This window comes from Grimontia sp. SpTr1 (genome assembly GCF_947387585.1).
GTDB classification, from domain to species: Bacteria; Pseudomonadota; Gammaproteobacteria; order Enterobacterales; family Vibrionaceae; genus Enterovibrio; species Enterovibrio indicus.
The window spans coordinates 173,015-230,685 of record NZ_CANDOD010000007.1 but is presented as its reverse complement, the minus strand read 5'-3'; the positions used below and the strand labels follow the sequence as shown (position 1 = coordinate 230,685).

Below are 57,671 nucleotides of genomic sequence, written 5' to 3'. Positions count from 1 at the left end.
CTGTTTCATACATCAGATGAAAACTGGCTCCTGAAGCTTTGTAAGCAAGTAGAGCGGAAAACAATTCCTGATCTAAAGGGTTTATGTACATACGCTCATTACATGAAGGATCGATCGGTGAGGTCACACTCACTGCGTGTGCATCACTTTTGTGTTCTCCATTAAGACTTTGTACATACAGATGCTTTATCTTCGCATCGCCAACAATAGCCGAGTTTGCAGAAAAACAAGTTAGAGCCAATCCGAATAGTGAAAGGATTTTTACGTACTTCTGAAACATTAATTTTCCTCCTATTTTCTCTACAACGTTGCAATAACGGGCGCTTGTCAAACAACCCAAAACTGTTTTAATCCTTTGTATTCACAACACGTTGAAAGGCTGCCGCAGTGACAAAGCGTCCCTCATTAATTGCTTTGTTATGCCGTATAGCTAGTAACATCGTTTTGATTGCTAAAAGTTATTGAGCGATCATCAGAGAATGTGAAAACCGATTTTGAGCCACCCTCTATGGAATGAAAGCTCAGAGAAGCTAACTCTAGATTCCCTAATGACAGCTTTTCTTTTAGGTTTACAACTTTGAACAAGCAATTCATTTCATCCATGCTGAAACTGGTTGGTGGTACAGAGTCACGCCGCCAGAAAATAATGCCACAATCGAAATAATGCCTATCCCAGCATTCATCAATCTTTAGATATATAACATTAGCTTGCTCTTCAAGATTGCCATCACACCACATTTCAATACAGAGCAGTTCTGCGACTGCTTCTCCTTCTATCGCGGGAACAACACCATTAAATTCTAACTCTTCCATGATGGTCACCTTCGAGCATAACGACACCCAGCAGCGGCCGAGCGTAGCGAGGTCCAGCCAGCTTGCTGGCGTTGCTGCCTGGGATTGTTAAGTTTTTTACCAAAACTTCCACCAAGGTTTTGAAGGAAGGTATTTCTTTGCGTCCTTTTCTACAAGCTGAGCCGACACAAAATAGTCCACGACGTACTTATTGAAGAGCGCTCTATCTTGTTCTCGGAAGCAGATGCTATAAGCCTTTGACTCTGCAGAGGGGGCGTTAATGGCATCTAGTAAGATTGTAGAGAAGTCATTAGATAACTGATCTTGAACTAAATGAATGATTAGCTCTTTAGTGCCCCAGTCCTCAGCCTCAAGATATTGGTTTGTAAGATGCTCAGCGAACTGCGGTGATACATAGTCACGCAAAGCCTCAACGTCATCAAAACTCTTACTTGAGAGTGCATACTCGAGCTCAGTGAAAAACTCTTTTGGTGTGACTTCGAAAGTTTGCACAATATTCCTTGAAACTTAACAGTGTATTGGACACCAAAGTGGTGTACTTAAACACCCCATTGTGTCCAACAATAACAAGCCACTGTATTTTTAAAGTAGCTTTCCCTATGTTTTAAAAGCCCTTTCTCGCAGTGCTAAAAATGGCCTTGTGAAAACGCCCCAAAATGGGGCTAAGTAGGTATTATGCGATACCTTTGCATTTACTGTGTGTATCAACAGTGGAAAAGTACATTTCGGATTACAAAAAGTAGGGTGAATAGGAGGCTTTTAAACGCCTAATCAAAAATGATGCTGGCTCACTTTGGGGCATAAACGTGCCAGAACAGATCTGCCGGACACGCTTATGGACAGAAACGCGTTAGAGTTGGTGCACTAAACCGTCAGATTCGGATAACTAAAACTATGGAGGCGCTCGCCTGTCATTCTGAGATGGACTACTTAATTTTCTCTACGCATCCGATCAATTTACTGAATAGAAGGGGGCTTGTTCAACACCCAAATAAAGTGTCGGCTACGCGATACTTATTCTTATTTGTTATGTTTGTTCCTGTTTCCATCGCATTATTGCTTCATGTATCTGATCTAGAAACCCTTCATCTTTGATGTTCCTTGGGTGATCATATTGTGATTTATTAGAAATAGCTTCAGCTAAGCTTTCAATATATACAGTGCCATAGGAGTTATAATTCGCTTTTTCGCTGCCATTTAGCTTGACCACTGCCGAGAAGCTCACAAAGCCACTGCTGCAATTTACATCAATATAATATTCGTCTTCATATTTCAGTAAGAACCACGCAGAGACCTGATTTTCGATAACTTCCATTGTTGCACTTCCTGAAAACATGTAGCCAAATTAAGGTGTGAACAACGCCTCCACCCAACCTAACGCATTGTGCCATAAACACTAAACTAGCTTGAAGTGAAAGCGCCGAGCGTTGTGAATCACTCTTAAATTTATTGTTATACCTCTTTTCCTATTACTTCTAATAAAAATTTATTGGGGTGTGGCCAAACTTCGTGCTCTGGTTTATCAAATTGTAGGAATTCGATAAGGTCTCTACCTTCCAATACAAACGCAACCGTCACTCCTGGAACTGGACTTCTCGGTGTTAAGATAACCTCTCTACCCTTGATAGCGTCTTCTAAACTGTCTACAACATAACCTATGTGAGGCTGCGTTTTTATTATGTCAGGTAAAGTACTATCATCATCGAAGTTCAACCACTCCATAGCATATGGCGTTTCAAAATACCCTGTAGCATGCATCTTGAGCGCTGGATTATGAGTATCCTCAGGTAAGTAATTTTTTGTCGGGATTCCCACATGGTGAAATGTTAACTTCTGAAATTTACTATTAGATTGCATGTTGACTTCAATTAGTACGTAAAGAGCTCAAAGACTACTGATAAACAATGACAACCTCGACTGTTTTGACCTCAATCATCCTTAATAATGCTAAAACTGGGCTTGAGGTATAACGCCAAATTAAGTAGTGAGCAATGCTACCACCTGACCTAAACCATTGTGCCGTAAACACTAAAGTTGATTCAAACTGAAAATGCCAAGCGTTGCGAATCTGCTTAAATTTATTGTTAGGCATCTTTTGTCGTTAGCATAATATTGCGCAAAGTTACTTCTGCTTGGAAGGCAACATGTGAACTTGAATGAGTTAAACACCGTTTAATTGTCTCTATCTCGTCGTCACCAACAGTATTCATGGCTATAAACGCTCTCAGCACATCACATACGAAAAGATCATCTGAATCTGATAGTTTTCGAACGAGAAAATGATTCAATTCTACGTTATCTGGCCCTATCCTTGATAGAGAACTAATAGATGCTTGTTTAACGCCTAAACATTCACTGTCGGTTAATTCGATTAGCTTATCAATCGCATCAACAGATCTTTCTCCCAGTGCCCCAAGCGCCCCTATACACCAAAATACAACATCATCAACCTCAGAATCTAAAGCAGAAATCAGACTCGGTACGTCGACGTCAGAATCACAGGATAAGTCTCCTAGTGCTAGGGTAGCCTTTTTCCACTTTCTCTCATCGTTTGATGTGAGCCATGAAATCCATTTTTCAGTTTGATTCACAATACTCTCCGAAATTGAATGCCTAACAGTGTATTGGACACCAAAGTGGTGTACTTAAACACCCCATTGTGTCCAACAATAACAAGCCACTGTATTTTTAAAGTAGCTTTCCCTATGCTTTAAAAGCCCTTTCTCGCGGTACTAAAAATGGCCTTGTGAAAACGCCCCAAAATGGGGCTACGTAGGTATTATGCGACACCTTTGCGTTTACTGTGTGTATCAACAGTGGAAAAGCACGTTTCGGATTACAAAAAGTAGGGTGAATAGGAGACTTTTAAACACCTCATCAAAAATGATGCTGGCTCACTTTGGGGCAAAACCTTGTTAGCGCAGTTTTGCCTGACACGAGTTTGGGTAAATTTTGTACCCAAAACTTGCGTGGTGGTAAATCGTTTACCACAAATTACCCAAAGCCAACTTCGTATGACATAACCCTTACGGCCGAATTACAATGAAGAAGCAAAAACAACAAAACCACCATTATCGGTGGTTTTGTTGTTTCTCTGCCTTCTCGGCGGTTCCGTTAATTTGACGGCTTATTTCTCGGCGTTCCTTTTTCTTAGCTGCCTACTCGGCGGTTCACTTGCCATACACAGAGTGACGACGGGCATCATATTTCCTAGCTGCCTACACGGCGGTTCACCGTTAAGTATAGACCCAGACACCACGTCTTTTCTGGCGTTATGGCGATTTTCCTTGAAAAACCCTTTTTTGAGACACCTCTGTAACCTCCTGATTTTTCTTGACTGGGATTTACCCTCAAAGAACGTGGTCACACCTCGATTAGCGGCACTGTTCCTCGCCAATCGACGTTGGTGGCGAGGCCATACATGTTGTAGCCGCCATCGTTTGGCCTCTCTTCATCTTCAACCTGCACCTGAAGAACGAAGTCTTTTCCTGATGATTTGCTTCCCATGGGGATGCTATGAAATGGCATGAACGTTCTTTCTTCTTCTGAGACGGGGGTGAAATCTCGGCCTGCTTCTATTGCGCGTTTTTCAGCGCGTCTTAAACGGCGTCTTTTTGAGTCCAGAAAGCTCTTGCCGATAGTTTGGTTTCTGACAAACCTGACCTCTGGCGCTGCTTCGGGAGCTGTTTTTACCGGTGATATCTCGAACAATCCTTCTGAACGCATCAACGTGAAGTAGGGTTGATAGGAAAGCCCTGTTAGCACCGTTTTATCGTGGCAGACAAACCCGATTGCACTTCCGATGTTTCTGTCATTCCACTTGGGGAAACAGATACCAACTTTGTTTGCCGCAACTTCATTGACTGCCATGAACCCGTGCAGAGTCTTAATGCATCGCCCGGCAAGAAGCGCGCAGTCAGCTTGAGCAGGAAGAAACTTGATAGTGAAGAAGTATCGTTTATCCATTGTGCTACCCCTTTTTCTTTGGCTGGCCGTTACTAAACAAGCCACCTTTGGCCATCACTGCTAACAGGTAGTGAACTTCATCAGGAATCTTGTCAGTGTCAGATAACTTTTCCAGCCACAAGTCTGCGTCTTTGAGTAATGCGTAGAAATCCTGTTGCGTGCTCGGGTGGCGGCGGGATGTGCCGTATTCACGATGCGCACCATATTCATTGATACGTATGGCAACATCCGCGTCAGGTGCCCACCAGTCATCAATACTCTGTATTGCAGCACCGACTTTTTGAGCATGGAAAGAAGCAGTTTGCTGCCCTTCAGGGAGAAGGGTTTTGGCTAACTGCTTGGTTGGTTTTCCCTCGACCTTTTCATCTAAGTACTCTTGGCTAGGGTATAGTTCATCCCCCCATCCCACAGAGACTTTTGCCCTTACATCCATGTAGTAACTGTCTGACTTATCGCTTAAGCCCTTGCTGATGTATTTGGTCAGTGTTTTCAAGGCACTTTGTGCCTCTTTGGGCCACTTTTCCGCCCACTGCAAACGATGTGCTCGATTCACAGAAAGAACGGAATCGTCGCCGCATTTCACTTCGATTTCAACGTTCCGGAAATCGCGGTTTCGCCAGAGCCATGTTCCCATCAAAAGATTCTTGGCATACCTTTCCGCCAGCTCATTAAAGCCCCCAGACTTGCTGTATTGCTTTGAGAGCGTTTCAAGCACCTGCCGAGCTGAGTCGTTTGAGCATTCATTTGGTTTTAAGGTGTTGGCTTGCACGCGTAAAGAGAATCTGCAGTAGATGTCATCTGACCCGACGGGAACATAGCAGGCTTCAATATACTGAGGGTTGCCATACCCAAAATCTCTCGCAGAGGTTGGTTTAGGGCTGTAGTCGGGTTTGTATCCCTTTTGGAAGTCAGAGTTTTGTCCAAGAATACGTGTTTGATCCACGTCGATGGGTAACATTTCTCCTTTTTCGCCCAATCTATAGAAATAGGCTTTTCCTGGTGAAAGTGAGCGCGTATAAGATAAATTTTCACACCGTTCCATAGTTAGTCCTCTTCTACACTTTCAATCAGAATAGCTGCGTCGTTTTCTGTAAGTGTCCAGAAGGCAAGACGAAAGAAGTTATCCTGCTTGCCCCAACGAACCTCAACGGGGTTCAAGCGCTTCCCTAAACCAATCACATTGTCCGCATAGCAATGATGTTTTGTGAGGCTGTTGAGACGCGCTTTGGGGTGCTCCAAAAACGCATATCCGCAATGCAAAGGAAGTTGGGTATGGTCGGCACTTAGGCAAGCATCCAGTTCAGGCAGTGTCTGTGGTCTTTCCTTGGCGGGTATAAGCCAACGACCACTGCTCGGTAAACGGCTAACGCGTTGAAAAAGAGATGTTCTATCGGGATACGATGAAAGCCAGTTCAGAGAAATATCAAGCTCTGGAGGGAACAAGCCACCACCTGCAAAGTTGATGGGCAGAGCGGCTTTGAGTGCCTTAATATAATCTGAAACGCGAGCTTCAGATTTCACCTTAATCACCATATCAAACTCGAGATCAGCCACATGCTCAGAGCGAAGGGTTGTTCGCTTGATGGGAGAAACGTTTCTTTTATGGAGGGGTTTAGAAAGCTCAGTGAGTTTGGCGGTGTAATGTCGAGATTCACTTCGAAAGAAAATCGCAAAGCTCTCAAACAGGCATTCTTGGTTAGGCTCAAGTAGTTCTCTAAACCTAAGCTGATAAGCATGCATGAATCCCCAAATGGCAGTCAGGGAGGGGGCTCCGGCGAGATAAGGTGATCCCATCATTGACGCATCAAACACCCGCATTCTCGAAAGATAAATGTACTGCTCATTGTGAGCTGCTTTCGTATCATCCTGTGCTTGAATAAGCCTTCTGAGTATCCACCGCAACTGCCTTTTCATTAGTGGCATCAACTTTTGATGGTAAGCATATCGCCAGCCAAATTTGCTTTCCTGCAATGTGAGTTGCAGTTGCTGGTTTAACCCTGACGCCAGTGTTTCTAATTCAGAGAGGTCATTGAAAACGAATGCCCGCACCAATGCATCTTCTGTATCGAACGACTCGCCACTTTCCTCGATGTGGTCTCTCAACTCGACTAACGGCATCAGCCAAACACCGAGCTGACGCCGAAGTGCCCGAATTTGATATCGCCTTACTTGTATTTGCTTTTTGGGTGTAGCAAGCCGAGACTCCCCTGACAGGCGACCAAGCAAACTACTCGTCTTTTTATTCACCATGGCAAAGTGGTCAAAGAAGCGATGTGTTTTTTCCCGGCTCGACGATAACGTTCTTTTTGAATGAGGACGAACACTCAGGGGATAGCTGAGCAGCCGCATGTTTCCACCTAAAGCACCCGCAAGACTTCCTATTGCCGAAGGGTTCGGCAGCAACAATGTTGTGGTGTAAAATCTGCACTCTGGTGAGCGAACATAGCGCTCTAACGCCATTTGGAAACCATGATTCACAACCGGTGTGATAGTGAGTTCTTCACCTTTCCATGGGAAACGTAGTTTCTTTGAGATTGGGTGAACCGAGTCAGGAAAGAACGCTTGAGATAGTGCTTCCTCAAGTGTTTTTTTGAACAAAGACGCCTTCTTTTTGGTAAGCCCAAGTGTGGCCAGTAAGGGCATCCAGATTGGGTCGTTATCTCTAATCAAATTGAGCAAGGAGGTAACTTCGCCCTGCCAGACAAAGCTCGATAACAGCCAAAGGCAATGTTTGTACTCTTTGCTATCATGCGCCCAACCGAACTCAATGGTAGACGTGTAATTACTCACCAAGTTTGCGTATTGGCTAGGCAGTAAGCTCAGCACTTTTTGGTCTTTCACTCTGCAATCTGGATACTTGAGGTTATGGGTGTGAAACCAAGAAATTTCGTTAAGTGAACGACAAATATTGTCCTCATGTTTGAGGTATTGCTTTGCGGTTTCTGGGTCTAAATAGTCCTCACACTTTGCGTTCAAGAAAGCGAGATTGAGCAGTATCACAGCTGTTTGCTCTTCAGCGCCATCAACGCATGTCGGCGCGGTGTAAGGCATAAATGCTTTTTTGATACGAGCATTTCTCGCCTTGAGGTTTTCTTCAGATAACAGAGATTGCAGCGTTTCCATGCTTACCACTCCGGCAAAAAGACATTGAGACCATCGGTTGAAGATTGCATATGCGTGAGCCTGAGCGTCATCACATCACGCAAATGGTAAATGGGTTTATAAGATTCGACTTTCTGATGCAGCTTCAGTCGGAAAGCAGTTTGGAGGTAACCATGCTCGTTTAGGCGGTTCACTTCATCTGTTGTGCAGCCTAAAAGCGTTGATGCCTCTAACGAACTGACCAGCATATTGGAGGGGTTATCTGCTTGTTGACCAGCATGCTCATTAACGAATGCTGAAAGGTAAGCAGTAATGGCTTTCAGGATGGGGTTCCGGCTAACATCGCGACTCGGCAGGTTACGGGCATCTTTTACCAGGTTGCCATATACCGCCGACAGTGGCGTTTTATTCCAAGGTTGAACTCGTACTGCTTCACCTTTTTGCAAAACCTGATCCAGCTCCGTATAAAGTGGTTCAGGCCAGGCTTTGAAATAGGTAAAGCACTCTGCTAAGTCAACGTGTTCCTCTTCTCCATAGCGATGCGTATACCAAAGCAGTACCCCGTATCGCTCAGAAATACTCAGCGGGAAAGCAAGTATCCCTTCTTTGACCAAGTTCTCGCCAAGTAACCATTTGCTGAGCGTCACCAAATCATCCTCTGCTTTGGTCGTTTTGGACGTTGTAAGGTCAAAACCGCACTCGCAATAGGTTATGGACTCTGAGGATTGATAATCGAGCTGGGCGTGACAGGAAGGGCAGTGGGTGAGTAACCGCGCTTGGTGCCGGTGACATACCTGATGAGGCAGGAATTGCCAGTGCTGTCGAATATAAGGGCTTTCAGCTAAACATTCGGGGCAAACAGGCGTGTGATCTTTCCGAAGCAGCGTAAACGGGTAATCAACACCGTCTCGGAATACCGCTTTGTAGTTGGGGGAGAATTCGGTTTTGGAGTGCATCAACGCCAGTTTAAGTAACTCTGATTCGTCGACGCCTCTTTGCTTCCCAATGAACAATAACCCCTGCGCCCGAAGCTTGCTGGCGACCTTTGCATGGTAGATGTTGGCTTGATGGAGAGATAACGGGTAGCTGCCAAAAGCATCGGGTGTATCTTCAACAAGCAGCGCCCAAATTTCTTCAGTGAAATCAGCGTACTCTAGGAAGCCAAGATGATGGCTCAATCGCAGTAGATAGCTTTCCAGCGCTTCGTCTTGATAGGGGGAAGGTGTGTTTATCCAGTCCATTGAACACTCATAAACTTAGAATTGCTAAGTTTATGAGTGTGGTACAGAATGACGTATTGTCAAATGAAACAGCGCATAGCGGTCATTTTACAGGCCAGAACTTTTCGTCCAATTTGATAGCAATGCCATCGCCGAACATTTTATAACCTTCAGAGGCGAGTTCCTGATTGCTGGGAAAAGTTTCTTCTGCTTGGGTTAGTGTTTCTAGGAGCTGTTCAAGTGCATCCTCTTCTTCAGCATAGAGGTACTGCTGTAATGTCTCTGAAAACCGCAAGTAAATGCCAATTTGTTCTAGCTGCCAAATTGCTTTTGGGGTGAGACCTTTGAGGGGTTGATAATACTTTGATAACAGTGTGTTGAGCTTTTCTGGTGCCAAGGATTTATCTGTTCCCGTGGACACTGTGATCGTTGAAATTTCAAGCTCGTTTGCCCTATTAAAATGGCTGTAAGAGATAGCCTTTTCGATGCCTATAAAATTATCGCCTAACTGAGACTTTGCACGTTCTATCGTACGTATTTTTTTACACCCAACCGTTCCTTTTGCTTCAACAACAAGTAACTTTTTCTTTGAGGGATTAACACCTATGAGATCAGGGCGCTGCTTTGAATCTTTATTCAAGAGATCGTTGAGTAAAGTCTTGTGTTCTGGTGATATACCATCAAAATGCGTCAAAAAATGGCAGTTCATCTTTTTCGCGGCAATAAGCTTGGCCATAAACATACCCAGCCAAAAACTACCCGAAACCTTTTCAGATGCTTCCATGTCTCTAAAAGCGGCGCTTTTTTCGATTTGTTTACCATTCACTGCTAGCAGTGCTCTTAGCATGAAAGCTCGCATCTTTAGGTCATACAACTTTGTATACTGGCTATCTTGGCTATCTTGGCTATCTTGGCTATCAGATAGCTGCGCAAGATTAGACTTACCAACCATTAGCGCAGACCAAACAAGATCTTCCCAACTCACTTGAATACTATGCTTTTGCCCATCTTCATTGTGATGAACATTAAACCTTGACGAGTTGAGGCACTCTGGTGAGTTTATCGAACTTAGTGGCTTAGTCATGATATGGTCTATGTTTATCAGGCCAGTAGGCTCTGCTAAGTCAAACTCTACCTTAGCGTCATAGTGCGCATCTGTCGCATCAAGCTGAAGCTGACCACCTAGAATCGCGAGTAAGTCAGTTAAATTGCAGCGATAACTTCTGTCAGACTTGTCTATCGTCCCTCTAATTATACTTGGTTCATTTGAGCGCTTCTGATCACCCATTGCTTTGGGTTTTATTGAAATGTGACTAACTGTCTCAAACTTCATATTTCATCATTCCAGTTAACTAGCTACCGCTTTTTCAATGGTATAACCAAATGGCTCCATCGCCTGCAGCAAGTTCGGGATATTGTCGCCCCACTGGTTAGAGATGGCGACTTGCTCCCCAGAAGGGAGAGTAAGAAGGTCACTTTCTGATGAGTGGTATCGGTTTAAGTGCTTATCAGCGATGTGTTCAAACAGCGACACGGCTCTCGGTAAATTGAAACTGTTCAGATAACGCTGAACTTCTGCAAGATTGATTGGTTGCTTGTCGTTTATCCAATGGGTAATCACCGCTAAAGCCAGCTTACGTTTGTTATAAACCTGACCGTTAAAACAGTACTTGGAATAGTCGCGCTGGCTTTTCTTGCTGGTACGCTGCTCTGCCTGCTTCTCGCGGAACTTGACTTGATAAGCTTCAACTTCCGGCACCGGAATGATCTGCTCGGCATTAATCAACACATCGTCTTTGTAGCGATACGGGGTGAGTCGGACACAGCTGATATCAATGCCCTTGTCGCGGAGCCAAAGGACCGATGTTGTCAGCTCTTTGCCAAAGTCAGCAGATGCCAGCACGATTCGCACATCGTTACCGAAATCATCAAGGCTGTTTTCATCTAAATCGACAAACTCAAGAATGGTTTCGCGGGCATTGATTTCCAGACCTTCCTTGGCACTGTATTGCTCGAAGTACTCACAGGCTTTATCGAACGTCATGGTAGAGATCATGGCCGCATAGCGAAGCGCTTGAAGCTCCATGTGTGCGCCGATTTCATCGCGCTTTAGCTCAATCACCACCAAGTTGGCGTTGCGGTCAATTGCCAATAAATCAATACGGCGATGACTGTCTTCCCAGTCGGAAAACTCTTCTGAGATCACCAGGCAGTCTGGGGCAATGGCGTCGATGCATCTTTTAAGGGCTTCTTGTAAATCCTGCCGCTCTTGCAGTCCTTCGGCTGCAAAGGTGGTTTGGGTTAAAGCAGTTAGGTTTTTGTTTGAGATGTTGTAGAGGCTCATTAGTAAAACTCAATTAAATGCTTTCAGCCACAAGATCATTTTGAACTTCGGTTGGCCCTATTTTTTCCAACTCCGTAGTGTCCCCGACAGACTGATGACTCGAGTAGATTAACTTTCTTTTGATTTCTCCACGCCCATCGGCAGACCATTGCATAGCCTCTTCAACTTTTAGTGAGAGTAAAACGCCAATTCTCCCAGCTTCCAACTCTATCTCTTGACGCTTCCCACCTGCTTCACTCCAAAGCGCAACATTGCTACTTGGTTCAAAATTTTTATTCGTCTTTGGGTCTATATCCCCTGTTGATCTTCGAGTCATGCCATATGGAGATATCGACAACACAGAGGAGCCAGGTTCTTCTGTCAGCATTTTTGCATAGGTTCCAGGCCATCTTTGTGGAATTTGAGGGCCATCAAGCAATAGTGCAATAACAAGATCTGGGCCCAATGCCCGTAGGATGGGGGCTATTGGGTCTTGTCTTGCGAGGTCTTCACAAATGAGAGGGCATATATGTACATTTTCATCTCGATAAGAAATCAGCTTTCTTTCACCTGTTGCACAGTTTTCCCACCACTTAATTTTGTCAGTACTGAGCACATCACCTAACCCATAAGTATTTAACTGGGCTGCGTCAAGCGCCCACCGATGGTGCTTTTGTTGGTTTTCTGCCACGTACATTCCAACAAATCGGTTTTGGTAAAAAAGCTCCAGGCTGTTCTCACCATAGCTTGTAGTACTAGTTCCTTCACCAAATACCCCAAAGATAATAACGGGAGGGAAAATATTCCTTTCTGAAAAGTGGCTTCTGATACTGAGTAGCAGGCTTCTCTTTTCAGTTGATGCAACAGCACACTCTGGGATAACGACTAAGTTTGGCATGCTCTCGCCAGCTGATTCAATGGCATATACGAGCATTTCGCTTGTGATGGGCTGTAGGTTTTGATAGGAGAAAAAACCGAATTCCTCCCCCATCTGTAAAGTTGGCTTATCATCCAACTGAAAATTATCGTTTTTTACTTCTAGTGGCCATGGAAGGATCAATATGTCGAATTCACAAGATCCCTCAGATTTTGTTGATGAACCAACTAGAGCTGTTACCTCAATACCCGGTTTAATATAAGCCAGATCATGACTCAAACTATTAAGCGATATGCCGGCCTGTGGTGTATGACTTTTGAACTGAACGACACCATAACTTTTGTCACACTGAGATAAACTTGAGATGATGGAGCGCTGCTTTCTCGAAATTAGCTTCTCTGTATAGCGGCTAATTAGTCTGCTTGATGAGCGGCGTATCGATTGTTGAATTTGATATCCACATGCATCACTAGCCACATACAGTTCAAAAAGTAGATTCAGATATTTTGGATCTTTCAACAATACATCAATTTGGGTTTTTACCTTACTTGGGCCAAATGCTCTGTATAAAAGATTATAAAATCGAGGACTTATATCTACTGAATTCCGACTTTCAGAACGCAGTAGCGCCATTGGCCATGTACGAGCATGGCGACCTGTTACCAGCTGTTCTATTTCATCAGACTTATTTTCTATAGATACAACTTTCTGATACACATCATATGTATCAAAAATTCGAGCAATAAGATGAAAAGTATTCATCGGCCATATCAAGTATTGAAATAACTGATTATCACTATCATCCAAGTCTACAGTGAAAAAAGTCCCTTCTGAGTATTTTTTTAGTTTGGCGAAATCGAACTCGCTCCTTTGATGATCATCACCTAGGAACATATTTTTCAATAAAGTTGCCAACTGCATGACTAATTCACCTGCCCAACAATCGCATCAGTAAGCTGAAGTTGGGTTTGTTGGCTGTCGCGAAGACGTTGTTTTACTTCTTCACAAACGACAAATAGTGCTTCAACCTTTGTCACGATTTTTAGTTGTTCTTCTAAAGGAGGTAATGAAAATACTAGGTTTTGAATTTTAATAATTGTAAGGGCATTGTAAGCACTACCAGCTACTCCATTGTTAACCTGTTTCCAGAAAAATGCTGAGTCAACAAAAAACTTCAAGAATTTTGGGTTGGATAAGGAGTGATGACTGATTTTGGTTATGTTGCCATCTTTATAATAAAACGGTCGTTCATCGGCTATCCAGTTGTTACCTATACTGCCTCCTATCGAAGCCAGCATCAGATCATTAGGATATGGAAAACCTAACTGATACCGTAGAGCATCATATTGATTGTGAGAAATGAATAGCTCGGTCGAAATATCGTTGCCTCTACCTAGTTCTCCAATTTCTTTGGAGCGAAAGAAAGGAATGCCATTTTGCACATAATCTTTGACATGGATTCGCTTACTGGATGAAACATCATATATTTCGCCCAAACGACACCACTCCCACCCTTCCGGCAGTTCAAACGGCTTTTCATCCTCAGCAATCGGCGGTAGGGCTTTTTGCTTTTTGATCTTCTTCTCTTTCACCAACTGCGCTTTTTCTTCCGCGATGCGCTCAAGTAGTTTTGTGGCTGGTTCGTCATTCGGGTCTTGTGATACCAGCTTACCCATCACTGCCAATTGCAGAATGGTTTGTTTTAGCTGATCGATGCTTTGTTCTGTGGTGAACAGGGTGTCGAAGTGCTCGCTGATGCGTGCCCAGTTCGCCATCAGTTCGGTGGCGTCTTGGCTGTTGGTGAGCGTTGCCAGCAGGGTTTCTACCAATACTTGATGGGCATCAAGGCTGGCTTCTGTTTGCTGCTCGAGCTGGTCGCACAGTGCCATCAGTTCGTCGACTTTGGCGACAATGCGGTGTTGTTCGTTTGAGGGAGCTACTGATACAGGTAGTGAAACTACTGAGCTTGTATTTAATTCGACTTGCTTGGTAGAGCCAGAAACTAAAGAGAACTCATGGTCTGGGTTAATTCGAGCTTGAACACCTGGCGACATAAGAAAGCACCAGATGTATCGGCTGCTCATTAAAAGCGGGCGCAACACCGTTACATGAGAGTCTGCAACAAGAGACTTACTCTCAACGACTGGCAGCACATTAACCCGACCTACTGTTCCTGTTCCTGTCGAATTCCAAAGCAAGTCTTTTTCTTTCAAGTAGCGTTCTTCTTGATAACTTTCCAAGCTTTGGTCTTCAACATATCTTGCAGGCTCAATATCAAACCCTGTGTTCTGTACGCATTTTTGAGACACAACACGAACACTACCTTTATCGGCATACTTTGGACCCTTTCCTCTTTGCACGTACTCGGTAAAATCTTGCACGTGCGTCCAAGCCCACCCATCTGGAAGTGTCGGAAGATTTTCTAAAGATAAATTCGAAATAGCTTTTGGCTTCTTGATCTTTTTCTCTTTCACCAACTGCGCTTTTTCAGCCGCAATTCGCTCAAGCAACACAGAAGCAGGTTCATCAGTCGGATCTTGCGGCACTAACTTACCGCGCACCGCCAACTCCAAAATCAGCTCGCGCAGTTTCTTGATGCCATAAAGCTCGCACTTTTTGCTGCTAGCGCGACCAGACGCAGACTTTGCCTGTACTGCCGATGTCCAGATGTCGATATGGTCGGTGATCAGTTTTTCCGCAGACATTACTTCACCTCATCCACAGCTTGAGCTGATGAAACTCTTTGTGACGAAGACAAGGCATCGCCCAGAATGTCTTTCAGTTGGTTGCGTAGCTCGGTGATTTCTTGCTGTTGCGTTTGGTAGCTTTGCAGGAGTTCATCTGGGTCATGGCTGACCACTTCGCCTTGATACGGGTTTTTAATGTCCAGGTTAAAGTTACGGGCAATGATCTCATCAATCGAGACTTTCCATGCGTGATTGTTCTCTACGCGGCTAGCAAAGCCTTCTTCTTCCTTGCCCCACCAGTCGATTTCAGCCTGAAACTCTCCAAACTTCATCGGTTTGGTTTTGCTGTAGTTCTTCACACCCTCAGGGTATGGGTGCTCGTAGAACCATACTTCTTTGGTTGGTTTGCCTTTGGTGAAGAACAGAATGTTGGTCTTAATGCCCGTGTAAGGGTTAAACACGCCGTTTGGCAGGCGCACAATGGTGTGCAGGTTACATTCTTCGGTCAGCAGCTTTTTGATTTTGGTTTTTACGCCTTCACCAAACAAAGTGCCATCCGGCAATACCACACCCGCACGGCCATTTGCAGGATCCAGTACTTCAATAATCAGTTGTAGGAACAAATCCGCCGTTTCACGGGTTTGCATTTCCGCCGGAAAGTTCTTTTCAATCCCGTCTTCTTCGGTACCGCCAAACGGTGGGTTAGTCGCAATCACGTTAATGTTGCTGTCCCAGTTAGAAAGCGGCTTATTCAGCGTGTTGTCGTGTTTGATTTGCGACGGCACTTCAATGCCATGCAGCATCATGTTGGTAATACACAGCAGGTGCGGCAGTTGCTTCTTCTCAACGCCATGGAATTGCTTCTGGAACGTCGCGTACTGCTCGCTGGTTTCAGGCTTGTCGTGCTCTTGAATGTGGTTGATGGAGCAGGTCAAGAAGCCGCCCGTACCGCATGATGGGTCAAATACGTTTTCGCCCAATTTCGGGTCAAGACGGTCGACGATAAAACGGGTCACCGCACGTGGGGTATAGAACTCACCCGCATTACCGGCGCTTTGCAGGTCACGCAGGATTTGCTCGTAGATATCACCAAACAGGTGGCGTTCCTGCGTGTCTGTAAAGTCGATTTCATTCAGCTTGTTGATCACCTGACGCAGCAAGGTGCCGTTTTTCATGTAGTTATAAGCATCGCTGAACGCTTCTTTTACTACATAGCCTCGCGGGTTGGTGTCGACTGGCGCTGCCATGTTCTTCAGGTTGTGGAACAGGTCGTCGTTCACAAACTCCAGCAGTTTGTCACCTGTTATGCCTTGTGCATCTGCAGCCCAGTTGCGCCACAGGTACTTTTCGTTGATTGGCGCTTTGTAATCATCCAACTCCAGCTCTAATTCTTCTTCCTGTGCGTCGAAAACTTTAAGGAACAACAACCAGGAAAGTTGCCCAAGGCGCTGTGCATCGCCGTCGACACCGGCATCTTTACGCATGATGTCTTGAATCGATTTGATTACGGAACTGATAGACATGATTTAACTGCTTTTGAAGTGCGAAAAATTGCGGGAATTATAGCGGATTTCATCACTTTATGAGAGGGGAATCGAAGCAAACAAAGCGGGTCTACAATCGGTTAAATCATTGCCATTAAGATGATTAACAGTCTGGAATCATTAAGAAAAGCAGGGCAGCGTTTGAGATGCACATAGAATGTCCACATTGCGCGACATCAAATAAGATTGAATTTGCGGAACACATCATTTGCTGTGAGTGCGACAAGAGCTTTAAAGGGCAGTCTTTCGGAAAGCTGAAAAAGCCGCTGATTTCAGCAGGCACTGCAGCGATTATCGGGTTGGTGAGCGGATTTAAAATAGAACAGCTAATGGATGAGAACAGATATCCGGTATCTGTGGAGTACGCCATTGTTGATACCTGCGTGAACAGTTCAGCGCAACCGCTCTCTATCAGTCAATACAAAGATAAACGTCAAGTCTGTCTGTGTGCTGTCGAAGCGACGGTCTCTCAGGTGTCTTACCGAGATTTTAAGGAATCGCAGATATTGTTTAACGAACCGTTTAAAGTGGCTATAACAGCATGCAACAGAGGCTCCTAAGAGCCCCTGCTGCTTATTAATTACTTACTCTTTGGCACGTTGCCTCGCCCGCGACCAGAAGGTTTGCCCGTTGTGCTTGGGTAATTAGGATTTGGCTTGGATGCAGGGCTTGGTTTAGGTGCTGATTTAGACATGGTTATCTCCTTATTAGGTGGTTGATAGTTACTTGTCGTTTTGGTTTCGAGCTTTGTCCGCCGCTCGCTGCATACGCGCAGCAAAACCACCTTTTTCAACTTTGCCGCCATTCTGTTTTGCTTCTGCAGATTGAATACGAGCAGCGGCTTCGGTCGTGACGGGGTTTTTAGGTTTGTTCATTTTTAAGTTCCTTGTTTAGTCAAAATGATGTCTTCGCTAAGACAGGAACAGAGTACGAAAAGGCATGGGGACAGATGGGGACACGGGAAAAACAGGAAGAGATACGCCTATTATTAGGCCGTATGGGTTGGAGTTTGCGTAAGTTAGCTGACGTTGTGACTGATTATGAAAGCGACTTGGAGGATATAACCTTATCTGAAAGCTCCGATCCAACAGTGCGCTATGAAGTGATTCGAGGCCACTTCAAAAGAAAAACAACTCCAGTTGAAAAGCTCGATCACTATCTTTCAGCCATCATGGACCATGTGGAGTATGAGAGTTTGAAGCTCGACCATGTTCGGCCCAACTTTGTTGCTCATGACATCTTAGGTGAAGAGTTTTCGGAAGAGTTGGTTCGAGTCTCGATGCGGGTGAATAACCCTTAAGAATTCAGATACCAAATGCGAGCCCAGAATCCACTGGAGCAGATATTCATAGAAACTGGCAGTTTATGAACTCAATTTTTGAAAACATGAACGCGATAACTGGCATTTATATCTCGTCGCTCGCAACGAGCCTCTATCTGGCTAGACATACCTTGATGGTGTTTTCGCTTTGGTGGAATCCATATACCAGTTAAAACAAGAACCGCTATCGAGTACTTCTTTTCATAATGACGGGAGTCGAACTGGTGCCACAATCCAACAATTTCTTGCGCTTTCTCTCTACTTGGGATGACGCTCTGTCCTGTAATAGTTCGAAAAGCTGTGCCAAACTCGCGTGACTGCCAATTTTTAGAATCAGAGTACAGCCGTTTTATTGTTGACTTTGCATCATCGAGAGACATCCTCTCTAAACTGAGGGTAGTGCTGCGTCTACCGCGTTTATAATTGGGTTCACCCGCAATCTTCTTTTTTTTGTTAAAGTGGTCGCCACCAGTATTTTTCCTGCATTTCTCCCGCTGCTCTTGCTTAGTTGATTTAAACCCAAGAGCCTCTAGTTGTCTTTGAAACTCCGTTTTCATAATTAGTAACTCCGTAAACACTATTGGCTAATTCTTTATCCAAGTTTATAAATTTCGTCTTCTAGCTCATTGACGGCTTTCAGGTAGGTTTCTTTGTCACCAAACCCTTTTTTGATGATTTCAGTCGGACGGCCAATCTCATTGAAAGGAGCAACTTTCAGTACCGTCATGTTTTCAATTTCACTGACGCCCGCGTCGGTATATTTCTCAAGAAGGTTGCTCAAAACTTCCTGCGCGACATCGCCATATTTGGTGAAGTAGTTACGCTTCTTCACATTGTCAGCTCGCTCTTTGCGGGTCAGAGGTGGTTTGTCATAAACCACACAGCAGATCATATCGAAGGGGTCCATGTCTTTGCCCACTTCCTGTTCCAGTGCTTCCCAGATAATCCCGATCTCCGCGAGCTCATCAATGATGGCCTGTTTGCGGTCAGCATTGTTCCACTTACGGGTGAATTCATCCATTGAGGTAAACTGCTTTGCCATGGCTTTACGGATGTGGTCTTTGAACGATTCCGTCACTAGTTTGCCGTCGCTGTCGTAGTACTGCACACGCTCGGCAAGCTTACTTACTTTGTGCATTTCAATTTCATATTCGTAGCAATCAAAGGAAGTTATCTCCGTACACCCCCTTCTTTGTGGCCTCTGCAATCCCGCCAACTTGCTATCTATATCAGAACTCTTATCTTCACTCATCTCTATCTACTATCTGAACCGAAATCGCTTTTCTTGGTGATGAGGTATCTAAATCTGCGCCTAGGTAAATACCGCCAGCCAAAAGGAATGGACAGAGTGCCCATGGTAAGCGTTTCATTACTTTATTCATTACTTGATATCTAGAGTCATTTTTTTCGATGTTGTTGTTTACACATACACCGATTTCTTCAATCAAGTATTCAGTAAAAGCATCAGGTTTCTCATTGATTATTCCTGCCTCTTTCATATCTTGGAAATAGCGTTCCATCTCTGAAACAGGGGGTAATCTCTCGTAAGTATCTCCCCAATATGCTCTATATAAGACCCAAGCTATATACAAGAAACAGATACATGAGATTGTTGCTGAAACTACAAACACTATTGGTACTAGCTCCAGCGAGTGCTCAAGTTGGAAAGTCTTGAGCATATAGAGCATTACACCAACAGCAGAGAGGAAGGATACGAGTCGAACTTGAACCACCCCCATTACTTCAGTTTTTCGGGCTAGTTCTGAATCATACTGAGATTTATAGAAACTCAGTCTGTCTTTAATGTCCAAGGGAATAAATTACCAAGTAGATAAATCGACGCACTACGCCAACTTATAGATTTCACGCTCAAGTTCACTAACGGCATTGATGTACTGTGCTTTGTCTCCAAAACCTTTTTTTATGATCTCGAGCGGACGACCAATTTCATTGAAGGGAGCAACTTTCAGTACCGTCATGCTTTCAATTTCACTGACACCCGCGTCGGCATATTTCTCAAGAAGATTGCTCAATACTTCCTGCGCGACATCGCCATACTTGGTGAAGTAGTTACGCTTCTTCACATTGTCAGCACGTTCTTTGCGGGTCAGGGGTGGTTGGTCATACACCACATGGCAGATCATATCGAAGGGGTCCATGTCTTTGCCCACTTCCTGTTCCAGCGCTTCCCAGATAATCCCGATCTCCGCGAGCTCATCAATAATGGCCTGTTTGCGGTCAGCATCGTTCCACTTACGGGTGAAGTCATCCATTGAGGTAAACTGCTTTGCCATGGCTTTACGGGTGTAGTCTTTGAACGATTCCGTCACCAGTTTGCCGTCGCTGTCGTAGTACTGCACACGCTCGGCAATCTTTTTCACTTCGACGCCAGAAACATGGAATTTTCGGACTTCTTCCTGAATAGGCTCATCTGGGCCTGGGCCGAACGTATCGTCGCCTGAAGTTGTGTAGGGTGGCGTTGGCTCTAGAATCGTATCTGGGTCGATGTCATCACCAAACGGTGATTCCCCATCAATAGCCGCTTCGCCGTTTTCGTCCTCCGGCATGCCATCGACAATATCATCAAGGTCTTCTGGGTTTTCAAAATCTTCCGGTTTGGTGACTTTTACCCGCTCGGGGGTGCCATCAAAACGCTCGTCGGCGAAGAGCTCTGTGGCCTTTTTAAAGTCGAGGATAGAGAACCAGAGTTTGCCGAACTTGTCATCGATACGGGTGCCGCGACCGATGATCTGCTTGAACTTGGTCATGGATTTGATGGTGGAATCCAGCACTACTAGTTTGCAGGTTTTAGCATCGACGCCCGTGGTCATCAGTTCTGAGGTCGTTGCAATAACCGGATAGGCTTTTTTCGGGTTGATGAAGTTGTCCAACTGCGCTTTACCAATTTCATCATCGCCGGTGATTTTCATCACGTATTTTTCGTTCTTCGCCATTTGCTCTGGGTTGCAGTTGGCAAGGGCTCGGCGCATACGTTCTGCGTGGTCGATGTCGTTACAGAACACAATGGTTTTCGCCATCGGGTCTGTGCGTTTCAGGTAGTTGGTAATGGTTTGGGCAACAAGCTCGGTGCGCTCATCAATCACCATGGTTCGGTCAAAGTCGCTCTGGTTGTAGATGCGATCTGTAATGACTTCGCCATGTTTGTCTACCTGACCTTTGGTGGGTCGCCAGCCTTGAAGATCAACGTCGATATCCACGCGCACGACTTTGTAAGGCGCAAGGAATCCATCTTCAATGCCTTGCTTGAGCGAGTAGGTGTAAACAGGCTCACCGAAGTATTCGATGTTGGAAACTTCATCGGTTTCTTTTGGCGTTGCGGTTAATCCCACCTGGGTCGCTGAGCTGAAGTACTCCAGTATTTCGCGCCATGCGCTGTCTTCTGAGGCGCTGCCTCGGTGGCATTCGTCCACTACGATTAAATCGAAGAAATCCGGACGGACGTTTTTGAAGATTTTCTTTTCTTCTTCCTGCCCCGTCATGGCCTGATAAAGACCTAAGTGGATTTCAAAAGCGGGGTCGATGGTACGATTGCCGATTTTGGTCATCGCGGTACCAAAAGGCTGAAAGTCGTTATTTTTGGTTTGGTCGACAAGGATATTGCGATCAGCCAGAAACAGGATGCGTTTCTTGGCCCCAGACTTCCATAAGCGCCAAATGATTTGAAAAGCGGTGTAGGTTTTACCTGTACCTGTCGCCATCACAAGCAGCACGCGATCCTGCCCTTCGGAGACCGCTTCAATGGTTTTGTTAATGGCATTTAGCTGGTAGTAACGCGGTGATTTACCGCTACCATCATCGTAGTAATCTTGGGTGATCAGCGGCAGTTGGTCGTCACTATATCCCTTCCACTGACAATACTTCTCCCACAGCATGGCTGGGGATGGGAAATCCTCAAGGCGGATTTCAGTCTCAATCTGATTCGGGTTTGTTTTGTCGTGGAAGACATAACCATCGCCATTGGTGGCAAACACAAATGGCACATCAAGCAAGGAGGCATAATCCAACCCTTGCTGCATCCCTTTGCCCACTTCGTGCTTATTGGCTTTTGCCTCTACAACAGCCAGCGGCATGCTGGGTTTATGGTAAAGCACGATATCTGCCGATTTCACTTTTTTACGTGCTGCAATTTGTCCACGTACGACGACTTTACCGTCTCGGAGTTTGACCTCCTGACGGATTTGAGTCATGCGATCCCAACCGGCATCTTCAATGCTGGGAAGAACGAATTTGCTGATGATATCGGCTTCAGTGAGCTTAGATTTGTTGATGGTGGAGGTCATAGTGCCAACTGTACAACTAACTGGATGCTGGCATTATAACTGAGTTTAAATTTCTGGGGATCAGCTTGTTGTTGGTTCTAATCGCTAATTCATCAATAAACTTACGTGAAATGGGAAAGAACTCTCTGTTTGAAGTCTCCCAGCACTAACAATTCCCGTGATTGATATCCATGCCAGCCGATATCGTCATGACTTGGGCTTTCAAAGAGCACTTCTTTGCAATGTCTGGATATGGCCTGATTTGGGTTGTTGATGATTTCTGTCGACTGGTTGCCAGCACTTTGTAGCCTTGGGTTACCCTTAACGCTGTGAACGGCCAGTGTGCTCTCTGGCACATCTAACGTCAGTTGCTCGGCGTAACTCACTAAATTGGGTTCTGCAATGGTGTACAGCCAGGCATCATTGTCTTGCTCACCTCTTTTACGTTGAATTCTTCCCAGAACCTGCCGGAAATGGAGCTCAGTCTTTACCCGACTTAGATGACAACAGACCTGAAGTCTTGGGATATCCGTCCCTTCACTGATCATTCCAACACTGACTATCCAGGGTTGTTTAGCTGTTTTGAACGCTTCAATTATTCCGTTTGCATTGTCATGACGATAGGTCACAACCACGGACGCTTGCTTGAAATTCGCTCTAAGCATCGCTGCAATCTGCTCTGCATGCTGAACGGTCGATGCAACAACCAGCCCCGCAGCATCTGGGATACTGAGACGAACGTCACTGAGCTTTTGGCAAGCGAGTTTGAGCACATGCAACAGAACACTCTCGCTGTTCAGCAGAGAACCATAGGGCTCACCAGAACCTGAAAGGTATTCAGAGACGGATGGATAGGTATCCCTTGAGCCATCATAGTTTGAAGCGACTAGCTCTTCGTTATCAACCAGCACCACATTAGGCCTTCGACAAACCTGATCAGCGACTGCCTCGGCAAGGCCATAGGTATAGTCACAGTGAATATTGCCTTCGACCGAGTAGGCCGCGAAAGCAATCTGCGTTGCGTTAGATCGCCAAGGGGTTCCTGTTAAGGCAAGAGTGAATGCAGCCAGTGTCTGAAGCCGAGATATAAGCGCATTTCCCCAAGCATTGGGCTTTTCTCCTCCGGCACAATGATGAATTTCATCAAACACGACGAGCAGCCGAAGTGTTTGAAGGGATGCCCAAAATTCGTCACTGAGGCTGGATAGGCTCTGGTAGGTCAGAGATACCCCTTTGTCACCCATTCCTCCGGTAAAGGGGCATTGCAATCTGTGCGAAAACGTCTTTTTGATACCATCTGCAATCGTGATAGAGGGCGAAAAGCACAGCACACCATCAATCATATTTCGGTCAAAAAGGTTGGCTGCAACTTCTGCCGCCATTATCGTTTTTCCAGCACCCGGTGTGGCGAGACAAAGAAAGTGTCTTTGCCCCGTGGTGTAGCTTTCCATGGCTGCATTGACGCATTCACTTTGCCATTTTCTTAGCATTGCAGTGACTCCAATTTACTCAGGGCGTTAATTCTGCCCAGTAACTCTGCTGAGTATGCTTTTGATTTCTCGTAGAGCGGTTGGATAAGTGTTGATTGCGCAGGAAAATGAGCGAGCACTCGCTTATATTCTTCTACTTCTCCCAGCACGATACGAAGTTCGGCCTCAGATTGGGCTTTTTCTTTGGATATATGCGCCAGAAAAGAGCGAGAGGGTTCGATTTCTGGCTCTACATTGTTAAGAGGCAAATTCGTGCGTTTGGCGGAAACGAAATGCAGGGCTTTGAAGCGGTCAGTTTTAAAATAACGTGTGTGTCCCTGCGTTTCATCCTGACGTTTTTCCAGAAATCCACGATCTACCAGCTTGTAGATTTGGCGATAGAGCACCTTTCTTAGCGCTTGCTTATCGAAAAGCTCTGCGGTGTCTTCGAGCAAATCATTTCTGATTTCCAATACCGAGAATCCATCCATTTCTTTCTCTATCAATGCCTTATACAGCCATTGATTCAGGGGCACTGTTCGCTTCATCTTGACTACTACACTCATCGAAAACTTAGGATTGCTAAGTATACAGAAATCGGTAAAACTTAGACAATCTAAGTCGACATAGGTCAACCAGATATGACTCAGTGCAAAAAGACAACCCAATCCCAACGAGGCTTAAAGAAGCCCGTAAAAAAGCCGGTATCACTCAGAAAGATCTGGGTATAAGCATTGGTATGGAACCGAGTTCAGCGAGTGGGCGAATGAACCACTATGAAAAAGGCCGCCACACACCGGATATCGGTACGCTTCGACGCATGGCCGATGAACTTGGCGTACCGCTAAATTACTTTTTCTGTGAAAGTGAGTTGACTGCGGAGCTAGCCTGCTTGGTGGATAAACTCAGCGATGAGGACAAGGCGGCGCTGATTGCGAAGTTGGTTGGGGGACAGAGCTAACTTCTTCTCAAAGGCTTGTTATTCAAAAGAAGGTTCATAGGAAGCTGGTCAGTAAAAAGGCGTGGTAATAGTTTTTCCTCCTTGGACGTAGCCGATAAATTGTATCTTGATACCGCTTTCAGCTCTCTTATTTCTATCTGTTCAGTTGAGCATTTGAAAGGGTTTGGTAGCTTCGGGAATTTTTGAACGAATGTATCTGACAAAACCTCTTTATCAAGAGTCGGCTTTTCTTGGATAAAACTGTTTAGCAGCGCATCTTCAAGAAAATGCTTTAGCTTCCTACATTCACCGGAGCAGACCGAAAAAAGTGGAAGGAGTATATTGTCACCCGTCAACATTGGTTTTTGGTCAAGTTGCATTCTAGAAGCCAATCCTGCGACAAATTTGGCAAAATGCTCTTTTCCCTCGACATCAGGAATATATGGAGATTCTCTATCTTCGATATCTTGGTGTTTGAAAAGCCTGAAGTAATCAATCTCTCTCTTCCACCCAAGGCGTGAACTCCACTGGGCTTCATTGGCTAACACTGCTGCATATGGCATCCCAACAAGCACAAATGGGACCTTCGCTTCCTCGCTTATATATTTAAACGTATTGGCAATTTCTTGACGCATGTCGGCTGTTGAAAACTCAATAAGTTCTTGTATTTCATTAACAATAATGAGTTCGACATTTTTATCTTTCAGCTGGCGCACAATTCCCTTAGCGAGGGCTGGGGCTTTTTTTCTGTTGTTGGTTCGGCTGGAGGAGGCCTTATTGTTGAGATCTGTAAGAAACTGTTGAATAGTGCCTTCTTCACTGATATTTGACGGGATTCGCGTGCTTAAAATTTTTTGGTCAGCGAGACTTTTTGTCGAATTAGTTGGGTTTTTAGCGAGGTATTGGTTCACTAAAGCGGTTTTGCCAGAACCAGTTTCACCCGTCAGTAACATGGACTCTTGTTCACCGCCGAGATGTCGATTTAGCCGCAATCGGTCAAATACGCCAAAAATCTCGGAGATTGCAGGATATTCGATAAAGCATGACCTAAATGCTTTCAGGCTGTTCATTTGGTCAGCGTTTAGTCGGAGCATCAATACCCCTCAATATCGGTAAAGTCCTGCGGGGGAGTGTGATCATCTGATGTACGCTCAGCCGAAGTTGAAGGACTAGCGTTGGTCAGTCTTCTATCTTGACTAATGATAGTAGTCGGCCCATCAGAACCCACATCCCGGTACTTTGCAATTTTTGAGACACTTCCTAGCTTGGGCTGACCTCTTTTTCTTTTCTTTGAACGAGAAAGGTACTCGATTTCCTCATCTATCCTTTCGTCAATATACAAACGTGCATTAGCAAGAGCTTCTTCGTCTACCTGGTTTCTTGTATCTAGCCTCTGAACCCTTAGTGATCGTTGATGTTCATATAGCGATAAACCCTTAGTGTAACCCGTACTATCGACTGCAGGAACTTTGATATAACGTGCTTCTTGATCAAGGTAAACATAGATATGGCTAAGGTCTGAAGGGTCGGTTTTAGTTCTAACGTAGAGATTATCTGCATTGTATTTGCGGTAGTTAATTAGCTCATCGGATTGATATCGAATACGGTGAAGACGTATACCTCCTAACCTGATGGTTCGATTCCTTAACAGCCCCAATTCAATTCTTAATTGTTCTTCCTCTTTACCTTCATAAAAATTAGGACGCCACTTACTACTGTCCCACTTACGATGGGGTATTGCTCGCTCTTGTGAGTCTGAGTTTTGGTGATAAACATCAACAATCCATTTGTGAAGCAAGAATAAATACGTTGATACGCGTACAACAGCGTCTTTTTTGGGGTCGTAATCCTTTAGTTGCTCTGGATTCGCGAAGGTCTTGCCCGGAAGTTTGTTATGAAGCCCTCTGTTCAAGAGGTCAAATACATTCTCTACGCCAGACTTTTCCCATGGGTGTGCTTTTTTGCAATAGTCGATATCAGAAACAAGAGGTCTTAAGGCATCATCCAAACTATTGCTCCAGAACTCTGCACCATTATCAACGACAAGATTCTGGATTTTACCAAAGCAGGGCCAGTCATTGTCGACTTTCGGGTAACGTTCTTTCAGCCAGTCTTTTTTTAAGACAGCATTTAAAAATGCTTTTCGTACAGAGTCATAGCTTGGCTCTCTCCAGTTAACACTTAAACCAACAATGCACTTCGTGTACCGGTCAAAAAGTATGGTCAGGTAGGGACGACCGACAGCAATATCGAGTTCATCATCGATTAAAATGACGGGCGCTGGCGTATGGTCGATTTCAACATATTCTAGAGGGTATGTGGCAGGAACCATTTCACCAACACTTCGAAACTTCCTGTCAGCATATCGTTTGCCGTACCTTGCCAAATCAACATCGTAAGGAGGGAGTTCTTTTATTCGGTTATAAAATGCCCTGTCTTTCAGCAGAGTGATTTTACCGTCAACAATGTTTCTATTGGCTCGCAGAACTTGGTCTTTGTAGTATTGATAAGTCTCAGCAACGGTGAGCCTTTCTCGAGTCAGATATTTCTTCTCGATTGCGTCGTCTATATATTGCTGTGAGTCGGTATGCCGTTTACGGTTTCCTTTCTTTCGATGCTGGGGAACTAGGGAATGAATCGACCTACCGGATTCGTAATACTGCTTTTTCCAACCTGCTAGTGTTCTCCAACTAGGTATTTTCATACCTAGTGAGCCTTTTGCTTCGGCCAATATCGGATCAAGAATCTTTTCAGTCCAACCACCCTTAATCCTGCGCTCCACAAAACGTATGATCTTAAGTTTAGCGATGGCCGCTTTTTGCTCCTTCTCTGTGTAGGAGTCTAAAGACCGAATGAGGTTATGAGTATTAGATCCTTCGAACAAATCTTCGAAAAGATCATCGTCACTTTTGTCAGGAGAAGCCCCAAAAGCACTTTCATACCCAAAAGCAGCGCTTTTTCCATCACTCATTGGTCACACCATACGAGCGTGTTTAAGCTGAACGGTTCTTGCCTTAGGTCTGCATTGATTTTTTTCGAAGAAATCCAGCATAGGGAACATATCAAGGTCTCGTGTTCTGAAATACCGAGCTCATCAGCGACTTGGTAGAGCTTAACTTCCCCTCTTTTGCGAACATATGCTAAAACACTTTTTTGTATTTCAGTAATGGTGTGGAGACCCGAGTATCGGTGTAACAGCTTGAGATTATTGATGATTGGGTCGAGGCGGATTTGCTTTTCAGTGACAAGAACAAGTGGGTGTCCCAACTCATCGGCAACGCGAGCTTTCTTTTCAAATCGGGCTTTAAAGTCTGGCGAAGATATTTTGCTAGAGTGTTTTACTTCGAAAAATGCTGAGGTTCCGGCGCTGTCGAAAACTTGAAAATCGGGAGTGTATCGACACTTTCGACCATTAAAATGGTAGAAAAAGCCATCGGGTTGGGAGACATACGAGTGGACATCCGGATTGTATTCGAGGTGAAGACAAAAATCGTATTCGAGTACAGACATCGTTCGAACAACAGCGTCGTTCTTCAAGCTCATAAACTTTCTGATGTTATGAACAAATGAGGCTTTATTAGTTTGATCAAACATATGCAGCATAACCGTACGTTGTAATGTTACTACTAAACGTAGGCTATGCTGATTAATGCTGCAACTTTGCAGCCTTTCCCTGCACTGCTTGCAGACTTATGCTGCAAACATCAGCAGAAAGAAAGCTTATTTTTTGCCTTCTTTGTCCAGACGGGTCAGCTCTTTGATTTGACGGCTGATCTCGCGGCGCTCTTTTGAAATCTCTGCGCTCTTGATGATGTGGTCATCAACACGATCTTCGTAGTCAGCTTTCATGTTTTTAACGATCTCTACGATTTCATCGTGAGTCATTTCTGGCTGAATGTAATCAAGCAGGTTCTCAAGCAAAGTTACGCGCTTCTGGTTGTCGCGGATTTTCTTCTCGTTATCCTGAATTTCCCGCTTCAGTTTATTCTTGCGACGAGAGAACTTAACGATCTCGAATACATTGTTCATAGGTCTATAACCTTCTTTGTGTGATCCTGATGAAATTAAACCACAAGGTGACCGTCGGAAACAGTCTTTTGATCAAGGAAAGCTCAGTATTTTACGAGAACTTTTAGTGACAGCTTGGGCAGGAAAATGTGTGCTATAACCTCGTGAGCGCAGAATATTCGCGGCACACGAATCGTAAGCGAATTAACCATATAGCATGTTGATAGAAAAGAAAAAGGCACGCGTGGAAGCGTGCCTTTGACGAAAGTGAAAGTAAATTACTCAACTGCCCCTTCAAGGCGGACATGTTCACCTTCCAGTTTAAGATGAGCGCCGCGAAGCATGGCATTCACCAGCTCTGTGGCATCAAACTTGGTCAGCGCTTCGTGAGCCCCTACCTGATGGGCGCGGTCAACACTGATTTCACTGGAAAGCGAGGTGTGTAGGATCAGATACGCTTCGGAGAGCGGCTCGTTGCTACGAATTTCAAAGGCCAATTCATAACCGTCAATGCCTGGCATTTCGATGTCACTCACGACGATATCAAACGGTCGGCCTTCTCTGGCTGAGTTTTTCAGCTTCTCAAGTGCATCAATCCCGTTGGTGCTAACCACATAAGGAATATTGATGCTGTCGAGCGCTTCTGAAAGCTGACGCCTTGCCAGACTGCTGTCATCAACCAAGAGGATGTGCATAGGTTTGAGTTTCTCGCGATCCACATCGGCGAGGATAGGATGAAGTTTGTCTTCCGGCATGGGGAAGATTTTCGACATCACCAACTCAACATCCAGCAGTTGCACCAGCTTTTCATCAACATTCATCACGCCAGTGAGGAAGGCTCGTGTGCCCAGGGTTTCTGGAGGTGGCGTGATATTGCGCCAGTCACATTCACTGATTTTTTCGATACCACGTACCAAAAAGCCCACCACACGACGTTGGCAGTCGGTGATGATGATAAAACAGTTTTTGTACTCTTCCTTATCGACAGGTTGATAACCAATCGCTTTCGCCATATCGATAACTGGTGTAGTGATACCACGGATATTCGCGGTACCAATGACAGTAGGATGAGAGCCAGGAAGTGCAGTGAGCGGGCAGAAAGGTACAATCTCTCTGACCTTCAAAGTGCCAAGGGCAAAAGTCTGTGTGGCAGAGAGTCGGAATAACAACATACCCTGCGATTCATTGGCTTTGCTTTTCATATAGCGCCTGTTTTTAGCCAGAATGAGTAAACAAGAAAAATGATGCATTGCTTCCAGCAACGCCACAATATCTCTCTTGATTGTAGCTTTTCCTCTTCCTTGTCACACCTATGATGGGCCGATTTATGACACTTATCCAGTAACTTTTCGTGAATTTCCAGCGTGATCAGAATCTTGCTAACTCTCTGTGAGAGAAGGCATTTGCAGCCCAATGATAAAAATGTAAGTAGAGGTGGGGTAATTTCGCTTTATTCAAGGAGTTTTTCTATTATTAAGATGTAACGCGCTAAATAGTTAAACCGAAGTGAGTACCTTCTCATTATGTGTTTTACTGGCTGACAGCGATAAGACAATGAGAAATCACAGTGATGTGATCTGAGAGCGGTTAGTAACCCATGACAAGCATTTTAGATTCTGTAGACTCCCGTACCAACCTAGTGGGTGAAAACCGACTGGAATTGTTGATATTCCAGCTAGGAACACGCCAACTTTTCGCTATCAACGTTTTTAAAGTCAGAGAAGTGTTGAAAGTCCCCCGCCTTAACCAAATGCCCGGTTCTCATCCCAAAATTAGCGGTGTTGCGACCATTCGAGGTCACTCCATCCCTGTAATCGATATGCGTCAGTCAATTGGTTTGCGTCCGCTCAGCAAAGATGAAGAAAGTAATCTTATTGTGACGGAGTACAACCGCTCCGTGCAGGCTTTTTTAGTCGGCAAGGTGGTGTATATCAAGAATATGGGCTGGGACGAAATTATGGAGCCGCCAAGCACGGGGCGTTCCAATTACCTTACGGCGATCACTAAGCTCGACCATGAAAACGAACAAAAGCTGGTTGAGATTATCGATGTCGAAAAAGTATTGGCGGAAATTATCTCCTATGACATCGGCATTTCCGATGGTGTGTTGGATGATGATCTCTCTAACCATCTAGTGGGCCAGAAAGTGCTGGTGGTGGACGACTCTTCTACTGCGCGCAAACAAGTCACCGAAACATTGGGTCAGCTTGGTATCGAGTGCATTGAGAAGAAGAATGGCCAGCAGGCGCTGAATCTTCTTAAATCCTGGTGTGATGAAGGCAAAGACCCGCGCAACGAGATCCTGTTAATGATCACTGACGCGGAAATGCCGGAAATGGACGGCTACAAGCTGACGTCAGAAGTGCGCGCAGACAGTCGCATGCACGATCTCTATATTGCGCTTAACACTTCACTCAGTGGCAGCTTCAACGAAGCCATGGTGGAGAAAGTGGGGTGTAACCGCTTCGTGTCCAAGTTCCAACCCGATCTTCTTGTGGATGTGGTGCAAACCCGCATGCGCGAAGCGTTGGGCAAGTAGGCACGGGTGAAGCTACTTTTTCTCACCCGCCATGCAAAATCCAGTTGGGATGACCCTTCCCTTGATGATCACGACAGGCCGCTGAATCCTCGTGGCCTGCGAAACGCATCTATGATGGGAGCCAGATTGGCGGCATGGTTAAAGCAGCCCCAGTTGATTGTTTCCAGCAGCGCACTTCGCGCAATGACGACGGCACAACTGATGGCAGAACAGTTTGTTCATTCGCCATCTGTTGTCATTAAAAACACGGTTTACACAGAAGATTGGCAAACGCTGGTAAAGGTTGTAGAGCGGTTTGACGACGATAATGAAAGCGTCATGTTGGTTGGTCATAATCCGGCTTTCAATGAATTTCTCGCTCATATTCCCTTTGAAATAGATAACCTTCCAACGTGTGGTATAGCGGTGATTGCCCTTTACAGCCAAAGTTGGTCTAACTGGTCGACGGCAGGTAAACAGGTTCTGTTTCTCGATTATCCTAAACGACTGAAACCGTAGTCAGTTTAACGCGATGTCAGGATCCGACTACTGAGACTTATTCACTTTTTCTGTGGATAACCCAGTTAACTCTCAGGGTCTAATCCGCTTGTAAGCCCGAGTTATCGAAGTGACGAAATGATCTTCGCGAGCTGGTTAAAAAATGCACAGTCGATCAGTGATGGTCTTTTTACATCCACCCAATGAAATTAAGCCTATTGGAGGCATGCACACACGGAATGTTTCGGTATAAACTATATGTCCTTCCTGGCTCGCGGAAAGACCCGTTAGAAGAGAATATTTTGGAGTACATAATTGATCTCTGTAGAAAAAGATGAGGGGTTAACCGCACGGATTGCGCTGATCAATGAAGAGATAAAAAGACAGGACGTCGAATTCTACCTATTTGTTCCTGGAGAGCTGAATTTCTCCAAGAGCGTGCTCAGCGAAGATGAGTTTTACTACACGGTACTGTCTAACACCCGTACCTACTTTTCTTCGCAACACCATTTACCGCTTGTTCACTCCCGACTCGCCAGCCGGGATAAATTGCCTTCTGACAAATATCGTGTGAGCTTGAGCTTGTACGCGTATCAATACGCGCTTTCGCTGGAGAAAACCACGCACCGATTTTTCGATACCATGACTGACGTGGAAGAAGAAGAAGCCGTGGAGCAATTGGAAGTGATCACCGACATGGCGGTTGAGATCCTTCGTCGTCTGCGCCGTTATGTGCCGAAAGATGAAAGTCTCATCAAGTACTACAACAATGTCGATAACTACCTTTCCTGGTTGACTGAGCAGCGTTTTCTTTCGCTGGTGGCGCACATGCCAAGAAGCGCGGCGTTCAAGCCGATCAAAGAGCAGCTTTTGGCTTTTTGCGAATCTGAAGCTGCTTATCGTATCGACCAAAACTACAACTCATCCAAGGCGCAGAGTGACCCGACGCGAATGGTCAACAAGATGCGCCTTGCCCGTCGTCTGATTGAATATCCGGTAACGATTCGCCAGAACGATGTGGTATTGGGGCAGAACCTCAACAAACTGGCAAAAGGTGCGGCAGCAGGTCTGGTGATGATTTTTGTCACCTTTGCGATTATCCGCATGCGTAACTTCTTGGGTGAAATTACCCTGTCTTTCGCGCTGGCCATGGCGGGGTTATATGCCATGCGTGAGATTTTTAAAGACGACTTGCGTGATGTACTTTGGCGCTTTATTCGTAAAGGGCGTCCTAAGTGGCGCAAGATGTTTACTGACCCGACATCCGGTCAGCGTATCGGCAATCAGCTGGAGTGGTTGGATTACATCCCGTTCGACAAAATTCCTGATGACGTGCGCAAGATGCGTAAAGGCAAATTACGTCAACGGGAAGAGTCGGTAGTGAAGATCAAGATGGTGACGCAGATGTCGACCACCAAGTTCCTTAGCGGCTACGACATGACGCGGGAAGTGTGGCGACTCGATTTCCGTCCATTTTCCCGCCTGATGGCGCGTGGTAAGCAGCGCTATTACGCGCTGAGTGATGGTCAGGTGACGCGTGAATCTATCGACAAGCGTCACCAGTTTAACCTGGTTTCCAAGCAGAAAAATCAGGATGGCAGCTTCACGATTCAACGCTGGAAGATCACAGTTAATCGTTCCAAAGTGGTTGATGTAGAAGAAGTGTTCTCATAATTGTTCACTCCTTGATCAGTGAAAGTCCCGTGAATGGATAAGTAGCTGATCGAGAGTGTGGGTCATATCAATCAATCGTCCAGCGACTACATGCACCACATCGCCTTCGCGCTCTAATATTCCTTTTACTTTTAATATCTTAGCCGACACAAACGGTGTGTTCTGCGCCCGTGCAGTGGCGAGCCACACCACCACATTGATGTTGCCAGTATGGTCTTCCAAGGTCACAAAGGTTACGCCACTGGCTGTCCCTGGGCGTTGTCTGCCAGTGACTACACCAGCAACAGTGACCGCTGAGCCTGAACGTATAGTATTGAGCTCACTGGCTAACCGATGTTTGCCCAGTTTGCCGTTTTCATCCAGCAGGGCGATGGGGTGCTTGCCGAGCGTAAGACCTGTGGCTGCATAATCCTCAATCAAATCTTCTACCGCAGAAGGGGCGGCAATCGCATTAGCATCCGAGCTGTCCGGTTGTGTGTTTGAAAACAGCGGCAGAGCGTGGCTGTCATCCATCATCTGCCATCGGGCGGAAAAGCGGTTATCTGCCAGCACCTTGGTGGCGTTGGCACTGGCGAGCGCTTCCAGATCCCCCCGGCTCAATCCACATTGTCTTATTTCGTTGAGATGCTGGAATCCTTTGTAGGGGCGACATTGCAGCAGCTTCTCCGCACCAATGTCGGATAAGCCTTTCACAATACGAAAACCAAGTTGCAGCGCAGGCTGACCTTGGACTATCACTTGTTGGTGATCCCACTGGCTTAGATTGACGCAGACGGGAAGGATTTTCACCTGATGACGGGATGCGTCCTGCAACAGCTGCGAAGGGCTATAGAAACCCATCGGCTGACTATTGAGCAGCGAGCAGTAAAAGGCGACCGGATAGTAATGCTTTAACCAGGATGAGGTGTAAGCCAATACCGCAAACGAAGCACTGTGTGATTCCGGAAAACCGTATTCACCGAAGCCTTGGATCTGTCGGAAGATCTGTTCGGCAAACTCAATGTTATAACCGCGCTCCTGCATACCGTTAATCAGCTTTTCGCGAAAAGGAGCGAGCTTTCCACTGCGCTTCCATGCTGCCATGGCGCGACGAAGTTGGTCGGCTTCACCGCCACTGAATCCGGCGGCGACCATCGCAAGCTGGATCACCTGCTCCTGAAAAATCGGCACGCCCATGGTACGCGACAACACCGACTCGACTTCTTTCGAAGGGTAGGTGATGTCTTCCTCACCCCAACGCCTTTTCAGGTAGGGGTGCACCATATCGCCCTGTATCGGACCGGGACGCACAATGGCAATCTGAATCACCAAATCGTAATAGCAGTTTGGGCGCAGTCTCGGCAACATGCTCATCTGGGCGCGGGATTCGACCTGAAACACACCGACAGAATCGGCTTTCTGGAGTTGTTGATAGACAATGGGATCGTCACCCATGGCAATGATGTCAGCGATCGACAGACTGCGTTGGTGTTGCTTGTCGATAATGGCAAACGCCTTGCGGATCGCACTCAACATGCCGAGCGCGAGGATGTCTACTTTCAACAGTCCAAGGGATTCCAAATCGTCTTTATCCCATTGGATCACACTGCGCTCTGCCATGGCGGCATTTTCGACCGGCACCAGTTCATACAACGGACCTGCGGAAATAATAAAACCGCCGACATGTTGACTGAGATGGCGCGGAAAGCCGCGGATTTCTTCAACCAGTTCCAGCAACCAGCGCCCAAGGTGTGATTGGGTGTCCAAACCCAGTGCTTCAAGCTGTTCACCTTTATCCAGCCCTTTGTCACGGTGGTTGAGGTTTTTGATGTAGTAATCCAGCTGGGTTTCATTAAGCCCTAGCGCTTTGCCCACATCGCGGAACGCGCTTTTAAAGCGATAGGTGATCACTGTCGCGGCAATGGCAGCGCGCTGACGGCCGTATTTCTGGTAGATGTAGCGGAAGATTTCTTCGCGGCGTTCGTGCTCGAAGTCGACATCAATGTCTGGTGGCTCGTTACGTTCTTTCGAGATAAAACGCTCGAACAGGACATTGATTTTCTCTGGGTTAACCGCGGTGATTTCAAGGCAATAACACACCACAGAGTTCGCCGCAGAGCCGCGTCCCTGATACAAAATGCCTTGTGATTTCGCGTACTGCACAATGTCGTAAATGGTGAGGAAAAAATACTCGTACTGCTGTTCGGCAATCAGCCCCAGCTCTTTATCGATGGTTGCGCGGATCTCTGGCTTAATCCCGTTCGGGAAGCGTTTGCCAATGCCTTCTTCCACCAAGTGTCGCAAGTAACTGCTGGCGGTGAAGCCATCAGGTACCAGCTCTGCGGGATATTCATAGCGAAGCTCACTGAGACAGAAGGTACATTTCGCCGCAATGCGCTGGGTTTCTTTTCGCCAACGTTCGGGATAGAGCTTTTCCAGTTTCTCAACAGGCTTGAGTGCCTGTTCGCCATTTCTTGGCAAATCGAAGCCGCATTGTTGTATAGGTTTGCCGAGCCGAATCGCCGTGATGACATCGAGTAAAGGCTGGCGGCGGGGGTGATGCATCAGTACATCATTGGTGCAGACAATTGGCAGGTCGTGCGCTTTTGCCAACGATTCCACCATGGCCAGATATGTGGATTCATTGGGCAGTAGCAGACGCTCAACGCCGATCCACAATCTTTCTTCAAACGTGTTCTTCAACCAGTGCTGAAAATCCTCGGGTTTGTTTTTTTCTTCATGTTTGAGTGTCGGTAGCCAGATGCAAAGACACTGGGTGATGTGGCTGAAATCATCACTGAATACCTGATAATGCCCTTTTTCGCTGCGCATTCTGGCTTGGGTAATAAGGCGTGCCAGCTCGCCATAGGCTTGTCGGCTGGGGCAAAGCAGCACCAGTTTTTCATCCTGAAAGGTGATTTCTGAACCAATGATCAGCTTGAGTCCGAGGTTCTGGTCGCGGTTTGCAGTGTGAGCACGTACTACGCCAGCAAGCGAGCATTCATCAGTGATGGCGAGTGCGCTGTACCCTAAAGTGGCAGCGCGAACAACCAGCTCTTCCGGGTGGGAAGCGCCGGTCAGGAAGCTGTAATTGGTTTTACAGTGCAGTTCTGAAAAAGGCTGTGGGCGAATAGTCGAAGGTGTTGTCATAGGCAGCGATCTCAAACAGCGGATCAACAAAAAAGGCCATGCTCGAACCACTCACCTTGTGCGGTTCGAAATACCCAGCAAAGTTGTCCCCGTTTATTACGGGCGACAAAGTAATCGCGCTGGATGGGCGATTTATCCCACCAACCACCACTGACGCGTTCTGGGCCTGTAAGTGTGTCAGGGCGAGACAGCAGAGGGCGGGGAGACACATGAAGCAGTGCAGGACGTGTCGGCAGGAAGGGAGGCAAGAGCTGCGTACTTTTCTGCAACGGCAATTGGCGCTTGAAGGCACGCTCTGGGCGGTGGTCATTCTCCAGTGACAGGCTGTAAACCCCATGTTTCCCCGCTTTCGCCTGCATCAGGCTGATCAGTTCTCCCGGCGTGAGTTGTCCACGTTTACCTGCGAACAAATCCTGAGTGGGGGACTGCCTTGGCAGCAGAGTATTGGCTTCCAGTCGAAGGTGGGTGACAGGGGCATCCAGCTTAAGCTTTTCAAGATGAAGTTGGAGCAGCGGCATCCATCGGCTGGTGGCCGATTCCGGCGTTGCTGCGGTGATCTCCAAGACTTTGTCATCTTGCTCTCGCTGTGTCAGCACAATGGTAATGGCGGGGGTGACCGCCTCCCTGACGTGCAGGAACTTCTCCATTTCTTTGAGCATGCGCTGTAGTGGAAAGCAAAGCGTCTGGCTATTGGAAATGTCATGCAAAAGCTCCAGTGACTGGTAGAAGTGCTCGGGCGGTGTGAAGCTCGCAGGCAAGGCCAGGCTTTTCTGGGTTAGGGAACGTAGGTGAGCTGTCAGCGGTTTACCGAAACGCTGACCGAGTGAATCCACCGGTAACGCCAGCAATTGCTTGGCGTGCCGGATTCCCATGCGCTCCAGCTGAACAACATGTCTCTCTGTGAATCCCAGTTCTCGCACAGCAAGCGCAGCGAGTGCCTGTTCAGCCGCTTCCGGGGTCAGGTAACCACAATCTGCCTTTGCGCGTGCAAGCCAGCGTGCCGCTTGTGGATAAGGGCTAAGCGCGAAGTGATATTGCACCTGCTCGCCACTGAGCACAGGCAGCAGTGATTGCCAGTAGTTATCCAGTGAGCCATAAAGCTTGAGCATCGGAGTGACTTTCATCAAAAGCCCGTCCGGTGCGTAAGGGATGATGTCTGCGTTGACCTGATACAGCAGGGAAGCCAGCTGCAATAGACGGTCGGTTTCGGCCTGTTCATCATAGTCAGCGACGTCTAAGCCATGACACAGCGCACTGGCGGTACCAAGGTCGTTACCCGTTACAATGCCATATTCCCGTGCTTGTGCGTTGGCTTGATAAACATGACCTGTCGTGCGGGAAAGCACAATCAGCGGTGTTTCCACCCTGTTATCGCGGATAAGGGTGTCGAGCAGCAAGGCGGGGAAATGCAGATACAACCAGAGGATCATCGGAACAATGGCACCACGTTAGAGGTGTCTGCCAACTGGAGAGATGACAGTGTGATGGTTTCATGCGGCTCTGCTTGTTCGGCCAGTGAGAAGGTATGAAAAACAGGCGCTAATGGCACATGAAAAGGTTGAACAGGTAGGCCACGGCGTTTAATCACAGTCACCTTCAATCCTCCTTCATCAGGGATGGCAGACAGGCGGCAGCTTACCGGCAAACCCTGAACACTTTTTTGGTGGGTGATCATAAACAGCAGGCAGTCATTTTCGGTCGCAGCGAGTTGAAGGCGTCTGGCCTGAGTCACGGAAAGTGCTTCCCCCCAGAGTACGGCAGAGCGACAGCAACCACTTTTCAAAGCTTGTTCAACGCACCATAAGCTTGATGAAACAGACGCATCCAGAATGATCACCTTTTCTAAATCCAATCCTGCCTGACACAGGGCAATGGGGTTGAGCTCTCCCGGTGGCGCGGCAAACACGGTCAGTTCACTGTCTTTCAAAGCCGTCACGACAGCTGGCAGGATCAGGCGTAATTCACCAATGCCAAAGCAGGGCAATTGCAGTTCAACCACGCCGGATTCCGGCCAGCCGCCATCCAGCTTTTCATCAAGCACAGTGTGGCCGCTGGGGCGGCAGTGCGCTTTGGGTTGATAGAGACGGTTCGCCGTCCAGATCCCTGAATGCAGGGCGAGAATGTTATCAAGCATAAATAATGATACTGTATATATGTACAGTATTATTCTAGGGCGAGATTGCGGTTAGAACAAGTGTGTTTTGATGCATATTAGACGACATTGAAGAGGAAGAAGTGGCTCGTTAAGCGCTCAGATTGCCGATATACTCATATACCCAAACAACCTGAAGATGCAGGATTCAGCGAGATTGGCTGGCGTTGTGATCGCGGCGTTCCTTTGCAGGTGTAGTCATCTCCATCAAAAAGGAACAACAAAGAGCACGGCGTCAGTCAGCTCGCCCTAAGGGAGGGCCTCAATGCGCCCACTTCTTCGTTAAATTCCACGGAAATAGAACGACTATTCCTCGCGAAATTTGCCTCGAATTGAACGCATTGATGACCTCTGAATTCAAGTATCTTCAGGTCGTTTGGGTATAATCATTTAACCCAACTCTATGAAGATAAAATGAATAAGTGGGCAACATTATTTGGGGCGATGCTGTTGACGGGGTGTGTGGCCACACCGGATCCGGGTAGCGAAAAAATCACCGTCTTGTGGGGTGATGCATTAGAAATGCTGCATTGTGAAGATAAAGGCGTCGTTGTCGGCTCTCAGGGGCATTGGTACGACTATTGGCTGATTGAAGATGGTGTGCTGACTCAGGGCGCGGTGAATGAATTGCGTAACAAAGCGATGCTGCTGGAAGCGGATACTGTTCTACTGTATGCGCCAAAACCTTTCTCTACATCGGTCACTTTTCTGGCTAAAGCGTATCGCTGTCATCCGTAAAGCACCATCACGAAAATCAGTAGTGCGCTAAATGCTGCGGTGGTTTCCAAATGTGGAAGCCACTTTTTAATCTCTTGAGATATCGAGTGGTCTTCCACTTTCCCGGCAATGCCTTGTCGTGTCCAGCGTTGTACGTTCGGGTGAAAGAACAGGTATACCTTCACCAGAGAACCTACCATTTGCTCATACCATAGTAACACCACAAAGATGGGGTGAAATTGCCCTGACTGCACCGAAATCAGCATCACATTTAAACTTCGCGTAGCAGCCACCCAGAACAGATAGGCAATGACAACCTTGGGTCCAATGAGTGCTGCAACAAATATCGCCAGTGACGGGCCAATCAGGGTCGTCCACATGCTGATCCGTTGATCTAACAGACAGAGCCACAAAAACAGGCCAGCTTTGCGTGGACCGAGTTGGATAGCACGGATATTACTGCGGAGCATATTGCCGTACCAACGGGTCATCAGTGAGATACTGGTACCCAAGAAACTGCCTGAAGGAGCATCTTCCAGGCAAGTTACCGCCATGTCTGGAATGTAGAGCATTTTCCAGCGCTCCTTGAGCACATAAAACCAGGTGCTTTTATCGTCCCCGGTTAACATACGGATTCTGCCGTAACGCCAGTGTTTAACGTGGTCATAGCGCAAGCTTTCGATAAAGTCGGGAGACAGCGCCATGGAGGCGCGAAATGCTGAAAAGCGGCCTGTCAGTACCAAAACACGATAGGTCAGGCTGAGTGAGCTCATATAGAAATGGCGTTGTGCCATGCGCTGACGATACCATTGTCGGGTGAGGGAACTGCCTTTCACGATGGGCTTATTGTGCGTCGTCACCGCGCCAAGATCGTGATAGCGCATCAGAAACCCTGAGACTTTTGCCAATATACCTTCAGGGACCACAGTATCCCCATCCATCAGGATCAACACGCTGTCTTTGGAAACGGGGCGGTCTTCCGCCAGGAGAGTCAGTGCATCTGCCATGGTGTTACGCTTGCCGGTACCGTCCTGATCGATAATGAACAGAGTGACAGGAACCCGTTGTTTGAGCTTGTCGAACTGGGATTCAATGATACCGATATCGGCTTCGTCGGTAACACAAGCAACCGCGCGGCATGCAACGCCAAAGTTCCCAATCTCATCAATCAATGCTTTGAAGACGGGTGCACTGATCTCTGGTGTGGTGCGGTAACAGGGGATCACCACCAATATCTCGCTCGGTTTATGTGTCATCTCCGCCAAGCTGGAAATCACCGGATAACGAACATATTGGTAATAGAGCCCACGAAGTAGGTGAATGGATTTCCAGCCATAGCGCCACAATCCGATAAAGCCAAGCGTGTAAACTACCTCTTCCTGAACCGGGACATCAGGCAGAATGATATACAACCCCCAAAGCCCCAGAAGCAGGGTCGCGAAGAACAGCCACCAAAGGATAGTGATATGCCGAGGATCCTGGCGATGGAAGTTCTTGATGAAAAGGCGATCGACATTCATAGGTTGAACCAGTGTTTGAAGACATCTTTCCAACCCACTGTTGCAATCACAGTGGCGGGCTCATTCACTATGGTCGTCTCGGCACCTTGCTGTGGCACAACTTTGATCAGCGTATATTGATTAAGCCTTGGTAAGGTTTTTGGCAGGCCGCTCAATGATTCGCCTTCTTCGTTATAGATATCCGCATTGGCGGCGCTGTAGAACTGCACATGCTCTATTGTGCCGATTTGTTTTGTATCGTTACTGGCAAGTTTGTATTCCACTTCCATACCGATTTTGAGCAGTTCTGCTTTTTCGAGTGGCATTAATGCCAGAATCGAGCGTTGACCTCGGTCAGGACTGGGTGATGGAGACAGCTCAAAAATAGCGGTACCCGTTTGTACGATTTGACCATCACGGGCGTTGATAGCAACGATGTAACAATCGCAGGGTGCATAGGCCAACCCGCGGGTTTTCAGTCGTTCGATTTCTTCAAGAAGCTTGTCTTTTTCAGCGATCAAGATGTCGAGCTGACTTTGCGCTTCAAACGGGGATTTACCACTGATTTGCGCTTCTTTGGGTGGAACACCAAGCAAAATTTGATCTAATTGGCTTTCGATGGCTTCGATTTCGGCATCAAGTGAAAGGAGGTCTCTTTTGATTTCGAAAGTTTCAACGCGCTCCAGTTCACGTGTCACTGAGTCGACACTGCCTTTTCGGAAGCCCCTATCATACAGCTTTAAGATTTTCTCGCGGGTTTGGAGCTCTTCTGTCAATAAATCCTTTTTTTCAGAGAGTAGCTGAAGCTCTTTGAAAAGTTGGGAGTTGTAACGAGCCACCGACTCTCTACTTTGACGAAGCACGGTTTGTAAATAGTTAATCTGACTGTTGACCTTGTCCAGCTCTTGCTTGTCTTTAGCGAGCAAGTCCGTGCCTTCCTCGGTAAAAACGGAAAACAATAGGTCGCCTTCTTTGACTTGTTGACCGGGTTTGAAATCTGAAAGGTTTAATACACCGTTGTTATAGCTTCGTTGGGAGAGTACGGGTTGGCTTACAGCAGCATGCTGTGAGGTGATGTTGAGAATACGGGACTGCACCATCAAGGCGGCAACGGTAATGATCGCGACTGAAATTAAGGCAACGAGTGCGAAACGCCACCAGTTTTGCTGCATGCGCTGAACTTCTTCTTCGTGCAGCTGCGCTTTAACGCCGTAAGAGGTGACACTTTCCAGTGAAATCGTTTCACCAGTGAGGTAGGTATCGACTATCGATTGCAGCGTTTTCTGGTGACCGGAGTTTAGCGAATAGAACTGGCAACCCATTGCATAACCGCTTTCGCTGGCACGCATCACTTCAAATTGCATGGGGGTTGAGAAGCGTCCGACAGGGAGCTCAAAGCACAAGTGCCCATGGTGCTTATCGCCTTTCTTTCCAGGATAGAGGTTATCATCAATAGAAAATCCACCCACGCTCCATTCCTTGGTGGGATATAGGACGCCATCGATTTCAACTTGTGCCGGAAACTCAATGCGTGGAAATTTCCGCGCACCGGAACGGGACTGAAACGTGTGGATAGACCCTGTGTTGATAGCCGCTACTCCCATGTTGCCTCCTTGTTGGGCTACGCCTTGACTAGGAAACTGCAATTGTCGCGCCAGCAAGACAAAGTTGAACTTGCAAGGCCATCGACTCAAAAAGAAGAACTAATGATAAGTATATAAGTAATGGCGACTTTTGGGAGGAAAGTGCAGCATCTACGGGGGCTAATGATTACCTTCAGAGCTGATTACCTTTTAGATATGACTGAGAAATCTGCGGCTTGCTCTCCCGACTCATCAAAAACGGGTGCTGCAAATTGAGAATCGAAAATCCTAATTTTCGCAATATGAGGAATAGTTGGACAGGAGGTGTGGATAATTCTGGCACAACAAGAAAGCGACTGAACAGCCGCTTTTTGTCTATGTAGGTAGCCACCAGTTTAAACTTGGGTGGCGCGCTCGAGATGGAATAGGTGTATTTCGTGCAGGATTCGCTCAGAGATAATCTCTGAGATGATGCCATCAAAGCGGCTTTGCAGATCCTGAATAGACGGGATCATCTGCATGACGCCAGCTTCATTTTCTTCCGTGATTTCCATGTCCAGACTCAGGTCACAATCGAGCGTGGCGATGAAAGGCTTCATGCGCTCCATGATGCAATTGACCATATATTCATTAGAACTGAGTTGATTCAACTCCTCGCGAATCATCTCGGTCATGGGGCTGTTTTGAGGTTCACAGCGCGAACCCCCCTCGGCAGGGAAAGGAATGACTGTCGGCATAGCGTAATCTCTTTAAAATATATAATAATTATAGGTTTCCGCCTTTAGGCGGTTTTTCTTATTTGTTGAATAGTTTAATAAAACCAGCCATGTTGACCAGTAGCCGCTTAAGATAGTGGAGCTCGGTTTGCAATCTTAATAAAAAGAATGCAAATAGCGACCATTTTACACTTGCACAATCGCAAATGTTCTACTACGCAGAAACAAGAGATCAACCGCCGCTAAGGCTTACTGGCAGACATCCGCTCACAGAGCAACACGGATCCTCTCTGGATTTTTTCATACAGCTCGTCAGGTCGTGGGTTGCCGTCAAAATTGTATTGCTCCATTGCTTTGCAATCGCTAGAAAAATCGACAGCACCGACCATCAAGGCTGCCCCTTTCATCTTGTGGGCGATTTTCTTCACATCGACAAAGCGATCGTTGTCCCAAGCTTCGGCTAACGCATTCATATCGCTTTGCTGTGTGGAAAGGTAGCGATCCACCAACATGCTGATAAGCTCAGGATCATCCCCCGTACTCTCTTTGAGTGTCGAGAAATCGAAAGGATCGAGTGTTTCGTTTTCGACTTCTGTTTGTTGTGGTTGAAGCTCCGCAGCAGTTGAGGCTGGTGATTGTGATGGCTGAGAAGGTTCTGCGATGGCAGCAACAGAAATGTTTTCAGAGCTGGGCTCCGGCTCTGGTAGGAAGCTGTTCATCATCACAATCAAGTCGTGTTGTTTAAAGGGCTTGGCAATGTACTCTGTCATGCCTGCTTCAAGGCACTTCTCGCGATCGCCACTCATGGCGTTAGCCGTCATGGCGATAATCGGTACTTCCGGTAACTGGTTTTCAGATTCCAGCTGGCGGATTTTTCGCGTGGCTTCAAAGCCGTCCATCACTGGCATTTGGCAATCCATAAAAATCATGTCATAGCGATTGGACATAAAGCGTTCAAAGGCAATGGAGCCGTTATCAGCAAGTGTGGTTTTACACCCAAGCTTGGTCAGAACGGTATTGATAAGTTCCTGATTGACAGGGTGATCTTCCGCGATGAGCACAGACAACCCTTGCACATAGAGACTGGTGCCGGCATTGCGCTCAGCTTTCTCCTGTTGGGTCATCTTGCGGAATATTTGTTCACGCGTCAGACCTTGGGCATCCAGTGCGATAATCGTTGTCAGTGTGTGATGAATGGTTTCGATGTTAAACGGTGAAGTGAGAGCCGCTGAGATTGCTTCTGTATTCTTCGTCAATACACCGCGTATGTCGGCCAGATAGATAACGGTATGAGAGTGGCTCTGTGACGTCAGAATTGTTTTCAGTTTTTCAAGGGAGACAGTGTGGTCAAGCAAGGTGACGCTGAAACCGCCTGATTGTAATGCTGTCGATGCGGCATTTTCATCTCTGGCAACGGTGACGGCCAATCCCAATATGTTGAAGTATTTCTGGAGATTGGTGACTTGGCTGACACTTCGGGAAATCAGTAGCGTGTTCACACCTTTCAATGAGATTGAGTCTGAAGAGAGCTGTTCACGTGGTTTGTCAGGAATGTTGACGGTAAAACGTGCGCGGAAAGTTGAGCCTTGTCCAATGTCACTCTTGGCTTGAATATCGCCGCCGAGAAGGTCCGTAAATTTACGGCATATGGGCAGGCCAAGCCCTGTTCCCTGATAACGGCGTTTGCTGGAGCTATCTATCTGGGAGAAGTTTTCAAAAACCTTATCGAGCTGGCTTTGGTCAATACCGATGCCAGTATCTGTTACCTTAAGTTCGATGTCGCAAGTCGCACCATGGCGACGGATTTGAGTAATGGATACGTCCACGTAGCCACTGTCGGTGAACTTTGCTGCGTTACCCGCCAAATTCACCAAAATCTGCCTGAGTTTGGAAAAATCAGACGTGATAAACCGAGGGAGCGTAGGGTCCGTATAAGTGGTAAAACTCACATTGTCTTTCACCCTTGGCGCAACGATATTCGTAACGTTCCCAATCAGCTCGTGGACGCAGAAGGTTTCCTCCCGCAAAGACATCTTACCCGCTTCAATCTTTGACAGGTCTAGCACGTCATTGATGATGTCCAGCAAGGCGTTTGCCGACACCGTAATCGTGTCGTTGTAATGTCTTTGTTCATAGGAAAGTTGGGTGTGAGAAAGCACTTCAGACATCCCGATGATGCCGTTTATCGGTGTGCGGATCTCATGGCTCATCATGGCAAGGAAGTTTGATTTGGCTTCATTGGCTTGCTCAGCATCGTCTTTGGCTTTGACCAGTGCTTCATTCACTTCTTTGTTAAGCTGGGTTTGGCGGTTGGAATACAACATGCTGCAGATGCTTTTTACAACAGGCGCAATCCAGTTGATGAGCTCTTCTGTGTAGGGCTCTTCACGGCCTGCCAGTACAATAACGCCGACCTCTTCACCCATGGTCACCAGTGGCAGTAACGCATAGTGTTCAAAGAATTCGTTGTTCTCACTCACTACCTCTTTATGAAGAGATGAAAATTCTGTGCGCTTGAGCTGAATGGAGGATTCGGCATAAGGCAGCAGTTGGATTGGCAGCCCTGTGAATTCATGATTGAGATTGGTGGTCTGGTGCTTGAAAAGCACCTCTTGCTTGCCCTGTTTGACCGACAACATTGCCGCGAGTTTGCTGTCGGTAAAGGTCGCTAATACCACGAGTGCTTTTTTGAACGAGCGCTCGGAGTTACCCGTGGTCATGTACATATCCTGAACGGAATTGAACACGGAATAGAGTGCGTTACTGCGGCTGAGCTTTGCTTCCATACGAGTACGTTGGGTAATGTCCCGCACGTTCATCACGACGTAGTCCTGATCGCCGATGCGCTGTTTATTTCCGATAAGTTGGAGAAACAACGCATCTTCGCTTCCCCCCTGGAATATTTTGCTGGCCTCTTCGTTTTCCAGTGCGTTTTGATATACCTGTTTAATGGCGGCCAACAGCTGCGCATTGATATCTGTGTAAAGGGTGTTTAATGGAGCGCCGCCTTCCGGGACATTCGGCAAGTCAACCAGCGTAGATGCGCGATGGTTGACGGTCATCACGTTGCTGCGGTTATCAAACACGATCACACCATCGGCATAATTTTTTAAGATGGATTCCAGATATCGCTTGGTAAAACCAATCCCCAACAAAGAGTTGGCGTGCTTAATAAGAAAAAGGACAAATGCCGCTGTGACCACTAGAAACGCGACGGAAAGGTAATTACGGGTATAGGACACCGCGCTGAGCGCGCTGCCGGCATCAAACTCAATCACCAACCCTATTGGTAGCTTGTTGTGCCACATCCATGCGCCGATCGATGGGTTAGGCAGCTGACCTTGATAACCTTCTGCATTGACCCGGATAACTTTGTCCGAACGGTAAAGTAAGTCAGATGGTGTCTTCCGCTGCCTTTTAGCCGTCTCTATCGATGTTGGTAACAAAGACAAATTTTTTTTTGCGGGCGCAATTACCTCGCCATTATTGTTGACGGCAAAAGCAATACGGGACGGAATGATTTCCTTGCTGAAAAACAGTTTGTCAAAGTCAGTGCTTTCCCTTGATGCGAACAGGATAACTGGCGCTCTGTCTTTAGTGCCATTAGAAAAAGCAACGGCCATAAAAACTTCAGTGTTAGATTTTATGTCGTTGGATATGTGAGGCGGCGTTACAAACAAATCACGGTGCCTGACCATACGGGCAATGTCAGGGTAAGCGTTCTTCGCGGTGTCGGAAAACTCATAAGCCAGCTCGAGAAGGATTTCTCCACTGGGTGAAAACAAGGTGACTTCATCAAGAGAGAAAGAATCCCGGTATAGCTCAAGGATTTTCTGGACTTCCCCCGCATTGGTGAGTGCGTCTTCGCTGAATACTCCACCTATATCCAGTGCTTGGAGCAACTGTTTGTCAGTAGCAATGATTTCCAGCTCGCGTTCGCGGTGATGGTACCAGTCATCCACAGAAGCGCTGAGGTTGCTGACTTCAGTGCTCAGGAAGTAGGAAAGTTTTTCCTGCGTATCTTGATAGATCGAGCGGTAAAACCACACAAAAGTCAGTAACAGGATGATGATAACGATACCCCCGCTCAGGAAAAGCTGAGCTAGCGTATAGCGTGATTCCTGACTGGCCAGGCGGAGGTTGTTAGCCATTTAATCCTCATCAAGTCTGCATTTCAAAGATGGACTTGTATTTGGTGTCTTCTTGAACGACGTGTTTTACCCACCAAAAGCGCAGAAGTCGGAAAAAATCGGTTTTGTAGAAACTAGGATCTGCCTGACATTTAAGCACCACAAACTCAGCCTGTTTGATGAGGCGCGCATGCATGTCTTTGTGCATTTTCAGCCTCGGGTAGTCAGCTTCTATGAGCAGGGCTTCTTCCTGCTCGATGTGGTGTTTGACGTAATGTTGAAAACGCCTGGCAATGTCTTCGTACTCGTTACCTTCATGGTGATTCACCACAAGGTCATAGGTATCGTTAATAATGGCGAGCAGTTCCTTGTTGCTTTCATCCAACTCGTGATGACCAACGGTAAATCGGTCTTGCCATTTGATGAATTTCTTGCGGTTATCTGGTTCAGGCTGTCCCTCCGCAGCGGGTGGGATAATCGGCTCCTGTGATAAAAACTCTGGCGGGATTGGAGCCTTGTGCTCATGAATAACCTCATCGACCTCTTTGAGTATCTCATCGGTAAAAGCGACGGTGCCATTCATCTGGAATGCCGTGGATTTTGCGGGGTCTTGCTCATACATCGAAAAGTAATGCTCAACAGTTTTCTTGGGTTTGGCTTGCAATGAAAGCTGGTTGATGCGTTCCTGAAGCGATTGTCTGTTGACGGGTTTAACCAGAAAAGCATCAACATCGAAAGCGATACATTGGGCAATCACATTCTCGGATGCATTGGCGGTCAGAATGATGATGGGAATATCATGAGGCAGGCCATAGCGCCCACTGCGGATCAGCCGCAGCATTTCAAGGCCATCAATAGGCTCCATCTGCAAATCCGTGATGATGAACGATGGACGTTCATGGTAGAGCTTGGAGATTGCATCAGCGCCATCAATAGCCATGATGCAATCATTAAAGCCGAGAGACTTCGCCATAATCGCGATGGTCTCCCGGATCATTTCATGGTCATCAACAACTAAGCACTTTTCCAGCATTTACAACCCCGTCAAACATATACTCTCCCTTATTAAGGAATAGTCTAGAGGGCTGATTTTTCAATGAAAGAGAGGCTGGTTTTAAAAATGAGATTATTAATTCTGATACAGATCTCGTTAGCGGATTAACCAGAAGAAAATCATTGAAATTACGACCGTTTTCAGAGTGCTGAGACGCATCAGGCTGAGTATACATACGAACACACCCGCCAACAGGAAAGGATTGTCGAGTGATATGTCGATGTTTCTTTGAGGGAAAAGAACAATGGGCACGACTAACGCGGTGAGAACGGCGGGTGCTGAATACTTCAAAATTCTTTGCATCACTGGTGTGACCCGGAAGGGAATGCTCTGAGCGAGAAAGAAGTAACGAACTGAAAAGGTAATACAGGCCATGCCAATGATCAGAAGCCAGGTATTCATTTGCTTTTCTCCCCATCTTTTTTGCTGCGAGTGGGCATAACGCTTTCACACACAAACCCTGCCATCATGCCTGTTAGGGCAGCGGCGATGAGTGCATTGCCAAAACCTGCCAGTGTAAATATCGTCATGGCTGCAAACGAGACCAACACACAAACCAAGACGGGAATATCTTTGATGCTTGGAATAACCAAAGCGAGGAAAGTCGCGGCGATGGCAAATTCCAACCCTAGTTCTTCGATGTTCTCAAACTGGGTTCCACCGAGGACACCCAATAAGGTGGCAAGATTCCAGCACAGATAGAAAAAGGCGCCACTGAACAAGGCGTAGTGTTTATCAAATTGACCCGTCTTCTCTATCTGAGCTGCACACAGTGCATACATCTCGTCGGTCAAAAGAAAGCCGAGAGCAACCCGCCATCTAAAGGGTAACTGGCGGATGTACTGGCGGAAATTCACCGAGTAGAGCAAATGGCGGGCACTGATGACGAAGGTGGTACCAAACAAGGTGCTCCCTGGCACCCCAGCCCCCATCATGGTAACGCCGGAAAGCTGCGCAGCACCGGCAAAAACAAACAGTGACATGGCTTGTGCCTGCAAAGGAGTTAATCCCATTTGGACGCCCAGTGAGCCACAGAGCACGCCCCATGGGATCACCGCCACGCTGAGCGGAAACATTTCAGCGCAGGCGCTGAGCCAAACTCTATTCTTCATGGTTAATGCGGGATTGTCCTTGTTCATGCGAATCCTTCGATTTATCCGAATGCGGGAGAATGCTTTCAGTTTTATCAGCGAGCCGAATCGAAGAATTGCACAAAATTGCTTTCTGGTATTGCTTAGGCGTGACGCCAATTGCGCGGCGAAAATGACGGTGGAAATGGCTTTGATCGTGAAAGCCGCATGAAATTGCGCAGTCGGCAAGACTCAAACCGTTTTTCATCATGTGTTGCGCCCGGCGGACACGTTGCTGGATTTGGTATGCGTGTGGCGGCAAGCCGTAACGGGCTTTGAATTGTCTGACTAAGTGATAAGGGCTGACGCCAGAAAGCTCACTAAGGGTTTCCAGACTCACGGTTTCTGTGGCGTTTTGATGCAGGTATTCCCTGACCAAATCGAGTTTAGGGCCAATCTTGACGATGTCTTCTGGCAACTGCGGGCGCTTGTTAAACCGACACGTCAATGAAAGCAACACATGATGGGTGAAGGTTTCAGTAAGCAGTGGGTCTTCATTGCTTCGCAGCAGCGAGAAAAGCATTAGGAGTTGGTTGGACAGTTTGGGGTCTTCTTCAACAGCGAAGGGGAAATACGGAACTTTGGAAGCCAGCCCAAGATCTTTGGAAACCGACTCGAATTGCGCCTCAGTAGGGTACATGGCTTCATACGTCCAGCCACCTTCAGTTGCAGAGTGGCCATCATGAACTTGGTCCGCATTAACAAGAATAATGCTACTGGCTGGCGCGACGTGATAACCACCGGTTCGCCAAAAACGCTGCGCGCCCTTGCGAATGACACCGACGGTATAACCCTCATGCGTATGGCGGGAAAAAGCTTGTTTTTCGTAGGTGGCTTCCAACACCTCCAAGCCGCCTAAAAGAGGGGACGATTCAAATTTCGCGCGTTCCATTGCACTCCTTGCTTCACCCAAAGAAGGATTGGGTTACCAGAATCTTAGGAGTATACCGAAAGCGGCCGAGAAAAATTTGTACAAAATTGCGATAGCGGCAGCGAGCGAAATGAAAAATTTGGTATTCAGATAAAGAAAAAGGACGCCACGAGGGCGTCCTTTCAAATTCTCTGCGAGAAGAAAAATTATGCTTTTTCTACGTTTGCAGCTTGTGGGCCTTTTTGGCCTTGTTCGATTTCGAATACTACTTTTTGGCCTTCAGCCAGAGTTTTGAAACCTTCGCCAGTGATAGCGCGGAAGTGAACGAAAACGTCTGGGCCATTTTCTTGCTGAATGAAACCAAAACCTTTTTCTTCGTTAAACCACTTCACGGTACCGGTAGATTTAGACATGTTGTCTCCTGAATATATTTCCATTTGTAACATTGCGCGAACGCATTAAGACCTTTTATTAATGAATCATTTATGGTGGCAAATGTAGCGAATAGCTTCAGGACAACTTACTTTTGCGAAGGTAGGGTGTAACGAAGTTTTCAATTGCAGCATAAAGAGCTCTATTAACCAGGCCGAACGATAGTACCACAGAGCGGCCAATTGTATAGCTAAATTATGGCCTATCTGCTTCACCATGTGCTTTGTGTCGCCCAAAAGGCGAAATCTGTCAGTCGAAGCTGACCAAATTGAGCACTTGTTAAAAATAGTCGGATTTCTGGGAAAAGAAAGTGAGACATCTCTCGATTTTCAAATCAAAAAGTGTATTTGTTCTAAGAATCATAATGTTAGCCAGCGGATTGAAGTGAAAATGTCACAGCTTTGTCAAATAAGTCCACAAAGTCAGACTATCTTGGTGAGACAGCCCGTTCTGATGTTTCGAGCCCGTCACTGTTTGAATTCATAGAAGAAAATAAAATCATCAATAGCAAACAAAGCGTTCGGGAGGACCTTGAGTGAAAATTGGGATTGATCTTGGCGGCACAAAAATTGAGGCCGTTGTACTGAACACCAACGGTGAGCAGGTTTTCGTTGAGCGCGTACCTACGCCACAACATGACTATCAAGGCACACTGGATGCGATCAAAGGCTTGGTTGACCGAGCCGAAGCCGCAGTCGGAGAACGATGCACTGTTGGGTTAGGGATCCCAGGTACGTTTTCCCCTGTCACCGGGAAGGTAAAAAATGCCAATTCAGTTTGGCTAAATGGCCAGCCGCTGGACAAAGATTTAGGCGCTCTGCTAGGCAGGGAAGTGCGTATTGCCAACGACGCCAATTGCCTTGCGGTATCAGAAGCTGTTGATGGCGCAGGAGCTGGCAAGCATATGGTTTATGGCGTGATTATCGGTACAGGTTGCGGGGGCGGTATTTCGATTGATGGCAAAGTCCATGCTGGTGGTAATGGTGTGGGAGGGGAGTGGGGACACAATCCACTGCCTTGGCAGAACGACCAAGACCGTCATCATGCGGATCATATTCACTGCTACTGTGGACGGCCAAGTTGTCTGGAAGTGTTTATTTCCGGCACCGGATTCTGGAAAGACTTCGAGCTTATGCATGGTGAAACCCTGCGTGGACCCGAGATCATGGCGCGTGTTGCAGAAGGTGATGAAGCCGCAGAAGCCTGTATTCAACGTTATGAAGATCGTTTAGCCCGGGCACTGGCTTCTGTGGTGAACGTGTTGGACCCGGATGTGATTGTGCTGGGTGGCGGTATGTCTAACGTTGAACGCTTGTACACCAATGTGCCAAAGCTGATGAAAAAGTGGGTGATGGGTGGCGAGTGCGATACGCCAATCGTCAAAGCCAAATACGGTGACTCCAGCGGCGTGCGCGGCGCAGCCTGGCTCTGGTAATGATTCATTGGGGCATGGCGTCTCCGCCATGCCCCCGTCTTTCTTCCTTTCCTCAGTTTTCTCTCTTACGCCAACCTCAGCGAATGTCTCTATAGTTACAAGGTGATTCTCATTTATAATACTTCAGTATTTGATGGCATTTTAAGGGGACGTATGAAGATCATTTTTGCGGACGATATGGCAGACATGCGCGAGGGTATCATTGAGTCTTTGGATGCAATAGAAAAAGACTTTGGACCATTTGAAATTCTAGGGCAGGCGAAAGATGGCAGGGAGCTTATCTCTTTGGTAGAGCGTAACCCTTCGGTGGATTTGGTCCTCACCGATCTGCGCATGCCCAACATGGATGGCTTATCAGCGTTGGTTTACCTGAGAGCAAATTGCAACGTTAAAAATATTGTTGTCGTTTCCAGCGAGAGTATGGCTTCCATCTCCCAGGCAGAGAAGATAAAAGTGGACGCAGACACAGAAGAAAAGCTGGCGTTGCTCGATAAAATTGCCCACCGCGTCATTGATGATGAGGAGGTGGAAGGCAAGATCAGTTCCATTTTGATTGGCTGTGAAAAGCTTAGATTGGATCCTATTCAGGTGGTCGAGTATTACGGCGCTACTGGCTACATGCGTAAGCCCATTACTAAGAGAAAAATGCATGGTTTGTTTGAAGAGCTGAGCAAAACAGACTCCTTCATTAATATCGGTATTGTTTAAACCCGTTAACTGGTTATCTGCTCGCTTAAGCAGATAACCGCCCTTCCTTCCTCCACGCTTTTCCCCTCTCTTTCATGCTGTTATTGATGCTGTATGCGTGCTTTTTGTGGCTATTGATAGCTTTGACATTGAGACGTGCTGGCCTACTGTTAAATCAATGCCTCAACATTTTCTCAAAAATAAAACGTGAGGATGCCGTAATCATCGGGTGCTCCCAACCCGTTGTTTTTGTTTGAAGCCTGATGCTTGAAGGGCAAGTCATGGACAGTGTAGCTGAGCGTTATCCGGACAAAGGGTTCGACCTGAGTACCGGAACCAAAGAAGCCGATCATCACAGCGGAACGAGATTAAAACAGAAAAACCTCATCTTCTCGCTGGCTGAGGAGCAATACGGAATCCCGCTTTCTTCTGTGAAAGAAGTGATTGGCATGGTGAAAGTCACGCCCATTCCTCATATGCCTTGCTTCTTCAAAGGTCTTATCAATCTTCGCGGGAAAATCATTTCTGTTATTGACCTCAGGTTAAAGCTCGGGCTTGAAGAGAAAGCCTATGAGCCCAAGAAAACCGCCATCATTATCAGTGATGTTAACTCCCTGACCGTAGGCACCATTGTGGATGATGTAAATGAGGTTGTGGGTTTCACGGATGAACAAATTGAAACCAAGCTCGAAATATCCAGCAGCATCAAGCGTGAATATATCCATGGTGTGGCAAAGGCGGATGATGACAGTTTGGTGTTGTTGCTCGATATTCTCAACGTGCTCGAGCCGGAAGAATTGGATCTGATTAGCAAGCAAGTATCTGCGCCGCCAACGTCAGGCGGTGTGGATTTTGATATTTAGCAGAGGACACAAGTCATGCTGGAAAACCTTTCCTTACGGGCAAAGATTGTTTTGGGCAATGCGGTAGTACTTTTGTTCCTCATTACCCTTGGGTTGTTGAGTCTCAATAGTATTAAAAACCTGAGTGCTACAGAGAAGTGGGTAGAGCACACCCACCAGGTCATCAATAAAGCGCAAGACCTGATTGCCGCCGCCATCAACATGGAAACGGGTATGCGGGGCTATTTGTTGGCAGGGGAAGAGCAGTTTCTTGAGCCCTACAATGAAGGTAAGCGCGAGTTCGAAAGTATTGTTAAAGGTCTGAAAGAAAAAGTCAGCGACAACCCCCAACAGGTTTCTTTGCTTGAGGATGTGGAAACAACCATTGCTGACTGGCAACGCAATGTGACTGAAGATGCGATTTTACTGAGACGCTCCATCGGTAATGCTAAAACGATGAACGACATGAGTAAGACCGTGGAGGAGGCGAAAGGGAAAGCTTATTTCGACAGACTGAGAGAATTGATAGATAGCTTCATTGCTCAACAGCGAGTGATATCAAACCAAAATTTCTCCTCTTCCCAGCTTGATGGTGACGTCGTTGCCAGTGCTCTGCAGATTAAGGTGGCGGCGCTGGATATGGAAACGGGGATGCGAGGATTTTTGCTCTCAGGGCAAGAAGCCTTTCTCGACCCCTACGTGCAAGGAAATAGCCAGCTAAATCGCTTGTTAATGAGTCTCAAATTGGAAGTGAGAGACAACCCGATTCAGCTTTCCGTGCTGGAAGATATCGAACAAGTGGTCGCTGACTGGCGAGGTAATGTGGCTGAAAGCTACATCGAATTAAGACGCGAGATTGGCGATGCCAAAACCATGGACGATATCTCTGAATTGGTGGCGCAGGAGCGTGGGAAGCAGTATTTCGATAAATTCAGAAGCCAAATGGTGACTTTCATCGAACGGGAAGAAACCCTGATGGCTGCGCGAACGCAAGCTGCGTATGAAAGCGTCACCAATACTTACATCACCATCATCGCAGGCATGGTATGTGCAGTGATTGCCTCCATTATCGTTGCTTACTTTTTGAGTGCGGCAATCATGCGTCCGTTCAAGGACATCTTCAAAGGCCTGACAGTGTTCAGTTCTAAGGAGCTGAAAGAATTAAGTGAATCTTTCAATGACGTAGTGAAGCGCATGAATACCGGGGCATCGAAAGTCGCGATGATTGCTGGAAATATCGAGGATGTCTCCCAGAACCTTTCTCAAATCACCAACAGACAAGCCAGCTCGGTGGAGGAAACATCAGCCAGTGCTGAGGAAATTTCCAGCATGGTGCAGAACAATGTTCAATCGGCTGAACATTCAAGGGATCTATCACAAGAAGTTGGGGACAGGATGACAGATCTTGACGAGGCCATGTGTCAGATTTCCGAATCCAACCACAAGATTTCAGAGTTGGTGAAGATCATCGCTGAGATTGGGGCGAAGACAGAAATCATCGATGAAATCGTCTTCCAGACCAAATTGCTCTCGTTCAATGCGTCGGTCGAAGCCGAAAGGGCGGGTGAGCATGGCAGAGGATTTGCTGTCGTCGCTCAGGAAGTGGGAAATCTGGCTCAAATGAGTGGGAAAGCCGCGACAGATATTTCCGCCATCGTGAAACAAAGCATCAATGAAGCCGAAACCATCGCCAAAGAAAACACCAGCCGTGTGGAAAATGGGGGCGCTATTGTGTCTGAAACGCGCCAACAGGCGCAGTCAATGGTGGAAGGCGCGACCAATATTTTTGAAGCGTCCAACGAGCAAGCCAGAGGTATTCAGGAAATCAGCAATGCGGTTGAATCGATTAACAAAGCCACACAACATGCAGCGTCCATTGCTGATCAGGCTTCGAACTCAAGTTCTGAATTGACCAGACAAGCTGCAGATCTCAACAATCTGGTCTCGCACCTCAGCAATTTCCTGTGTGGGCACGACGTGGAAACCAAGGAAGAGAGCCAGCAACAAACACCTAAGAACTGGCAGGAAAACCTTGAGCCGGATTACAGCCGTCCCAGCAGTGTTCGCCCTGCTAAGGTCATCAGTGATGATGTATCCATGGAAGGGGATAACCACAGCGCCTGGAACCGATTGTAAGTAACGCGGTGGCCCATGGTGCAGAAAGTCGACCCTCTTAACGTCAAAGCGCTTGATAACGTGACTGAAAATGTCAGCCGCTTTGATGTTTCCCGGGCGAAGCTGTCCCCAAGCGAATTCCGGCATTTTGCAGATTTGATATACCACCACGCGGGAATCCGAATCTCTCCCGACAAACGCACCATGTTGGAAAGCCGTCTTAACAAACGTCTCTTCGCACTCAAAATCCACTCATTCAAACAATATGCCGACTACCTGAAAGCCGACATGAGTGGACGGGAATTAACAGAGTTCACCAACGCCATCACCACCAACAAAACCGAGTTCTTTCGGGAGGCTTACCACTTTGAGGTGTTGAAAAAGGATATTGCCGCCCGCCATCGCTCAGACTCTGTGTTTATCTGGTCAGCGGCCTGCGCCAGTGGGGAGGAGCCTTATTCCATTGCCATGATATGCGATGAACTCCAACAGGAGCTCCCCGGCTTTGAAGGCAAAGTCCTAGCGACTGACATTGATACTCAAAGGCTCGCGATGTGTGAGAGCGGCCGTTACGAAAAGGAAAGGGCGAGCGAGATCCCCATCCAGTTCAGGCACCAATACGTTACCTTCTCTGACAATCCGAATGACGACACATTTGAGATGGCTGATGTGCTCCGCCGTCAAATCAAATTTCGCCAACATAACCTGATTCATTTCTCTGACAAGTTTGGCATTCAGTTTCATTACATTTTCCTCCGCAATGTCCTGTTTTACTTTCCTTCTGCGACGGGGGAAAAAGTCGTCCGTTCTTTGTTGAGCCAGCTTCAGCCAGGGGGGCTGATTTTTGTTGGTTTGACAGAAACATTGAACAACATGGAGCTTGGGATAGAGCAAGTAGGCACCTCGGTCTACAAAAAGGTGGCCGCGAAAGGGTATGGCGATGGCTGATACTCAGGTCAGTTCTGGCGAGCTGTGTTTCTTCTTTCGTAAAAACGCCTGGATGCAGACGTTGGTGGGCACTTGTGTCACGGTTTGTGTTTGGGATAAGGAAAACCGAAGTGGCGGTATGTGTCACTACCGACTGCCGAGTGCGCCGGATAATTTTTCCCAAAACAGCGATGCCAATGACTTTGGTTGCTTTGCCATTCCCAACTTGCTGCGTCGGTTCAAGCACACCTCTTCGCGGCTCGAAAATCTAACAGCTTGGGTGCTTGGCGGTGCCCAACTCAATGGTGGCGACTTCTTACAGTCACAGCAAATAGGTGTCAGGAACATCTCCATCGCGTTCGAACTGTTGGCACTTTATGGCGTTCCTGTACTCGGAGTGTCAATTGGCAGCTCAGAAGGGCGACAAGTCCGTTTCAATCCCTTCTCCGGTGAAGTGGACTTTCGCTTTGTCGCCGAGCAATACCCGCCATCTAGAAATTCCCACTCCAGGAAAACCAAGTTGCACAGGGTATTTACGACGCTGACTGTGCTAAACCAAGATGCTTTTGCTGAAGTGCTGGAAGATAAAGATGACCTGAGCATCGAAGGTTTTCCTGATGTCGAAACCTTGTTTGAGGAAGCCTCAACATTGGCGCCGGATGCGATTGTGATCGATACCCATCAGCTGTCAGGAATTCAAAGGTTGGGTGGAGTAAAGAGCGGAGAGAGTGTTCCCACCATTGTGATTTCTCCAAATGTGAGAGCTCTCACAGGCGCTGAATTCCACCAACTCAATCAGGCGGTGGGCAGGTACCAATTTGTGGCGACACCGCCCACCTTTAATCAGGTTTTAACCTCTGCGCTTGCGACAAAAGCCTGGCTGTATGAAATGGGGAAATGTGCCGACATGCTAGAACCACGGCAAACCCCCGTTCCTGTCGACACTGTGGTGCTCCTTGGCGCGTCAACCGGGGGAATAGATGCGCTGGATTGCGTGGTAAAGAATCTCCCA

The 57,671-nt window shown here is 46.8% G+C and carries 51 protein-coding genes and 1 pseudogene (2 of these 52 running past the window's edge); 13 read left to right on the top strand and 39 right to left on the bottom strand.

All coding sequences use genetic code 11. The annotated features are described in order from the left end of the window. The 15 genes from QL223_RS12665 to QL223_RS12595 form a co-directional block, all read right to left on the bottom strand. On the bottom strand, positions 1–280 hold the 5' portion of the coding sequence (locus QL223_RS12665; RefSeq protein WP_281544960.1) for a hypothetical protein. It extends 65 nt beyond the left edge of the window; only the first 280 of its 345 coding nucleotides appear in the window; the start codon lies at positions 278–280; its stop codon lies off the left edge, out of view. A gap of 137 nt (positions 281–417) precedes the next feature. Further along, positions 418–813 (bottom strand): hypothetical protein, encoded by a 396-nt coding sequence (locus QL223_RS12660; RefSeq protein WP_281544959.1) that lies wholly within the window; start codon positions 811–813, stop codon positions 418–420. A 96-nt stretch (positions 814–909) separates the two neighbouring features. Continuing rightward, the gene (locus QL223_RS12655; protein WP_281544958.1) at positions 910–1,305 is read right to left on the bottom strand and encodes a hypothetical protein; all 396 of its coding nucleotides are present in this window, start codon (positions 1,303–1,305) and stop codon (positions 910–912) included. Positions 1,306–1,840: 535 nt separating this feature from the next. Next, positions 1,841–2,128: a hypothetical protein gene (locus QL223_RS12650; RefSeq protein ID WP_140331021.1), complete on the bottom strand. Its 288-nt coding sequence runs from the start codon at positions 2,126–2,128 to the stop codon at positions 1,841–1,843. A gap of 137 nt (positions 2,129–2,265) precedes the next feature. Further along, a complete protein-coding gene (locus tag QL223_RS12645) occupies positions 2,266–2,670 on the bottom strand; it encodes a hypothetical protein (RefSeq protein WP_281544957.1) in 405 nt (134 codons plus the stop codon). Between the two features lie 227 nt (positions 2,671–2,897). After that, on the bottom strand, positions 2,898–3,404 hold the full coding sequence (locus tag QL223_RS12640) for a HEAT repeat domain-containing protein (protein WP_281544956.1): 507 nt from the start codon (positions 3,402–3,404) through the stop codon (positions 2,898–2,900). A gap of 772 nt (positions 3,405–4,176) precedes the next feature. Further along, positions 4,177–4,779 carry a type I-F CRISPR-associated endoribonuclease Cas6/Csy4 gene (gene cas6f, locus QL223_RS12635; RefSeq protein WP_281544955.1) on the bottom strand — a complete coding sequence of 201 codons (603 nt, stop codon included), beginning with the start codon at positions 4,777–4,779 and terminating at the stop codon, positions 4,177–4,179. A 4-nt stretch (positions 4,780–4,783) separates the two neighbouring features. Continuing rightward, positions 4,784–5,821: a type I-F CRISPR-associated protein Csy3 gene (gene csy3, locus QL223_RS12630; protein WP_281544954.1), complete on the bottom strand. Its 1,038-nt coding sequence runs from the start codon at positions 5,819–5,821 to the stop codon at positions 4,784–4,786. Positions 5,822–5,823: 2 nt separating this feature from the next. Continuing rightward, positions 5,824–7,902, bottom strand: coding sequence for a type I-F CRISPR-associated protein Csy2 (locus QL223_RS12625; RefSeq protein ID WP_281544953.1), 2,079 nt, complete (start codon positions 7,900–7,902; stop codon positions 5,824–5,826). 2 nt (positions 7,903–7,904) lie between these two features. Next, positions 7,905–9,122, bottom strand: coding sequence for a TniQ family protein (locus tag QL223_RS12620; RefSeq protein ID WP_281544952.1), 1,218 nt, complete (start codon positions 9,120–9,122; stop codon positions 7,905–7,907). An 82-nt stretch (positions 9,123–9,204) separates the two neighbouring features. Continuing rightward, a complete protein-coding gene (locus QL223_RS12615) occupies positions 9,205–10,434 on the bottom strand; it encodes a hypothetical protein (RefSeq protein WP_281544951.1) in 1,230 nt (409 codons plus the stop codon). A 15-nt stretch (positions 10,435–10,449) separates the two neighbouring features. Continuing rightward, positions 10,450–11,445: a hypothetical protein gene (locus QL223_RS12610; RefSeq protein WP_281544950.1), complete on the bottom strand. Its 996-nt coding sequence runs from the start codon at positions 11,443–11,445 to the stop codon at positions 10,450–10,452. 13 nt (positions 11,446–11,458) lie between these two features. Further along, on the bottom strand, positions 11,459–13,222 hold the full coding sequence (locus QL223_RS12605) for a hypothetical protein (RefSeq protein WP_281544949.1): 1,764 nt from the start codon (positions 13,220–13,222) through the stop codon (positions 11,459–11,461). Between the two features lie 2 nt (positions 13,223–13,224). Beyond that, entirely contained in the window at positions 13,225–15,006 is a 1,782-nt protein-coding gene (locus tag QL223_RS12600) for a restriction endonuclease subunit S (protein ID WP_281544948.1), read from the bottom strand. Continuing rightward, positions 15,006–16,511: an N-6 DNA methylase gene (locus tag QL223_RS12595; RefSeq protein WP_281544947.1), complete on the bottom strand. Its 1,506-nt coding sequence runs from the start codon at positions 16,509–16,511 to the stop codon at positions 15,006–15,008. Before QL223_RS12595 ends, QL223_RS12600 begins: the two co-directional genes overlap by 1 nt. Before the next feature lie 167 nt (positions 16,512–16,678). Here QL223_RS12595 and QL223_RS12590 point away from each other — a divergent pair, with 167 nt between their 5' ends. Continuing rightward, a complete protein-coding gene (locus QL223_RS12590) occupies positions 16,679–17,092 on the top strand; it encodes a hypothetical protein (protein ID WP_281544946.1) in 414 nt (137 codons plus the stop codon). A 162-nt stretch (positions 17,093–17,254) separates the two neighbouring features. Here the strand turns inward: QL223_RS12590 and QL223_RS12585 are convergent, their stop codons facing one another. After that, positions 17,255–17,407: a hypothetical protein gene (locus tag QL223_RS12585; protein WP_281544945.1), complete on the bottom strand. Its 153-nt coding sequence runs from the start codon at positions 17,405–17,407 to the stop codon at positions 17,255–17,257. A gap of 74 nt (positions 17,408–17,481) precedes the next feature. Here QL223_RS12585 and QL223_RS12580 point away from each other — a divergent pair, with 74 nt between their 5' ends. Beyond that, positions 17,482–17,832, top strand: coding sequence for a hypothetical protein (locus QL223_RS12580; protein ID WP_281544944.1), 351 nt, complete (start codon positions 17,482–17,484; stop codon positions 17,830–17,832). A 71-nt stretch (positions 17,833–17,903) separates the two neighbouring features. On the opposite strand, the gene QL223_RS12575 is transcribed toward QL223_RS12580, so the two are convergent. The 6 genes and pseudogenes from QL223_RS12575 to QL223_RS12550 all read right to left on the bottom strand — a co-directional run bounded on the left by QL223_RS12575 (position 17,904) and on the right by QL223_RS12550 (position 24,150). Beyond that, positions 17,904–18,410 (bottom strand): hypothetical protein, encoded by a 507-nt coding sequence (locus QL223_RS12575; protein ID WP_281544943.1) that lies wholly within the window; start codon positions 18,408–18,410, stop codon positions 17,904–17,906. Between the two features lie 35 nt (positions 18,411–18,445). Then, positions 18,446–18,973 (bottom strand): annotated as a pseudogene (locus QL223_RS12570) (type I restriction-modification enzyme R subunit C-terminal domain-containing protein); the annotation flags it as partial. 124 nt (positions 18,974–19,097) lie between these two features. Then, positions 19,098–19,664: a hypothetical protein gene (locus QL223_RS12565; protein WP_281544942.1), complete on the bottom strand. Its 567-nt coding sequence runs from the start codon at positions 19,662–19,664 to the stop codon at positions 19,098–19,100. Between the two features lie 33 nt (positions 19,665–19,697). Continuing rightward, positions 19,698–22,154, bottom strand: coding sequence for a DEAD/DEAH box helicase family protein (locus tag QL223_RS12560; RefSeq protein ID WP_281544941.1), 2,457 nt, complete (start codon positions 22,152–22,154; stop codon positions 19,698–19,700). 101 nt (positions 22,155–22,255) lie between these two features. Next, positions 22,256–23,623 (bottom strand): DEAD/DEAH box helicase family protein, encoded by a 1,368-nt coding sequence (locus QL223_RS12555; protein WP_281544940.1) that lies wholly within the window; start codon positions 23,621–23,623, stop codon positions 22,256–22,258. Then, positions 23,617–24,150 carry a hypothetical protein gene (locus tag QL223_RS12550; protein WP_281544939.1) on the bottom strand — a complete coding sequence of 178 codons (534 nt, stop codon included), beginning with the start codon at positions 24,148–24,150 and terminating at the stop codon, positions 23,617–23,619. Before QL223_RS12550 ends, QL223_RS12555 begins: the two co-directional genes overlap by 7 nt. Positions 24,151–24,251: 101 nt before the next feature. Here QL223_RS12550 and QL223_RS12545 point away from each other — a divergent pair, with 101 nt between their 5' ends. Further along, complete coding sequence (locus QL223_RS12545) at positions 24,252–24,563, top strand: helix-turn-helix transcriptional regulator (RefSeq protein WP_281544938.1); 312 nt, start codon at positions 24,252–24,254, stop codon at positions 24,561–24,563. Here the strand turns inward: QL223_RS12545 and QL223_RS12540 are convergent. From QL223_RS12540 to QL223_RS12520, 5 genes are all read right to left on the bottom strand, one after another. Continuing rightward, a complete protein-coding gene (locus QL223_RS12540) occupies positions 24,560–25,612 on the bottom strand; it encodes a TniB family NTP-binding protein (protein ID WP_281544937.1) in 1,053 nt (350 codons plus the stop codon). The genes QL223_RS12545 and QL223_RS12540 overlap by 4 nt on opposite strands. A gap of 23 nt (positions 25,613–25,635) precedes the next feature. Beyond that, a complete protein-coding gene (locus tag QL223_RS12535; RefSeq protein ID WP_281544936.1) occupies positions 25,636–27,513 on the bottom strand; it encodes a transposase in 1,878 nt (625 codons plus the stop codon). Next, positions 27,510–28,136: a TnsA endonuclease N-terminal domain-containing protein gene (locus QL223_RS12530; RefSeq protein WP_281544935.1), complete on the bottom strand. Its 627-nt coding sequence runs from the start codon at positions 28,134–28,136 to the stop codon at positions 27,510–27,512. Before QL223_RS12530 ends, QL223_RS12535 begins: the two co-directional genes overlap by 4 nt. 126 nt (positions 28,137–28,262) lie before the next feature. Further along, on the bottom strand, positions 28,263–28,571 hold the full coding sequence (locus QL223_RS12525) for a DUF496 family protein (protein WP_002536784.1): 309 nt from the start codon (positions 28,569–28,571) through the stop codon (positions 28,263–28,265). A 257-nt stretch (positions 28,572–28,828) separates the two neighbouring features. Next, the gene (locus QL223_RS12520; protein ID WP_039849665.1) at positions 28,829–29,752 is read right to left on the bottom strand and encodes a chemotaxis protein; all 924 of its coding nucleotides are present in this window, start codon (positions 29,750–29,752) and stop codon (positions 28,829–28,831) included. Between the two features lie 395 nt (positions 29,753–30,147). Here QL223_RS12520 and QL223_RS12515 point away from each other — a divergent pair, with 395 nt between their 5' ends. From QL223_RS12515 to QL223_RS12505, 3 genes are all read left to right on the top strand, one after another. Beyond that, positions 30,148–31,089: a chemotaxis protein CheV gene (locus QL223_RS12515; RefSeq protein ID WP_002536786.1), complete on the top strand. Its 942-nt coding sequence runs from the start codon at positions 30,148–30,150 to the stop codon at positions 31,087–31,089. 6 nt (positions 31,090–31,095) lie between these two features. Then, on the top strand, positions 31,096–31,587 hold the full coding sequence (locus QL223_RS12510) for a histidine phosphatase family protein (protein WP_281544934.1): 492 nt from the start codon (positions 31,096–31,098) through the stop codon (positions 31,585–31,587). 294 nt (positions 31,588–31,881) lie between these two features. Continuing rightward, positions 31,882–33,240 (top strand): hypothetical protein, encoded by a 1,359-nt coding sequence (locus tag QL223_RS12505; protein ID WP_002536788.1) that lies wholly within the window; start codon positions 31,882–31,884, stop codon positions 33,238–33,240. Between the two features lie 15 nt (positions 33,241–33,255). Here the strand turns inward: QL223_RS12505 and QL223_RS12500 are convergent, their stop codons facing one another. The 3 genes from QL223_RS12500 to imuA are packed head-to-tail and all read right to left on the bottom strand — an operon-like array spanning position 33,256 to position 38,503. Further along, complete coding sequence (locus QL223_RS12500) at positions 33,256–36,369, bottom strand: error-prone DNA polymerase (RefSeq protein WP_281544933.1); 3,114 nt, start codon at positions 36,367–36,369, stop codon at positions 33,256–33,258. 23 nt (positions 36,370–36,392) lie between these two features. After that, the gene (locus tag QL223_RS12495) at positions 36,393–37,799 is read right to left on the bottom strand and encodes a DNA polymerase Y family protein (RefSeq protein WP_281544932.1); all 1,407 of its coding nucleotides are present in this window, start codon (positions 37,797–37,799) and stop codon (positions 36,393–36,395) included. Beyond that, positions 37,796–38,503 carry a translesion DNA synthesis-associated protein ImuA gene (gene imuA / locus QL223_RS12490; RefSeq protein WP_002536793.1) on the bottom strand — a complete coding sequence of 236 codons (708 nt, stop codon included), beginning with the start codon at positions 38,501–38,503 and terminating at the stop codon, positions 37,796–37,798. Before imuA ends, QL223_RS12495 begins: the two co-directional genes overlap by 4 nt. A gap of 432 nt (positions 38,504–38,935) precedes the next feature. Here imuA and QL223_RS12485 point away from each other — a divergent pair, with 432 nt between their 5' ends. Continuing rightward, positions 38,936–39,259 (top strand): DUF4156 domain-containing protein, encoded by a 324-nt coding sequence (locus QL223_RS12485; protein ID WP_002536794.1) that lies wholly within the window; start codon positions 38,936–38,938, stop codon positions 39,257–39,259. On the opposite strand, the gene QL223_RS12480 is transcribed toward QL223_RS12485, so the two are convergent. The 9 genes from QL223_RS12480 to QL223_RS12440 all read right to left on the bottom strand — a co-directional run bounded on the left by QL223_RS12480 (position 39,250) and on the right by QL223_RS12440 (position 50,634). Next, a complete protein-coding gene (locus QL223_RS12480; protein ID WP_002536795.1) occupies positions 39,250–40,758 on the bottom strand; it encodes a glycosyltransferase in 1,509 nt (502 codons plus the stop codon). The two genes, QL223_RS12485 and QL223_RS12480, sit on opposite strands and share 10 nt — an antisense overlap. Continuing rightward, complete coding sequence (locus QL223_RS12475) at positions 40,755–42,341, bottom strand: HlyD family efflux transporter periplasmic adaptor subunit (RefSeq protein WP_281544931.1); 1,587 nt, start codon at positions 42,339–42,341, stop codon at positions 40,755–40,757. Before QL223_RS12475 ends, QL223_RS12480 begins: the two co-directional genes overlap by 4 nt. A 374-nt stretch (positions 42,342–42,715) precedes the next feature. Continuing rightward, positions 42,716–43,057 carry a hypothetical protein gene (locus tag QL223_RS12470; protein ID WP_039849645.1) on the bottom strand — a complete coding sequence of 114 codons (342 nt, stop codon included), beginning with the start codon at positions 43,055–43,057 and terminating at the stop codon, positions 42,716–42,718. Between the two features lie 221 nt (positions 43,058–43,278). Then, complete coding sequence (locus QL223_RS12465; protein ID WP_281544930.1) at positions 43,279–47,187, bottom strand: response regulator; 3,909 nt, start codon at positions 47,185–47,187, stop codon at positions 43,279–43,281. Positions 47,188–47,197: 10 nt separating this feature from the next. Next, positions 47,198–48,199 (bottom strand): response regulator, encoded by a 1,002-nt coding sequence (locus QL223_RS12460; RefSeq protein WP_281544929.1) that lies wholly within the window; start codon positions 48,197–48,199, stop codon positions 47,198–47,200. A 117-nt stretch (positions 48,200–48,316) separates the two neighbouring features. After that, complete coding sequence (locus QL223_RS12455) at positions 48,317–48,622, bottom strand: AzlD domain-containing protein (protein WP_002536800.1); 306 nt, start codon at positions 48,620–48,622, stop codon at positions 48,317–48,319. Continuing rightward, entirely contained in the window at positions 48,619–49,359 is a 741-nt protein-coding gene (locus QL223_RS12450; RefSeq protein ID WP_281544928.1) for an AzlC family ABC transporter permease, read from the bottom strand. Before QL223_RS12450 ends, QL223_RS12455 begins: the two co-directional genes overlap by 4 nt. Continuing rightward, positions 49,322–50,242: an AraC family transcriptional regulator gene (locus QL223_RS12445; protein ID WP_281544927.1), complete on the bottom strand. Its 921-nt coding sequence runs from the start codon at positions 50,240–50,242 to the stop codon at positions 49,322–49,324. The genes QL223_RS12450 and QL223_RS12445 overlap by 38 nt, the downstream gene beginning before the upstream one ends. 185 nt (positions 50,243–50,427) lie before the next feature. Continuing rightward, positions 50,428–50,634, bottom strand: coding sequence for a cold-shock protein (locus tag QL223_RS12440; protein WP_002536803.1), 207 nt, complete (start codon positions 50,632–50,634; stop codon positions 50,428–50,430). 554 nt (positions 50,635–51,188) lie between these two features. Here QL223_RS12440 and mak point away from each other — a divergent pair. The 6 genes from mak to QL223_RS12410 all read left to right on the top strand — a co-directional run. After that, entirely contained in the window at positions 51,189–52,088 is a 900-nt protein-coding gene (gene mak / locus QL223_RS12435) for a fructokinase (protein WP_281544926.1), read from the top strand. A gap of 153 nt (positions 52,089–52,241) precedes the next feature. Then, positions 52,242–52,796, top strand: a complete 555-nt coding sequence (locus QL223_RS12430) for a response regulator (RefSeq protein WP_281544925.1) — start codon at positions 52,242–52,244, stop codon at positions 52,794–52,796. Positions 52,797–53,056: 260 nt separating this feature from the next. Next, positions 53,057–53,638 (top strand): chemotaxis protein CheW, encoded by a 582-nt coding sequence (locus QL223_RS12425; RefSeq protein ID WP_152442351.1) that lies wholly within the window; start codon positions 53,057–53,059, stop codon positions 53,636–53,638. Between the two features lie 15 nt (positions 53,639–53,653). Continuing rightward, positions 53,654–55,753 carry a CHASE3 domain-containing protein gene (locus QL223_RS12420; RefSeq protein ID WP_281544924.1) on the top strand — a complete coding sequence of 700 codons (2,100 nt, stop codon included), beginning with the start codon at positions 53,654–53,656 and terminating at the stop codon, positions 55,751–55,753. Positions 55,754–55,768: 15 nt separating this feature from the next. Further along, the gene (locus QL223_RS12415) at positions 55,769–56,680 is read left to right on the top strand and encodes a protein-glutamate O-methyltransferase CheR (RefSeq protein ID WP_281544923.1); all 912 of its coding nucleotides are present in this window, start codon (positions 55,769–55,771) and stop codon (positions 56,678–56,680) included. Then, positions 56,673–57,671: the 5' portion of a chemotaxis protein CheB gene (locus tag QL223_RS12410; protein ID WP_281544922.1), read on the top strand. 558 nt of this gene lie beyond the right edge of the window; 999 of the gene's 1,557 nt are visible here — the first part of the coding sequence; its start codon is at positions 56,673–56,675; its stop codon lies off the right edge, out of view. The genes QL223_RS12415 and QL223_RS12410 overlap by 8 nt, the downstream gene beginning before the upstream one ends.

Coding starts and splice junctions, on each gene's coding strand:
- QL223_RS12660 (WP_281544959.1), bottom strand. CDS start 813: ATGGAAGAGTTAGAATTTAATGGTGTTGTTCCCGCGATAGAAGGAGAA.
- QL223_RS12650 (WP_140331021.1), bottom strand. CDS start 2,128: ATGGAAGTTATCGAAAATCAGGTCTCTGCGTGGTTCTTACTGAAATAT.
- QL223_RS12645 (WP_281544957.1), bottom strand. CDS start 2,670: ATGCAATCTAATAGTAAATTTCAGAAGTTAACATTTCACCATGTGGGA.
- cas6f (WP_281544955.1), bottom strand. CDS start 4,779: ATGGATAAACGATACTTCTTCACTATCAAGTTTCTTCCTGCTCAAGCT.
- csy3 (WP_281544954.1), bottom strand. CDS start 5,821: ATGGAACGGTGTGAAAATTTATCTTATACGCGCTCACTTTCACCAGGA.
- QL223_RS12625 (WP_281544953.1), bottom strand. CDS start 7,902: ATGGAAACGCTGCAATCTCTGTTATCTGAAGAAAACCTCAAGGCGAGA.
- QL223_RS12620 (WP_281544952.1), bottom strand. CDS start 9,122: ATGGACTGGATAAACACACCTTCCCCCTATCAAGACGAAGCGCTGGAA.
- QL223_RS12615 (WP_281544951.1), bottom strand. CDS start 10,434: ATGAAGTTTGAGACAGTTAGTCACATTTCAATAAAACCCAAAGCAATG.
- QL223_RS12610 (WP_281544950.1), bottom strand. CDS start 11,445: ATGAGCCTCTACAACATCTCAAACAAAAACCTAACTGCTTTAACCCAA.
- QL223_RS12605 (WP_281544949.1), bottom strand. CDS start 13,222: ATGCAGTTGGCAACTTTATTGAAAAATATGTTCCTAGGTGATGATCAT.
- QL223_RS12600 (WP_281544948.1), bottom strand. CDS start 15,006: ATGTCTGCGGAAAAACTGATCACCGACCATATCGACATCTGGACATCG.
- QL223_RS12595 (WP_281544947.1), bottom strand. CDS start 16,511: ATGTCTATCAGTTCCGTAATCAAATCGATTCAAGACATCATGCGTAAA.
- QL223_RS12590 (WP_281544946.1), top strand. CDS start 16,679: ATGCACATAGAATGTCCACATTGCGCGACATCAAATAAGATTGAATTT.
- QL223_RS12585 (WP_281544945.1), bottom strand. CDS start 17,407: ATGAACAAACCTAAAAACCCCGTCACGACCGAAGCCGCTGCTCGTATT.
- QL223_RS12580 (WP_281544944.1), top strand. CDS start 17,482: ATGGGGACACGGGAAAAACAGGAAGAGATACGCCTATTATTAGGCCGT.
- QL223_RS12575 (WP_281544943.1), bottom strand. CDS start 18,410: ATGAAAACGGAGTTTCAAAGACAACTAGAGGCTCTTGGGTTTAAATCA.
- QL223_RS12560 (WP_281544941.1), bottom strand. CDS start 22,154: ATGACCTCCACCATCAACAAATCTAAGCTCACTGAAGCCGATATCATC.
- QL223_RS12555 (WP_281544940.1), bottom strand. CDS start 23,623: ATGCTAAGAAAATGGCAAAGTGAATGCGTCAATGCAGCCATGGAAAGC.
- QL223_RS12550 (WP_281544939.1), bottom strand. CDS start 24,150: ATGAAGCGAACAGTGCCCCTGAATCAATGGCTGTATAAGGCATTGATA.
- QL223_RS12540 (WP_281544937.1), bottom strand. CDS start 25,612: ATGAACAGCCTGAAAGCATTTAGGTCATGCTTTATCGAATATCCTGCA.
- QL223_RS12535 (WP_281544936.1), bottom strand. CDS start 27,513: ATGAGTGATGGAAAAAGCGCTGCTTTTGGGTATGAAAGTGCTTTTGGG.
- QL223_RS12530 (WP_281544935.1), bottom strand. CDS start 28,136: ATGTTTGATCAAACTAATAAAGCCTCATTTGTTCATAACATCAGAAAG.
- QL223_RS12525 (WP_002536784.1), bottom strand. CDS start 28,571: ATGAACAATGTATTCGAGATCGTTAAGTTCTCTCGTCGCAAGAATAAA.
- QL223_RS12520 (WP_039849665.1), bottom strand. CDS start 29,752: ATGAAAAGCAAAGCCAATGAATCGCAGGGTATGTTGTTATTCCGACTC.
- QL223_RS12515 (WP_002536786.1), top strand. CDS start 30,148: ATGACAAGCATTTTAGATTCTGTAGACTCCCGTACCAACCTAGTGGGT.
- QL223_RS12500 (WP_281544933.1), bottom strand. CDS start 36,369: ATGACAACACCTTCGACTATTCGCCCACAGCCTTTTTCAGAACTGCAC.
- QL223_RS12495 (WP_281544932.1), bottom strand. CDS start 37,799: ATGATCCTCTGGTTGTATCTGCATTTCCCCGCCTTGCTGCTCGACACC.
- imuA (WP_002536793.1), bottom strand. CDS start 38,503: ATGCTTGATAACATTCTCGCCCTGCATTCAGGGATCTGGACGGCGAAC.
- QL223_RS12485 (WP_002536794.1), top strand. CDS start 38,936: ATGAATAAGTGGGCAACATTATTTGGGGCGATGCTGTTGACGGGGTGT.
- QL223_RS12480 (WP_002536795.1), bottom strand. CDS start 40,758: ATGAATGTCGATCGCCTTTTCATCAAGAACTTCCATCGCCAGGATCCT.
- QL223_RS12475 (WP_281544931.1), bottom strand. CDS start 42,341: ATGGGAGTAGCGGCTATCAACACAGGGTCTATCCACACGTTTCAGTCC.
- QL223_RS12470 (WP_039849645.1), bottom strand. CDS start 43,057: ATGCCGACAGTCATTCCTTTCCCTGCCGAGGGGGGTTCGCGCTGTGAA.
- QL223_RS12465 (WP_281544930.1), bottom strand. CDS start 47,187: ATGGCTAACAACCTCCGCCTGGCCAGTCAGGAATCACGCTATACGCTA.
- QL223_RS12460 (WP_281544929.1), bottom strand. CDS start 48,199: ATGCTGGAAAAGTGCTTAGTTGTTGATGACCATGAAATGATCCGGGAG.
- QL223_RS12455 (WP_002536800.1), bottom strand. CDS start 48,622: ATGAATACCTGGCTTCTGATCATTGGCATGGCCTGTATTACCTTTTCA.
- QL223_RS12450 (WP_281544928.1), bottom strand. CDS start 49,359: ATGAACAAGGACAATCCCGCATTAACCATGAAGAATAGAGTTTGGCTC.
- QL223_RS12445 (WP_281544927.1), bottom strand. CDS start 50,242: ATGGAACGCGCGAAATTTGAATCGTCCCCTCTTTTAGGCGGCTTGGAG.
- QL223_RS12440 (WP_002536803.1), bottom strand. CDS start 50,634: ATGTCTAAATCTACCGGTACCGTGAAGTGGTTTAACGAAGAAAAAGGT.
- QL223_RS12430 (WP_281544925.1), top strand. CDS start 52,242: ATGAAGATCATTTTTGCGGACGATATGGCAGACATGCGCGAGGGTATC.
- QL223_RS12425 (WP_152442351.1), top strand. CDS start 53,057: ATGGACAGTGTAGCTGAGCGTTATCCGGACAAAGGGTTCGACCTGAGT.
- QL223_RS12420 (WP_281544924.1), top strand. CDS start 53,654: ATGCTGGAAAACCTTTCCTTACGGGCAAAGATTGTTTTGGGCAATGCG.
- QL223_RS12415 (WP_281544923.1), top strand. CDS start 55,769: ATGGTGCAGAAAGTCGACCCTCTTAACGTCAAAGCGCTTGATAACGTG.